Below are 55,041 nucleotides of genomic sequence, written 5' to 3' on the forward strand. Positions count from 1 at the left end.
GGCGTGCACGCGGTCGCCGTGTCGCACCGGATCGGCGAACTCACCATCGGCGACGTGGCACTGGCCTGCGCGGTGGCCGCCGAACACCGCGGCCAGGCCTTCAGCACCTGTGCCCGCCTCGTCGACGAGGTCAAGGCCCGCCTACCGATCTGGAAGCACCAGCGCTTCACCGACGGCACCGACGAATGGGTCAACTGTCCTTAGAGGACTAGCGGGCCCAGAGGCAGAACGGGTGCCCGGCCGGGTCGAGGTACACCCGAACACCCTGCTGCGGTTGGACTTCGGCGAGTACCGCGCCCGCGGACACCGCGAACGCCCCGGCTGCCGCGAGATCGGCAACCTCGATGTCCACATGCGACATCATCTGCTGCGCACCGGCCCTGGTCGGCCACTTCGGTGGTAGGTAATCGGGTTCGCTCTGGAACGACAGGCCGGTGCCGCCGCCGGGTGGGCGCAGGGTCACCCAGTCCGGCTCGTCGGCGCCCTTGGGCCAGCCGAGCAGGCGTTGGTAGAACGCCGCCAACTCGCGCGCGTCCGGCGCGTCGAGCACCGCGGCAGTCAAGGTCATCCACGGTCTAGATCCCATGTGGCCAGGCTATGCCGGGAGCACCGGGCCCACCGGATGACGTGGTCGAGCCCCCGCCGCGACAGCGCGACGGGGGCTCGGACAACCCGGGACTTACTTGGTGGCGATCTTCTGACCGACCAGGATCAGGTTCGGGTCGCCGATGAAGTCCTTGTTCTTGGCGTGCAGTTCCTGCCAGCCGCCCGCGACGCCCTGCTGGGTCGCGATCTTCGACAGGGTGTCGCCAGCGACGACGGTGTAGTCGCCGCTGGGGTTCGACGCGGTGACCGCGGCTGCCGCGGGTGCGGCGGTGGTCACGGGCGCGGCCTTCGGGGTGGCCTTGGGCGCGGTCTTGGTGACCTTCTTCGGCGTGCTCTGCTGCTTGGGCGCGGTCGCGGCCTTCTTCGGCGCCGCGGCGGACTTCGCGCCCGCCTTCTTGCCGCACACCGGCCAGGCGCCGATGCCCTGGGTCTTCAGCACGTTCTCCGCGACGCGGATCTGCTCCTCGCGGCTGGCGCTGTGCGCGCTGCCCGATCCGCCGTTGGCCCGCCAGGTGCTCGGGGTGAACTGCAACCCGCCGTAGTACCCGTTGCCGGTGTTGATGTTCCAGTTGCCGCCGCTCTCGCACTGGGCGACAGCGTCCCAGTTCACCGGGTCGGCAGAGGCGGGTGACGCGGCGATCGCCATCGGTGCGCCAACCGCGACTCCTGCGACGAGGACGCGGGCGATGGTGCGCTGGGTGGCGGTCTGCTTGCGGTGCTTGCCTCGGTAGGACATTTGGGTCTCTCCTCCCAAGCCTGCGCTGCACGCGCTGTGGGTGCGGACCAGAACCTCGGTCCGACCGGGTCCGGGTGGACCTGGCCGCCGCGCCGCGCACCGGTGTGGTGCTCGGCGGGCCCCTCGCCCCTGTCCGGGAGATCGCTTTCGCTCGGGGTTGGTTCCCGGGAGCCCGCCGGACAGGGTTCGGCATGGCGCACTCTCGGGTCGTGCACGGCTGGTCGGGGCCAGCCGGAAGCGACGGTACGTAACCGCGGGAAGATCTGAAAACTCCGAGGAGCGTGACCGTCATCACAGTAACGCCCCGCTACCTTTCGCGATCAGCGGCTTTCCGCTGGTCAGGCTCGTAAACGTACGCGTTACTCCGCCGTGTCCTGGCCGAGATAATTAACCGTCGGTGAGGTCTGCCTCACGTCGTTTCCGCGTGTTGGGCCATCCGAGGACGGTGCTCAGCCCCCGGCGAATGGCGGCAGGACGTCGAGTCCGATGCCGTCGGGCAACGCGGCGGACCTGTCCCGGACAGCCACCCCGTCCACCAGGAAGCTCGCCGCGAGCAGAACCCGGGCGAGCGCGCTGCCGTGCCGCAGCGCGAGGGCGGACAGCGCGTCCTGGACCGTCGAGTCGTCCGGGAGTTGCACCTTCTCTTCGTGCACGCCCGCGGCCGCGCGCGCGCCCGCGAAATACCGCACCGTCACCTGCCCCAATGGAGCTACCCCCCGATCGCGCTCATCGGCCGCAGCGGCTGCGCGAAACCGGCCTCGTTGATGGTGTGCCCGGCGAGCTTGCCCCACATCGCGGTGCGCCACAGCCCGGCGATCTCCTCATCGCCCGCGCCAGCCCGCAGCGGCGCGCGCAGGTCGGTCTCGGTCTGGCTGAACAGGCACGAGCGCAGCTGCCCGTCCGCGGTGAGCCTGGTGCGGTCGCAGTCGCCGCAGAACGGGCGGGTGACCGAGGCGATGACGCCGACCTCGCCCGGCCCGCCGTCGACCTGCCACCGCTCGGCGGGCGCCGCGCCGCGCGGGACCGGGCTCGGCACCAGGTCGAACTCCGCGCGCAACGCGGTCAGGATCTCCTCGGCGGTGACCATGTCCGCCCGGTCCCAGCCGTGCTGGGCGTCGAGCGGCATCTGCTCGATGAACCGCAGCTCGTACCCCTGCTCGAGGCAGTACCGCAGCAGCGCGACCGCCTCGTCGTCGTTGCGGCCGCGCACGAGCACCGCGTTGACCTTCACCGGTGTCAGCCCGGCGTCCCTGGCCGCGGCCAGCCCGTCGAGGACGTCGTCGAGCCGGTCGCGGCGGGTCAGCGCCAGGAAGCGCTCCTGCCGCAACGTGTCCAGCGAGACGTTGATCCGGTCCAGCCCGGCGCCGACGAGCCGCCCGGCGCTCCTGGCGAGCCCGATCGCGTTGGTGGTCATGGAGATCCGCGGTCGCGGCACCAGTGCCGCGGTGCCTGCGATGATCGACTCGATGCCCTTGCGCAGCGTCGGCTCGCCGCCGGTGAACCGCACGTTGGTGACACCCAGCAGCTCCACCGCGATCCGGATGAGCCTGGCCAGCTCGCCGTCGCTGAGCATCTCCCCGCGGGGCATCCAGTCCAGGCCCTCGGCGGGCATGCAGTAGGTGCAGCGCAGGTTGCAGCGGTCGGTCAGCGACACCCGCAGGTCGGTCGCGACCCGGCCGAACCGGTCGAGCAGCCTGGGCTCGTCCGGGCGATCCGGAGCCGGGGTCGCCACCCTGAGTCGGGGGAGCCCCAGGTCGACCGGAGTGGGTACCCGCGCCGCCGTCACCCGTTCCAGGGTAGCCGCTGTCCCCGACCCGGGGGTCGGCCGCCGCGAGCGTCACGGAACTGTCCACACGGGTGTACCGCCCGGTCCCGCGCCTGCGGCGATACTGTCGGTCTCATGCCGTACTTCAGGGTCGTCGAGGCCGCCAGGCTGCTGGGGGTCAGCGACGACACGGTGCGCCGCTGGATCGACAACGGCCAACTGCCCGCCGAGGCCGACGGCGCGGGCCGCAAGGTCGTCGACGGGGTCGCGCTCGCCGAGTTCGCCAGGGCGCAGGCCACCGAGGTGCCCGACCCGAGCGGGGTCGGCCGCTCGGCCCGCAACCGGTTCGTCGGCCTGGTCACCTCGGTGCTCACCGACACCGTCATGGCGCAGGTCGAGTTGCAGTGCGGGCCGCACCGGGTGGTGTCGCTGATGAGCTCGGAGGCGGTGCGGGAGATGGGGCTCGCGCCCGGTGTGCTCGCGGTCGCGCTGGTCAAGGCGACCCAGGTCATCGTCGAGACGCCTGGGTAGCCTCACGCCATGAGCGGTGGCTGGACGTACCTGATGGACATGGACGGGGTCCTGGTGCACGAGGAGCACCTCATCCCCGGCGCCGACGCGCTGATCGCCGAGCTGACCGCGACCGGGACCCCGTTCCTGGTGCTCACCAACAACTCGATCTACACCCCCCGTGACCTGCGGGCCAGGCTGCTGCGCACCGGGCTCGACGTGCCGGAGGGCGCCATCTGGACCTCCGCGCTGGCCACCGCCCGGTTCCTGGACAGCCAGCGCCCCGGCGGGTCGGCGTTCGTGATCGGCGAGGCCGGGCTCACCACCGCGCTGCACGAGATCGGCTACGTGCTCACCGACCGCGACCCGGACTACGTGGTCCTCGGCGAGACCCGCACCTACAGCTTCACCGCGATCACCCGGGCCATCCGGCTGGTCGAGGCGGGCGCCAGGTTCATCGCCACCAACCCCGACGCCACCGGCCCCAGCCGCGAGGGCTCGCTGCCCGCCACCGGGTCCGTCGCCGCGCTGATCGAGCGGGCCACCGGCCGCGCCCCGTACTACGTCGGCAAGCCGAACCCGCTGATGATGCGCTCGGCGCTGCGGTCGGTCGGCGCCCACTCGGAGAGCACGCTGATGATCGGCGACCGGGTGGACACCGACGTGCGCAGCGGGCTGGAGGCGGGCCTGCGCACGATCCTGGTGTTGTCCGGGATCTCCGGCGCCACGACCGCCGAGCTCTACCCCTACCGGCCGACCCGGGTGATCGGGTCGGTCGCCGACCTGGTCGGCCACACGGCCGACCCGTTTCCCGACTTGTAGCTCGTTCGTAGGAGGATGGTCACGGTGAGTCGTCGTCGCCGGTCACGGTTACCGATCGCTGCGCGTCGCCGGGGTGGCTCCCCTAGGGTCGTGGCTGTGGCGAAGGAGAAGGCGACCTACGTCGTCGGCGACATCCACGGGCACCGCGCGGAACTGATCACCGCCCTGGCCGCCGAGGGACTGGTCACCGCGGACGGCGACTGGGCCGGTGGCCGCGACCACCTGTGGTTCCTCGGCGACTTCGTCGACCGCGGCCCGGACGGCATCGGCGTCATCGACCTGGTCCGCGCGCTGGCCGAGCAGGCGGCGCGGGCGGGCGGCAAGGTCGAGACGCTGCTGGGCAACCACGAGATCCTGCTGCTGGGCATGCACCGCTTCGGCGACGACCCGATCCCGTCGGAGTTCGGGCCGCGCAGCTTCGCCCGCAGCTGGAGCATGAACGGCGGCATCGACACCGACCAGGACTCCCTCACCGACGACCACATCGAGTGGCTCACCACCCGGCCGGTCATCGAGCTGGTCGACGACCACCTGCTGATGCACTCCGACACCACCCAGTACCTGCTGTGGGGCGACGACATCGCGGGCATCAACGAGGCCGTCCAAGAGGTGCTGCACTCCGATGACGCCGCCGAGTGGTGGGAGGTCTGGCGGCGCATGACGACCCGGTACGCCTTCCGCGGCCCGGAGGGGGAGATGGCGGCCGATGAGCTGCTCACAACCCTCGGCGGTAAGCAGGTCGTGCACGGGCACAGCGTGATCGCCGACCAGCTGGGGGTGCTACCGACGCAGATCGAGGGTCCTTACCTCTACGCGAACGGTAAGGCCCTCGGCGTGGACGCGGGCTTGTTCGTCGGTGGGCCGTGTCTGGTGGTTCCGCTGCCGTGGCGCGCGGACGTGCCTACGGCGTAGGCACGATCCGGGAGCCGAGCGGGACCAGGGACACCGGGATCATCTTGAAGTTCGCGATGCCGAGCGGGATGCCGATGATCGTGACGCACAGCGCGAAGCCGGTGACGATGTGGCCGAGGGCCAGCCACCAGCCCGCGAAGACGATCCAGATGACGTTGCCGATCAGCGAGGCGGCGCCCGCCTCCCGGCGCGGCTCGATGGTGCGGCCGAAGGGCCACAGCGCGTAGTTCGCGATGCGGAACGACGCCAGGCCGAACGGGATCGTGATGATCAGGACGCAGCAGATGACGCCCGCGATCAGGTAGCCGATGGCCATCCAGAAGCCGCACAGGACGAGCCAGATCAGGTTCAGCAGTAGGCGCACACCACCCAGTGTTCCGCATCCGCCCGACCACGGGTGTCCGGATCACCCGCCCCGATGCAGGATGGTGACCTGGCCCACAGCCGGAAGGAGCCTGCGATGCCGCTGCCCAGCTACTCGTCCGGGACGTCCACCGTCCCGCTGCTCGGTGACACGATCGGCGAGAACTTAGACCGCACGGTCGCCGCCTACGGAGACCGAGATGCCCTGGTAGACAGGGCCACCGGTCGGAGGTGGACCTATCGAGAGCTCTCCGCCGAGGTCGACGCGGTAGCGCAAGGGCTGCTCGCGCTCGGAGTGGGCAAGGGCGACCGTGTGGGGATCTGGGCGCCGAACTGCGCCGAGTGGGTCTTCGTGCAGTACGCCACCGCCAAGATCGGTGCTGTCCTCGTCAACATCAACCCCGCGTACCGGGTCCACGAGCTGAAGTACGTGCTCGACCAAGCGGGCGTGCGGGTGCTCGTCTCCGCGCCGAGCTTCAAGACCTCCGACTACGCGGCCATGATCGCCGAGGTAAACCCAGCCTGTGACGTTGTCTTCATCGGCCAACAATCCTGGGCCGAGATCGTGGCCGACAGAGACCCTCTCCCCGCGATAGCGCTGTCTCCGGACGACCCGATCAACATCCAGTACACGTCCGGGACCACCGGCTTCCCCAAGGGTGCCACCCTGTCCCACCACAACATCCTCAACAACGGCTACTTCGTTGGCGAGCTGTGTTCTTACACCGAGCAGGACCGGGTGTGCGTTCCCGTGCCCTTTTATCACTGCTTCGGGATGGTGATGGGAAACCTGGCTGCTACCTCGCACGGCGCCTGCATCGTGATCCCCGCGCCCGGGTTCGATCCCAAGGCGACTCTTAGCGCTGTCGCGGAAGAGCGGTGCACGTCGCTCTATGGCGTTCCAACGATGTTCATCGCGATGCTCGCAGAGGTCGAGGGGCTCGACCTGAGTTCGCTGCGCACCGGCATCATGGCGGGCTCGCCCTGTCCGGAAGAGGTCATGAAGCAGGTCATCGATCGACTCGGGATGACCGAGGTGACCATTTGCTACGGCATGACCGAGACCTCGCCCGTGTCCACCCAGACCAGGGCCGATGATGTCCTGGACCTGCGGGTCTCCACTGTCGGGCGGGTCCACCCGCACCTGGAGGTCAAGGTCGTGGACCCGGAGACGGGCCTGACCGTGCCGCGCGGGGAGCCGGGGGAGTTCTGCACGCGGGGCTACTCGGTGATGTTGGGCTACTGGGACGAGCCGGGTAAGACCGCCGAGGTGATCGACAGCGCCAGGTGGATGCACACGGGCGACCTGGCGGTGATGACCGACGACGGCTACCTGAAGATCACCGGCCGCATCAAGGACATGGTCATCCGCGGTGGGGAGAACATCTACCCGCGAGAGGTGGAGGAGTTCCTCTATACCCACCCGGACATCCTTGACGCGCAGGTCATCGGTGTCCCTGACGAGCGCTACGGCGAGGAACTGATGGTGTGGGTCCGCATGCGCGAGGGAGCGGTACCGCTCGACGCTGACGCTGTGCGCCAGTTCTGCACCGGGAAGCTCGCCCACTACAAGATCCCGAGGTACGTGCACGTCGTCGACGAGTTCCCCATGACGGTGACCGGCAAGGTCCGCAAGGTCGAGATGCGCAAGGTCGCCGCCGACCTGCTCGGGCGCGGGTAGCTTGGGCGGTGTGGAGGGCTTCGCGGTCGGCTTCGACCTGGACATGACGCTGATCGACCCGCGTCCCGGCATGGTCGCCGCGATGGCCGCGCTCGCCGAGGAGACCGGCCTCGCCCTCGACGGCGAGTACTTCGCCGCCAACCTCGGGCCGCCGCTGGACATGATCTTCCGGGGCTTCGAGGCCCCGGAGGAGCGCATCCCGTGGCTGGTCGACCGCTTCCGCGCGCTCTACCCGGACATCGTCATCCCCTCGACGGTGGCCCTACCTGGCGCGGGTGACGCACTGGCAGCGGTACGCGAAGCAGGCGGTCGAACACTGGTCGTGACCGGCAAGTACGGCCCCAACGCCGCCAAGCACCTCGCCCAGTTCGGCTGGCAGGTGGACACCCTCGTCGGCGAACTCTGGTCGACGGCCAAGGGCGAGGCACTCCGCGCCCACGGCGCCAGCGTCTACGTAGGCGACCATGAGGGAGACGTGGCGGGCGCGCACGCGGCCAACGCCATCGCCGTAGGCGTGCCGACCGGTCCTAGGACAGCCGAGCAACTCCTAGCCGCGGGAGCCGATGTGGTCCTGCGTGACCTCACCGAATTTCCTATGTGGCTCAAGGTTCATTTGAGTAACCTCTAGGGGCTACCGGCGGCGGACCACGTGGACGACGGCGAGAGCCAGGCCCGCGGGGAAGGCCATGGACACGGCCCACAGCCAGGGGGCGGTGTGGCCGAGGGCGGCCAGCACGAAGATGGCGACCACCGCGAGCAGTCCCACGCCGAACAGCGCGAACGCGACGTGGAGGGTGCGAGAGGGGTGGGTTTCGGCCGCCATGGGAACAGGATAGGCGCCTCGACCGTTGCGTCCTCAGCCGCTGCGGTTCGGTGGTAACGCTCAGGCGGGGCTGAGGCGACAGGATGGCTGGCTTAGGCTTGGGGAACGCGTCCCGGGTGATCCCAGGGCGCGTTCGTCTTGCGCGGCGGGAGACCCCTCGGCGCGGGGCGGACTGACGACGAGGGAACGGTGAGAGCTGTGCCGACCGGCAAGGTCAAGTGGTACGACTCGGAGAAGGGCTTCGGGTTCGTCACGCAGGACGGTGGCGAGGACGTCTACGTCCGCGCGTCCGCCCTGCCCGAGGGCGTCCCCGGTCTCAAGGCCGGGCAGCGCATCGAGTTCGGGGTCGCCGACGGGCGGCGGGGACCGCAGGCGCTCTCGGTCCGGCTCATCGACGCGCCGCCCTCGGTCGTCGAGGCCAGGCGCAGGCCTGCCGAGGAGCTGCACGGCCTGGTCGAGGACATGATCAAGATGCTGGAGTCCACCGTCCAGCCGGACCTGCAGCGCGGCCGCTACCCCGACCGCAAGGTCACCAAGCGGATCTCCGAGGTCGTCCGCGCGGTCGCCAGGGAACTCGACCCGTAAACCGCCGCCGACTAGCCCCGCTGCCGCGTCGTGAGGCCCCAGATGCCGGTCTCGACCAGCTTGCCCTGCACGGCGCGCAGCTTCTGCACCTCGACGTAGATCAGCAGTTCCGCGTCCGGCGGCGGCACCAGCGTGTAGGCGAGGCTCCCGTCGGAGATCAGCCTGCTGCTGGCGGCCTGCTGCTGGCCCGCCCGGTCGACGTAGGAGAACACGACGCCCCACGGGCTGTTCGCGACCTGCGACGACACCGAGATCTGCACCGGCTGGCCCTTGCGGGTCGGCAGGGTCACCACCGCGTCCTCGTCCTGGAGGCAGGTGTCCTTGCCGACCTCGCACAGCCCCATCGGGCTCGCGACGACGCTCTCGCCATCGGTGTAGAAGGTGACGTCCGGCGGCGGGGGAGCGGAGCAGCCCGCGAGCACGGCGGTGGCGACGGCGAGTGTGGCGGTGATGGCTCTGCGCACGTCGCGACCCTACGTGTCGTCCCGTGCCGACCGTGGTGCGGGGCGGAAGCGGCGCAGCGCGGCGGCCATCCCCTCGGCCGCGCGCTGACCACCGAAGCCGGGGATCAGGCTGCCGCCGCGGCGGCTCACCAGGGTCTGCGCCAGGCCGAGGGCCAGCATGACCGACACGACCAGGAAGCCGACCCACCAGATCGGCGGCAGCAGCACGCCGACCGCGCCGCCGAACACCCAGCCCAGCTGCAGGACGGTCTCCGAGCGGCCGAACGCCGACGCCCGCGACTCCTCGGGCAGGTCGTCCTGGATGACCGCGTCGAGGCTGTTCTTGGCCAACGCGCTCGCGATGGCGCCGACCAGGCCGACGATGGTCGCGGCGAAGATGCTCGCCGTCAGGGTTGCCACCACCGTTGTCGCCAACGCGGCGATGAGGCAGCCCAGCACCACCTGCTCGTGGTTTCCGATGTGGACACGCGCGCCGACAGCGTTACCGGCGAAACTGCCCAGCCCGGCCGCGCCCGCGATAAGACCCAGCAGGAGCAGCTGTTGGAACGGCTCGGCCTCGTTCTGCGCGCGGACCGCGAACGCCGCGAACATCATCAGGAACCCGGTCAGCACCCGGATCGACCCGTTGCCCCACAGCGACACCACGACCTGCCGCCCCATGGGCCTGCGTTTCGTGGTCGGTAGCGGCATCCGCGCACTGATCGAGGCAGGGACCTCGCCCTCGGTTACCTCAACCCACGACGGGATCCGTAGCGCCTGAGCGGCGCCGACAGCGCAGATGATGACCGTGAACCACAACGCGCCCGGTGAGTCGAAGAGGTTCAGGAACAACGCCGCTATGGCCCCGGCCACCATCCCGGCCGCTAGGCCGAACACCGTCAACCGGGCGTTGGTCTTGGCCAGGGTTATCTCGGTCGGTAGCACTCTCGGCGTGATCGCGGCCTTGAGCACCGTGAACGACTTGGACAGGACCATCTTCCCCAGCGCCGCCGGGTAGAGCATCCAGTCGTCGAAGTGCATCGCCATGATCACGCACATCAGCGCCTGACCGGCCGACGCCGCGCACATGGCGAACCTGCGGCCGCGCTGCAGCCGGTCCAGCAGCGGGCCGATCACCGGCGCGAGCAGCGCGAACGGCGCCACGGTGATCAGCAGGTAGAGCGCGACCTTGCCCTTGCTCTCGCCGCTGGCCGCCGAGAAGAACAGCGTGTTCGCCAGCGCGACCGCCATCGCGGCGTCGCCCGCGTAGTTGAGCATCGTCGCGTAGGTCAGCGAGGTCAGCCCGGACTTGTCGGCACCGTCGGCGTTCGCGGCCTTGCGGAACGCGGTCATCGCCTGCGAGGTCAGCTGCCTGCTGCGCATCGCCGCGACCCGGGTCACGGTCAGCTTCTTGGGGTACCCGGGCGGCGGTCCCTCGCGCCGCTCTATCTCCGTCCCCGGCTCTTCCTCGTATCGAGTGCCGGAGTCCCGGTAGCGCGCAGGCAGGGGCTCTTCCCTGTAAGCCCGGTCCTCGTACTCCCGGTCGTTGCGGTAGTCCCGCTCTTCCCGGTACGGGCGCTCTTCGCGGTACGACCTGTCGGGGCGCCCGTACCGATCAGGGTCACGGTCGCCGTAGGTCTCGTACCGCGGCTCCTCCGGTGGCTCTACCCGGCGCGTGCGCGGTGGGGGCAGCGGATCGCGCCGGTGCGGGGCGTGCGGTGGGAGTTGGGGGTTCTGGCGGGGGATGCCGGTGGTCGGCGGCTCGGCCTCGCGCCAACTGGGCTGGGACACGTCCGCCCAGCCCCGCTTCGCCTTCCGGCCCGAGCGGCGGCCGGACGGCGGCTGATCAGCGGGGCCGTTGCGAATCACGTCTTCCATCCTGCCGTACGGGAGGCCGATCTGACGGCCGGTCGAGTGGACAGTCTCGGGCCTCTAGCCCGAGGTCGCGAACCGGACGCGGTACAGCTTCGGCCACAGCTTCCCGGTCACGATGAACTCATCGGTCCCGGGGACCGCGGCGATACCGTTCAGCACGTCGGCGCCCGTGCGTTCCCCCTCGGGGAGTAGCCCCGTCAGGTCCACCACCGCGGTGACGCCACCGGACGCCGGATCGATCCGGACGATGCGGTCGGTCTCCCAGATGTTCGCGTAAACAGCGCCGTTGACGCACTCGAGCTCGTTGAGCCGCTCGACCGGCCCCTGCGCGTCGCGCACCCGCACCTCGCCGGTGGCCGCGAAGGTCGTCGGGTCGCGGAATGTCAGCTTGTCCGTGCCGTCGCTCATGACCAGCCGGGTGCCGTCGTGGCAAATGCCCCAACCTTCACCCGCATAGGTGACCCGGCGTCGCTCGGCCAGGGTCGACCGGTCACGTTCGACGGCCACGCCGTTCTGCCAGGTGATCTGCCAGATCCGGTCACCGACGACGGTGATGCCCTCGCCGAAGAACTCACTCGGCAGTTGGGTCCGCTCTTGCACCGACCCGTCAGCCGGGTCGGTCGCCCGTAACTCCGAACGCCCCTCTAGGCCCGTCCCCTCATAGAGGACGCCATCGACAAGCTCCAGCCCTTGGGTGAAAGCGCCCTGGTCATGGGGGATCTCGGCCAGCACCTGCGGCCGCAGCGTCGGCACTCCCGGGCTGCCGGCCGGCTGCGGTTGCCCGCTGCCCGAACAGCCCGCGGCCAGGCAGGTGACGGCGGCGGCGACGGCGGTCAGGCGGGCGAGCACCCCACTAGCGTGACACGGCTGTATCACCCGCTTCGGGCGTGGGGCACAATCAGCCGTGATGACCTCGACGCCTGCACCAGAAGTCGTGACCGACCCCGCACTGCTCGCGGCGGTCGAGTTCGCGCGCGCCGCCGCGCGGGAGCACGCCGGGACCGAGGTGGGACCGCACGTCGAGGTGCGGGCCGAGGACTCGGTGTCGGCAACGCACCTGTTCGACGCGGACAAGCCCGGGTACCGCGGCTGGCGCTGGGCGGTGACCGTCGCCATCGCCGAAGCGGGTGATGACGTCACCGTCAGCGAGGTCGTGCTGCTGCCCGGCCCCGACGCGCTCGTCGCCCCGCCGTGGATCCCCTGGCAGGACCGGGTCCGCGCCGGTGACCTGGGGGTCGGCGACCTGCTGCCGACCGACCCGGACGACCCGCGGCTCGCGCCCGCCTACCTCGCCTCCGACGACCCCGAGGTCGAGCAGCTCGCGATGGAGGTCGGCCTCGGCCGGGTCCGCGTGCTCTCGCGCCTCGGTCGCCTCGACGCCGCCGACCGCTGGAAGGTCGGCGAGTTCGGCCCCGGGTCGGACATGGCCCGCGGCGCGCCTGCCGCCTGCGGCACCTGCGGTTTCTACCTGCCGGTCGCCGGATCGCTCGGCGCCGCGTTCGGCGTGTGCGGCAACGAGATCTCGCCCGCGGACGGCCGCGCCGTGCACGCGGGCTACGGCTGCGGGGCGCACTCCGAGGCCGATGTCGAGCAGATCTCGCCGGTCCTGGTCGCCGAGCTGATCTACGACGACGCCCGGCTGGACGTCGAGCCGCACGCCGAGGCAGCTGCTGACACCGCTGACGAGGCTGAGGCGGGCACCGTCGACGAGGCGGGCACCGCTGACGAGCAGGCTGGGGAGCCGAGCGAGGAGTCGGTCGACCAGGCCGTCGCCGCCGTGGCCCAGGGCGAACTGGCCGACGAACCCTCCGGCCAGCCCGAGTCCAACCAGCAAGGGTGAGCGCCGCCGACCCCTTCGGCACCGCCGCGCTCCGAGCGGCAGTGCTGAGTGCCTGGACCACGTCCCCGACCAGGTTCCGCGAGGACGCTAACGCCGAGGAAGACCTCTACCTCGGCGGTTACCGCGACCGGCTGCTGGTGGAGTTGGCGCAGAACGCGGCCGACGCCGCTGACGGCACCGGGACGCTCCGACTGTCCCTAGTGGATGGTGAGCTGCGCGCGGCCAACACCGGCCGACCGCTCGACGCGGACGGGGTCGCCGCGCTGGCGTCCTTACGCGCGTCCGCTAAGAGCTCCGTGCAGGGCGTGGGCCAGTTCGGTGTCGGCTTCGCCGCGGTGCTCGCCGTGACGGACTCGCCGAGCGTGCTGTCGCTCAACGGCGGCGTCACCTTCTCCGCTGAGCAGACACGCGCCGCCATCGCCGATCACCCTGACCTCGCCGCTAGGGCTGCCGATCGCGGTGGCCGCGTTCCAGTCCTCCGAATGGTGTGGCCCGCCGACGCTGTAGTCCCCGATGGCTTTGCCACCGAGGTACGGCTACCGCTGCGCGGTGACGTCAACGGTCGCAAGCTCCTCGCCAACTTCGCAGCGCAAGCCGCCGACCTTCTCCTCGCCCTTCCCCGCCTGGACCGCATCGAGATCGGCGACGACGCGTGGTGGCGGGTCGACAACGACTCCCGGGTCGAGATCCACGGCCCGGACGGCGTCGTGTCCTGGCTGGTGCACCGGGTCTCCGGCACCCTCGCCGACGACCTGGTCGAGCACCTCGGCGTCGAGGCGCGCGAACGCAGGCAGTGGTCGGTGTGCTGGGCCGCCAAGGTCGACCAGGACGGCGCCCCGCTGCCCCTCGGTGACGACGTGCTGCACGCCCCGACCCCGACCGACGAGCGTCTGTCGCTGCCCGCGCGTCTGGTCGCGACCCTGCCGATCGAGCCGACCCGCCGCAGGCTGCACGCAGGTGCCGCCGCTGCCGCCGTGCTCGCCGAGGCCGCAGGCGCATACCCCGGCCTGGTCGAGCTGACCCCCGCCGAGCACCGCACCGCGCTGGTGCCGCTGGTCGGCTTCCCGCTCTCCGAGGTCGACGAACGCCTGCGCGAACTGCTGGTCACCGCGCTGCGCCAGAGCCCGTGGCTGCCCGCAGCCGAAGGTGACGACCTCGCGCCCGCCCGCGCCCAGGTGCTCGACGCCGAGGCGGACGGACTGGCCGAGCTGCTCGCCGAGATCGTTCCCAACCTGGCCGCCGGGTGGCTGTCCGCCCAGCGGCACGCCGCCGCGCTCGCCGCCCTGGACGTGCCCCGCCTCGGGCTGGCCGACGTGGTCGACACGATCACCGGCCGGGCCAGGCCGCCGGAGTGGTGGCACCGCCTCTACACCGCGCTCGCGCCGGTCGTGGAAACCGATGGCACCGCGCGGCTCGAACTGGGCGCGCTGCCCGTGCCGCTGGCGGACGGTCGGACGCTGCCCGGTCCCGCGGGTGTTGTGCTGGTCGAGGACGCCGAGCTGCTGGAACTGCTGGCGCACGCCGAGGTCGGGGTGCTGCACGTCGTGCACGCCGAGGCGGCGCACCCGGTGCTGGAACGGCTCGGCGCGCACCGCGGCGGTCCGGTCGACCTGCTGGACGCGGGCGGTCTGCAGGACGCGGTCGAGCGCAGCCTGGACGACGTCGAGTCCGGTGTGGACATCACCGGCCTGGTGTCGGTCGTGCTCCGGCTGGTGCGCGACGCAGGCGTGCGCACGGGTGAGCTGCCGTGGCTGGGTGCGTTGGCGCTCAAGGACTCCGTGGGCGACTGGCGGCGGGCGGACGAACTCGCGCTGCCCGGGTCGCCGCTGCTGGACGTGCTCGACGAGGACGCGCCGGTCGGGGTGCTCTCGGCCGAGGTCGCCGCCGAGTGGCCGGATCACGTGCTGGCCGCGGTCGGCGTGCTGGACGCGTTCGCGCTGGTGGCCGACGAGGCGCCGACCGGTCCCGACCACGGGCTGGCGGATGAGGCCGAGTGGTGGGACAGCAGGCAGGAACCGCCCGCGCGGGTCCTGGCCGTCCGCGACCTCGACCTGGTCACCGACGACGCGTGGCCCCGGGCGCTCGCGCTGTTGGCCGCCGACCCGGACACCTGGCGCGCGCTGCTCGAACCCGACGGCTACACCGGCTGGTGGATCGCCCGGCACGCGGTCATCGGCGGTGCCGCTCCGTCCGACTGGCGCCTACCGGAGGCGGACGACCTCGCAGGCCTCTACGACGTCGTGCCGGACATCGGTGTCGACCCGCGCGTGCTGGCCGCCATCGGCGTCCGCACCGGCCTGCGCGTCGACAACGCCGACGACGCCGAGGACCTGCTCATCCGCCTGGGCGACCCCGATCGCGGCCTGCACCCCGGCGCCGTCCTGCGCACCCACGCCGCCCTGGCCGAAGCCGTCGCCGACGAGGTCTTCGACCCCACCGACGTCCGCCTCCCCGAGACGACCCGCACCCTCGCGGGCACCGTCGCCGCGGACTGCGTGGTGCTCGACGCCCCCTGGCTCCTGACCGTTCTCCCGGAGGACCAGGTCGTCGCCGCAGGCCCCGACTTCGCGCTGGCCGAGCCCCTGGCCGAACTCCTCGACCTCCCCCTGGCCACCGAGGAATCCGCGGGCGAGATCATCTCCGCCGCCGACCCCGTCCCCTGGTCCGACCTGGGCGCCGTCGCCGCCGCCTGCGAACTCCTCGACGTCGACATCCCCCTGGGAACGCTGCTGGTGCACGAGAAGCTCACCATCCGCACCCCCACCGGCACCCACAACCCCACCTGGTGGGTCCTCGACGACGTGGTCCACTGCGAGGACACCCCCGAGGCCCTGGCCCGAGCCCTGGCCTGGACCACCAACCGCTGGCCCGACCGCCACACCTTCACCGCCCTCATCGAAGAACCCGCCCACTACCTCACGTAGCAGGCCCCGGTTCAGTCGAGCTTCTGGGCGGCCTTGGAGCCCCGGCGGCGGGCTTGCTGCTGCCAGAGCATGATCAGGGCGCCGATGATGCCGAGGCCGCCACCGGAGAGGGCGGTCCAGGTCCAGATGCTCGGGGTGTCCAGCAGGAAGAGGACCAGAGCCGCGGCGAACCAGGTGCTCGTACCGACGTAAACGATCGGCGCCAACGCCAACAACCTGGGCGAAAGCGGCGGCGTGGGGCGAAGCACCGGCTCGGACATGGGGCCAGGCTAGCCGACCTGTTCAGACAGCCGACGCGACCACGGGCCCGGCTTGGCAAGACGCTAGAGATCCCTGACGTAGCGGTGTTCGCGTAAGGGTGGGGATTCGCGGTGGTCGTCCATGGTCTCGCCGTCTGGGGTCCAGCCGTGGTGGGTGTAGAAGGTGATTGCGCGGTGGTTGGCTTCGGCGACCCACAGGTAGGCGGAGTCGTAGCCGAGGAGGGTCAGTTCGTCGACGCAGCGGGTGAGCAAGGCCGAGCCGGTGCCGGTTCCCCAGGCGTCGGGGTGGACGTTGAGCATGTGGAGTTCGCCCGCGCGGACCTGGTGGCGTGGGGGTCCGGCGGTGGCGATGCCGGTGATGCGGCCATCGGTCTCGGCGACGAAGGTGCGGGCCTCGCCGGGGCTGGTCACGAGGGACTCCCAGCGCTGGGCGAAGGTGCGCTCGGACAGCCCGGCCAGGCGGTCGTCGGTCATGATGCCGACGTAGGCCGCGCGCCAGGCGGCGACGTGGACGGCCGCCATCCCCTTGCCGTCACCCGGGCGTGCGCGCCGCACCTGCATAGATCAACAGTAGCGCCGGTGTGACATCGGCGTAAGTTCGTCGACCGACGACTGTTTAGTGAGGTATGCTAAACATCATGCCTGAGTCCGAGTACCTCCTGACCAGCCGGTTGCGGCTGGCGGTGGTGCGGCTCAACCGCAGGCTCCGGGCGCAGCGCACCAACTCGACGGTAACCCTGACCCAGATCTCGGCGCTGTCGTGCCTGCACAAGTGCGGGCAGCTCACGCCGGGCGAGCTGGCGGCCAAGGAGGGCGTCCAGCCGCCGTCGATGACCAGGGTCATCACCGCGCTGGAGGAGCTGGGGTACGCGACCCGCAGCCCCCACCCCAGCGACGGCAGGCAGGCGATCGTCGCGTTGACCGACGCGGGGCGGGCCTTCATCGAGGCGGACATCTCCGCCAGGGAGGCCTGGCTGGACAAGCGGCTGGCGGAACTGACCGACGACGAGCGCGACACCCTCGCCGCGGCCGCCGAGATCATCGACAGGATGGCGGGGAACCAGAACTAGATGCCGACGTACGCGGGTGGTACCCGAGAGCAGCAGACCGAACGCACCTCGACGACACCCCCGCCGCCTCGGCAGCCCGTGCCTGCCGAACCCGAGGCGGGCATGTTCTCCTCGCTGCGGGTGCGCAACTACCGGCTCTTCGCCACGGGCCAGGTCGTGTCCAATGTGGGCACTTGGATGCAGCGGATCGCGCAGGACTGGTTGGTGCTGGTGCTCACCGGCAACAACCCGGTCGCACTGGGCATCGCCGCCGCGTTGCAGTTCCTGCCGACGCTGCTGTTCTCCTTGTGGGCCGGGGTGTTGGCCGACCGGTTGGACAAGCGCAAGCTGCTCATCGGCGTCCAAATAGGACTCGCCGCGTGCGCGCTGGTGCTCGGCGTGCTCGACGTGACCGGGATCGTGCAGGTGTGGCACGTGTACGTGCTGTGCTTCGTGCTCGGCGCGTTCTCCGCGGTCGAGGTGCCGGTCCGCCAGTCGTTCGTCGCCGAGATCGTCGGCCGCTCGCAGGTCACCAACGCGGTCGCGATCAACTCGACCAGCTTCAACCTGGCCCGCATCGTCGGCCCGGCCATCGCGGGCGTCATGATCATCCTGATCGGCACCGGCTGGCTGTTCCTGGCCAACGCGGTGTTCACCTTCGCGGTGATCGCGGGCCTGCTGCTGATGGACCCGGCGAAGCTCATCCGCGGTCCCAAGATCCCGCGCGCCAAGGGGCAACTGCGGGAGGGCCTGCGCTACGTGCGGGGCCGCGCCGACATCCTGACCGTGATGGTCCTGGTGTTCTTCGTCAGCACCTTCGGCATGACCTTCTTCGTCACCCTCGCCGTCGTCGCCGCCACCGTCTTCAACCGCGATGCCGACGGCTACGGCCTGCTCTCCACCGCCCTCGCCGTCGGCACCCTCGCCGGCTCGATCCTCGCCGTCCGCCGCAGCTCCCGGGGCCGCCCCCGCACCCGCATGCTCCTCGGCGCCGCCTTCGCGTTCGGCGTGCTGGAGGTCGTGGTCGGCCTGATGCCGAACTTCACCGCGTTCGCCATCGCCCTGGTCCCGGTCGGCCTGTTCCTGATGACCTTCATGACCACCGCCAACTCCACCGTCCAACTGGCCGTCTCCCCCGAGATGCGCGGCCGCGTCATGGGCCTCTACATGCTCGTCTTCGTCGGCGGCAACCCCATCGGCGCCCCCATGGTCGGCTGGATGGCAGACCAGTGGGGCGCCCGCAGCCCCTTCATCATCGGCGGCGCCATCGCCGCCCTCACCGCCATGACCTGCGGTCTCTTCCTGCTACTCCGCGGCGGCGTCCAACGCCCGGTGACGGGCTGGGGACGGCTGCTGCTGCGTCGGCCGGGGTACGAGAACCCGGTCAAGTAGCTGGGTGCTGCTCGACTGGTTGTCAGCGTGAGTGAGGAACGGGCCAGTGTCTGCTGCACTGGTGACGCGTCCCCAACCCGTGGCGGCTGGTGGCAGCAGCAAGCCCACCGCCGGGTCCAAGGCCGCCTGAAGCTCGACTGAACCGGGGCCTACTCGTCCTCGGCTGGTTGCCAACCGATGGTGGTGGGGAGCGCGCGGGTGGTGAGGAACTCCGCCAAGGCTTCGTAGGCGGTGTCGATGGGGATCTCTTGAGGCGGACACGGTCGGGGGAGCGCGGGTCGTGTGATCCGGCGGAGAGCACCCAGAGGCAGGGCGTTGCCGGGTCGTTGAGCGCGCGCAGTCCAGCGACCAGGTCGACGCCGTGGGGGAGGTCGTCGACGTGGAGGAACGCTCCTCGCAGGGTGCTGTCGGCTAATGGTCTCCGAAGGCAGTGGGTAGCGAGGCGTGCAGTTGTGGCTGTGAGCTGCCGATACTCATCAGCGGGGGGCAATGGGAAACAGGGCTTGCACGGTCTGAGAGGTTAGGCTAACCTAACTCTTGTCCGCTTCGTGGTGGGAGCGGCAGTCAGTTCGGGAACGGCGAGACCCCCGCACCAAGCGTCCGGTGCGGGGGTCTCGCTATGTCCGGCGGGTGCTTGTCGGAGCGTCCTGCCGGAGTGCGGGGTTACGCGTTCGGCGTGGGTGGGCGCAGGCCGTTGAGGCCTGCGCGGGCCGCGTCGAAGCGGGCGGTGACGTCTGCCCAGTTGACGATGTTCCATAGGCGGTCGATGTAGTCGACCTTCACGTTCTTGTACTGCAGGTAGTACGCGTGCTCCCAGGTGTCGAACACCAGCAGCGGCGTGGTGGCGATCGACAGGTTCGAGTGGTGGTCCTTGAGCTGCTGAGTGATCAGCCGGGAGCCGATCGGGTCCCAGGCGAGCACGCCCCAGCCGGAGCCCTGGATGGTGCCGGACACCGCGTTGAGCTGGGCGCGCAGGCCGTCGAAGGAGCCGAAGTGCTCGTCGATGGCCGCGGCCAGCTCGCCGGTCGGTTTGTCGCCGCCGTCCGGGCTGAGGTTGGTCCACCACTGGTTGTGCAGCGTGTGGCCCGCGAGGTTGAACGCCAGCGTGGTCTCCAGGCCGACGATGGAGCCGAAGTCGCCCTTGTCCCGGGCCTCCGCGATCTTCTCCAGGGTGTCGTTGGTGCCCTTGACGTACGCGGCGTGGTGCTTGCTGTGGTGGAGTTCGTTGATGTCGCCGATGATCACCGGCTCGAGCTGCCCGTAGTCGTAGTCGAGATCGGGCAAGACGTACGGAGCCACGTGCTCTCCTTGAGTTGATGCCAGTCAGTTCTAACTGCAACATACTGGCAAGAGTGCCGCCGCGTCGGGCGGGTCCACCCCTCGGTCAGATCTCCCAGGTGTGAACCGGCTCACCCGCCGCGCTCAGCTCGATGTAGCGGCGCAGCATGGTCGCCAGGGCCTTGTCCCGGTCGTACCCGCGCGCCTCCAGGTCGGTGACGACGGCCCGCTGCCAGGTCGACCCGGTCCGCCGCGCCAGGCAGCGCGCCTCGATCACCCCGAGGTAGCGCTCGCGGGACTCGTCGGACACCCCGCAGTCGCGCAGGCCCTCGTGCGCCATCGGCAGCAGCAGTCGCAGCACCAGTTCGTCCGGCGGCACCCAGCCGATGCCCGGCCAGTACAGCTGGGCGTCGAACGCGTGCCGCGCGCCCGCGTGCAGGTTCTCCTCGGCCGCCTGGAACGACATGCGCGTCCACAGTGGACGCTCCTCCGCGGTCAGCGCCCGTTGCGCGCCGTAGAAGAACGCCGCGTTGGCGATCAGGTCGACCACGGTCGGACCCGCTGGCAGCACCCGGTTCTCCACCCGCAGGTGCGGCACGTCGTTGGTGATGTCGTAGACCGGCCGGTTCCACCGCCAGATCGTCCCGTTGTGCAGCCGCAGCTCCGCCAACCGCGGCGCCCGCCCGGAGTCCAGCGCCTCGAACGGGTCCTCGTCGTCCACTTCCGGCAGCAGGCCGGGGAAGTAGCGCACGTTCTCCTCGAACAGGTCGAAGATCGAGGTGATCCACCGCTCGCCGAACCACACCCTCGGCCGCACGCCCTGGTTCTTCAGCTCCTGCGGCCTGGTGTCGGTCGCCTGCTGGAACAGCGGGATGCGGGTCTCGTGCCACAGCGCCTTGCGCAGCAGGAAAGGCGAGTTCGCCGCGATCGCGACCTGAACGCCTGCGAGGCACTGCGCGGCGTTCCAGTTCGCCGCGAACGTCTCCGGCGGCACCTGCAGGTGCAACTGCGTCGACGTGCACGCCGACTCGGCCAGGATCGAGTCCTGCAGGCAGCGCAACCGCTCCGCGCGCTGGCCGGGCAGCGGGACGCCTTCCATGTGCAGCAGCAGTTCCTCGCCGCGCAGGGCGAAGATCTGGTCGTTGAGCTTGTGGTAGCGCGGGTTCTGGGTCAGCCAGCGGATGTCGAAGTGCTCGCTGCGCAGCGTCGGCAGCGTCCCGATCATCACCAGCCGCGCCCCGGCGTCGCGCGCCTTGAGGCCCGCGTTGGCCAGTGAGTGGCGCAGTTCGTGCTCGAGTTCGGTGGACTGCTCGTCGCGCAGCGGCCGCGGGCGCACGTTGAGCTCCAGGTTGTGCTGGCCCAGTTCGGTCGTGTAGCACGGGTCGTCGATCTTCTCGAGCACCGTGCGGTTGAGCATGGCCGGTGCGAGCGCGTCGTCGACCAGGTTGAGCTCGATCTCCAGGCCCATTCTCGGGTGCTCGTCGGCGAAGCCACCCTCGGTCAGCATGCGCTCCAGCGCGTCCAGGCACCGACGCACCTTCTGGCGATAGCGCTGCCGGTCTTCTCGGCTGAAAGCGTCGGTTTTCACGTCTTGCCCCATGCCGCCCTCCCGTCTGGCCGGATCGGCGTCCGGCGCACGCGCGGGAGGCCAACGTTCGCACAGCCAACCCGGTCGGGCTAGCGCCCAAATTGGTGCAGTGCGTTATCTGGTCGTGACACAGAGCGAGCAGCGGGTGAGGGCGCTACCCGTTCGCCGCAGACGTGCGAGACTGCCCCCGTGGCGCAGGTGATCGAGGTGAGCGACCCGGCGGACCCACGGCTGGACGACTTCCGCGACCTGTCGACCGCCGACCGCCGCCCGGACCGACCGGGTGGCCGCGGCCTGGTCATCGCCGAGGGGGTCGTCGTCGTGCGGCGGCTGCTCGCCTCGCCGTACCCGGTGCGCGCCCTGCTCGGCATCCGCCGCCGGGTCGAGGAACTCGCCGACGACCTGGCCGGGCTGGACGTCCCCGCCTACGTCGCCAGCGCCGAGGTCATGGCCGACGCGGTCGGGTTTCACCTGAACCGGGGGATCCTGGCCACCGCGGACCGCGCGCAGGCGCCGGATCCCGCGCACCTGGCCGAGAACGCCCGCACCCTGGCCGTGCTGGAGGGCGTCGGCGACCACGAGAACCTGGGCTCGCTGTTCCGCAACGCCGCCGCGCTCGGTGTCGACGGCGTGCTGCTCGCCCCCGGGTGCAGCGATCCGCTGTACCGGCGCAGCGTGCGGGTGTCGATGGGGCACGTGCTCGCGGTGCCCTTCGCCGAGCTCGACCCGTGGCCGGACGGGCTGAAGTGGTTGCGCGACAGCGGGTTCCGCGTGCTCGCGCTCACCCCGTCGATCGATGCGGTACCGCTGTCCGAGGCTGTGCGCGCCGACGAACGGGTGGCGGTGCTGCTCGGCTCGGAGGGCCCCGGGCTGACCGACGAGGCCATCGCCGCCGCCGACGCCGCCGTGCGGATCCCGATGTCGCGCGCGGTCGACTCGCTCAACGTGGCCACCGCCGCCGCGGTCGCCTTCTACGCGCTCGCAGAAAGGGGAACCGGTGGAACTGCGCGCCAGGGATGACCGCGCCATCCTCATCGGGGACGACGGCACCGGCGAGCGCGAGGTCGACCCGCACACGCTCGCCCTGGGCGCGGACCTGTCGACCGCGCTGCACGAGTGGGCCAAGGTCGCCGCCGCCCTGCGCCGGGGAACCGAGTCCGACCCGGGATCCACCGCGGACCCCGACCAGGCCGCCGAACTCGTGACCCGCCGCGGCCGCCAACTCGCCGAACGCGTCGCGGCCGTCATGGGCACCCCAGTCAGCTACGTGGACCCCCTGTCCGGAGAGGTGTCGACCGTGCAACCACCCGAGGTCATCGACGCGCCCGCCCCCGAGGAAACCGCCGTGGCGGAACCGACCCCCTGGGGTGTCGGACTCCTGGTGGCCGCCTTCACCGGCGCGCTCGTGCTGTTCTCCGTGATCACCCTCGCCCTCACCCTCAAGGAGACCAACCCGCTGCTCGCGGTCGCCTCCAACCTGGTGATCAGCGCGGGATTGCTCCCCTCGGTCTGGCTCGCCCGCAAGGTCCCCACCTGGCGCTGGGTAGCGGTCGGCGTCGCCGCGGGCATCGTCCTCGGTTGGCTGACCCTGCCCTTCATCGTCTTCAGCTGACCAGAACCACGGCCAGGTTTGCGCTGACCTGGCTCCCGGCTGAGCAAACTCGAGCCAGGTCAGGCCAAGGAGTCGCGCCAGGCGGTGTGGAGGTCGGCGAAGTGGCCGGGGGTGGTGGTGAGGGTTTGGGGGTGGCCGTCTTCGGTGATGCGGCCGTCGGTGATGACCAGGACTCGGTCGGCGATCAGCACGGTGGAGAGGCGGTGGGCGATGATCAGGGCGGTGCGGTCGGCCAGCACCGACTCCAGGGCGCGTTGGACGACGCGTTCGGTGGGCAGGTCCAGGCTGGAGGTTGCCTCGTCTAACACCAGCACCGCCGGGTCGGCCAGGAACGCGCGGGCGAAGGCGATCACCTGGCGCTGGCCCGCGGAGAGCCTGCCGCCGCGTTTGCGGACGTCGGTGTCGTAGCCCTCCGGCAGGGCGCTGATGAAGTCGTGCGCGCCGACCGCGTGGGCGGCTGCCTCGACCTCGGCGCGGGTGGCGGAGGGCTTGCCGAGCAGGATGTTGTCGGCGACCGAGCCGGAGAACAGGAAGTTCTCCTGGGTCACCATCACCACCGACCCGCGCAGCTCCACATCGGACACGTCCCGCACGTCGACCCCGGACAGCAGCACCTTGCCCGCGGTCGGGTCGTAGAACCGGGCCACCAGCTTCGCGATCGTCGACTTGCCCGCCCCGGTCGGACCCACCAGCGCCACCGTCTGCCCGGCCGGGATGGCCAGGTCCAGTTCCGGCAGCACGACCGGCGTGTCCGGCCGGTACCGGAACTCGGTCCCGACGAACTCGATCGGCAGCCCGCCCCGGTGCGGCGGCAGCGCGCGCGGCCGCGACGGTTCGGGGACGTCGGGCTTCTCCTGCAGCAGACCGGAGATCTTCTCCAGCGCCGCGATCGCCGACGAGTACGAGTTGGCGAACATCGCGATGTCGTCCAGCGGCTCGTAGAACCGGCGCAGGTACAGCGTGAACGCCGTCAGCACGCCGAGTTCCAGCGTCCCGTCCGCGACCCGGAACGCGCCGAACGCCAGCACCACCGCCAGCGACAGGTTGCCCACAAGCCGGACCGACATGGTGAACGTCGCCACCACGTCCAGCGACTCCCGCGCCGCGGACCGCACCCGGCTGTTCAGACCGTCCATGATGGACCGGTTGCGGTCCTCGCGGCGGAACGCCTGCACCGCGCGCATGCCGTTCATGGTCTCGACGTAGTGCACGATCACCGTGGCCGTGCGGCCGCTGACGCCGCGGTAGGCCTGGTTGGAGCGGCGCAGGAACCAGCGCGTCACGAAGAACAGCGGCAGCGCGGTGACCACGGTCAGCGCGGCCAGGTCGAAGTCCAGGGTCAGCAGCAGCACGGTGATGCCCACAATGGACAGCACCGAGGTGAGCAGGTCGTCGATGCCCACCTCGAGCAGGTCGCCGAGGGAGTCGATGTCGCTGGTCTGCCGGGAGATCACCTTGCCGGAGGTGTAGGACTCGTGGAACGACAGCGGCAGCCGCTGGGCGTGCTGGAAGATCCGCTGCCGCAGGTCGAGCACCAGGTCCTGCCCGATGCGACCGGACAGCATGAGGAACCCGGCCCACAGCCCGGCCGAGGCCACGGTGCACCCCGCGTAGGCGACCACGCACCAGGCCATGACCGTCGGGTCGCCGCGCAGCAGGTCCGGGATGCCGGTGTCGATCACCACGGCGATCAGCAGCGGCCCGGCCAGCCGCGCCGCGTTCTCCAGCACCACCAGCACCAGGCCGAGCACGGCCCACCGCAGGTGCGGGCGCAGCAGCGAGCCGAGCAGGGCCCGCGACCGCCGCTTGAGCTTGAGCCCGACGTGCCGGTCGATGTCCTCGGTGTCCTCGGCGGCGACACCGCGCCACTGGTCGTCGGCCACCGCGCTCATGAGGCCACCCCGGCCGGTTCGTCATCCACAGTGGACAGCTGCTCGCGGTAGGCCGCGCAGCTCTTGAGCAGTTCCTCGTGCGTGCCGATCGCCGCGATCCGCCCCTGGTCGAGCAGCGCGACCCGGTCGGCGAGCCGCACCGTGCTCGGCCGGTGCGCGACCACCAGCGCGGTCACCCCCGACAGCACCGCGCGCAACGCCCGTTCCACCTCGGCCTCGGTGTGCACGTCCAACGCCGAGAGCGGGTCGTCGAGCACCAGCACCTTCGGCCGACCCACGACCGCCCTGGCCAGGGCCAACCGCTGCCGCTGCCCGCCGGAGAGCGACAGGCCCTCCTCGCCGATCCGGGTGTCGAGCCCCCACGGCAGCCGGTCGACGAACTCCTCGGCCTGCGCCACCCGCAACGCCTCGCGCACCTGCTCGTCGGTGACCCCCGGCGCACCGAGCGCCACGTTCTCCCGCACGCTGGCCGAGAACAGCACCGGCTCCTCGAAGGCCATCGCGACCACCGAGCGCAGGTCGGCCAGTCGCAAGTCCCGCACGTCGACCCCGTCGACGCTCACCCGACCCGCGGTCACGTCGGCCAGCCGGGGGACCAGCATGGTCAGCGTCGACTTGCCCGACCCGGTCGCGCCGACCAGTGCCACGGTCTCGCCCGGCCGCAGGTCCAGGTCCACTCCGGACAGCACCTCGCGGTCCGCGCCGGGGTGGGCGAACCGCACGCCTTCGAACCGGACCGCGCCGACGCCGTCCGCCGGGAGGTCCGCGGGGCGCTCCGGGTCGGTGATGGTCACCTCCGCGTCGCGCACCTCCCAGTACCGGGCGGCGGCGGTCGCGGCCTGGTTGGTCTCGGCGAGCAACCAGCCGATCGAGTCGGTCGGCCAGCGCAGGTAGGTCGCCACCGTGATGCCCGCGACCAGCGTGCCCACCGTCATCGACCCGTCCGCCACGCCCAGCGAGCCGAACAGCAGCTGCGCGGAGATGCCCAGCTCGGGCAGCAGGATGATCGCGCCCCACAGCGTCGCCAGCAGCCGGATCTTGCGCAGCTCGGTGCCCCGCAGCTCGCGGGCCTGCGCGGCGAACCGCCTGGCCAGGTGCGGTCCACGGCCGAACGCCTTGAGCACCCGGATGCCCAGCACCGACTCCTCGACGACGGTGGCCAGGTCGCCGACCTGGTCCTGCGAGCGCCTGGTGAGCACCGCGTACCTGGACTCGTACTGGGTGGAGATCAGGATCAGCGGCGCCGCGCAGACCAGCGTGATCACGCCGAGCACCGGGGCCAGCAAGAACAGCACGACCAGCCCGAGCGCCAGGGTCAGCGTGTTGACCACCAGGAAGATCCCGGCGAAGGCGATGAACCGGCGCAGCGTGGACAGGTCGCTGACCGCGCGCGAGAGCAGCTGCCCGGACTGCCAGCGGTCGTGGAAGGAGATCGGCAGCCGCTGCAGGTGGGCGTAGATGTCGGCGCGCATCCTGGCCTCGACCAGCGTGCTCGGCCCGGCGACCAGCTTGCGCCGCAGGTAGAACATCAGCGCCTCGGCGGCACCGAGCACCGCGATCACCAGGACCAGCCACGGCAGCGGCCCGGTCTCCTTGCGCGCGACCGGGCCGTCGAGGATCTGCTGGAGGATGAGCGGGATGGTCAGCCCGCACACCATCGACCCCAGCACCGCGACCGCGGACAGGATGAACTTCCCCCTGGCAGGCCTCAGGTAGGGGGCGAGCCTGCGCAGCGCCGCCATGGTCGATACCTGATTCATCACGCCCCCAGAGGTCGCGCTCGACGGTAGCGACCGGATGCGGTGGCGGCATCCGAGTTTCGGGTCGCCCGGGTGTCGAGGTCGTTAACGACCGGACCCCGACCAGGGCATCATGTCCCCATGACCCGGCAAGAACCCGCCCGGTTCCTCCGCTCGGCCCCGACCATGGCCCACCCCGGTGGCCGCCTGCTCGTCCTGCGCGGCGCCGACATCCACGTCCTGGCCCCGGACGGCTGGATCCACCTCGGCCACACCAAGCCCGCGGGCGCCACCTGGCTCACCGCGGACCAGGCCGAGCAGTGGTGCCGGGACGCGGGGCTCCCCGCCGCCGTCCTCGACTCCGTACCCACCTGACCTGCGTAAACAGCCTGACCTCGCGAAACAGAGAGGCGGTGCACCGTCACGGGGTGCACCGCCTCGCCGAACACTGGACCGCTACCCGCGGTTGGACCGGGTGCCGAGCAGGACGTCCTCCCACGAGGGCACGATCGGCCTGGCCTTCTTGGCCTTGGGCCTGCCCCGCGGGGGCTCCGACTTGCGGGCGGGCTCCTCGATCAGCGCGTCCTGCTCGGGGATCTCCGCCACCGGCTCGTCGGCCACCTGCTCATCCTCCTGCTCCACCGGTGCTGGTTCCGGCTCTGGTGTCAACTCGAAGTCCGCGACGAAGTCCGGCTCGTCGGCCACCACCGGCGCCTGCACCGCCGCCGGGACCGGGGCCACCGGCGGCGCGAACACCGCGGCGTCCAGCTCCGGGTCCGGCTCGGGCTCGACCACCGGCGCCGTCCTGGGGGCTTCCAGGTTCAGCGCCGCCTGGGCGAGCTCGGTGACCGGTCGGACCGTGCGCAGCGGGCGGTTGGGCTGGGGGTCGAGCAGGTCGTGCGCGTGTTCATCCAGTGGGGACACCGTGCCGCCGTGGGCACCGGGGTGGAAGGACCAGTGCGCGCGGTTGAGGGAGCGGCCCGCGGTCCAGGAGATCTGGACCACCCACTTGCCGTCCTCGCCGCGCCACGAGTCCCAGGCAGCCGCGGCGTAGTCCTGGCCGCGCAGCCCGAAGGCGTGCGCGACGACCTCGCCGAGGGTCTGCAGGTCGGGGCCGTCCTCGCGGACGGGGTGCGCCCGCTGCGCCAGTTCCGCGGTGCGCGAGCGCTCCAGCAGGACCGGGTAGGCGAAGCGCTCGACCTTGTGCGCGGGGATGCCCGCTGCCTCGCTCACCTGCTCGACGGACTCACCCGCGCGGATGCGGGTCTGGATCTCCCGTGGACGCATCTGGCTCTCCAGCTCGATCTCGATCTGGCCGAGTCGGGTGACGTCGCCGCGCGCGGCCGCACGCAGGCGCTCGTCGGCGGGGAGCGTGAAGCGCTCGCCACGTGCCGGGTCCTCGCAGATGACGGTCTTGCCGTCATCCGAGAGCCCGACGACCCGCAGCGCGCGCATCGCGAACCTCCCTGCGACCTGAGCGGACTTCACTCGCCAGCGTCCCACGGTAGATCGGCGTGGCGGATTAACGCGCTAGGCGCGCCGCGATCCCCGTGACATCTCGCCGTGATCTTGCCGTATCCGAGGCACTCCGCGCGACCGGATTGGTGCAGCGTTCACCCATTCGCGGGCGTGTTGAGTCGAACTCGCGCAAGTGCGGTGACACAGGCGATCCGGGTGACCACGCAGCGGTGCGACACGGGGTCGCACCGCCCGCGTGGACCGGGTCAGAGCCGCTCGACGACCCAGTCGATCGCCGAGGTCAGCGTGGTCACGTCCTCGGGGTCGATGGCCGGGAACATCGCCACCCGCAGCTGGTTGCGGCCCAGCTTGCGGTACGGCTCGACGTCGACGATGCCGTTGGCCCGCAGCGCCTTGGCCACCGCGGCGGCGTCGACCGAGTCGGCGAAGTCGATGGTCCCGACCACCTGGGAGCGGTGCGCGGGGTCGGCGACGTACGCAGCGGTGTACTCGGTCTGCTCGGCCCAGGTGTAGAGCCGGTCCGAGGAGTCCTTCGTGCGCGCGACGGTCCACTCGAGACCGCCGTTGCCGTTCATCCAGTCCAGCTGCTCGGCGAGCAGGAACAGGGTGGCGATGGACGGGGTGTTGTAGGTCTGGTCCTTGGTGGAGTTGTCCAGCGCGGTGGGCAGCGACAGGAACTCCGGCACCCACCGGTCCGACGCGCCGATCTCGGCGATGCGCTCCAGCGCGGCCGGGCTGACCAGCGCCAGCCACAGCCCGCCGTCGGCGGCGAAGGACTTCTGCGGCGCGAAGTAGTAGACGTCGAAGTCCTCGGCGCGCACCGGCAGGCCGCCCGCGCCCGAGGTGGCGTCGATGGCGACCAGCGCGCCGTCGGACCCGGCAGGCCTGCTCACCGGCACCGCGACACCGGTCGAGGTCTCGTTGTGCGCCCAACCGACCAGGTCGGCGCCCGGCTGGTAGACGATCTCCGGCGCGCTGCCCGGCTCGGCGGACACCACGATCGGGTCCTGCAGGAACGGGGCCTTCTTGTTCACGGTGGCGAACTTCGACGAGAACTCGCCGTAGGTGAACAGCTGCGCGCGCTCGCGGACCAGGCCGAACGCGGCGGCGTCCCAGAACGCGGTGGTGCCGCCGTTGCCGAGGACGACCTCGTAGCCCTCCGGCAGCGAGAACAGCTCGCGCAGACCCGAGCGGACCCGCCCGACCAGGGACTTCACCGGCTTCTGGCGGTGCGAGGTGCCCAGCAGGGCGGCACCGGGACCGGCCAGCGCGGCGACCTGCTCGGGGCGGACCTTGGACGGCCCGCAGCCGAATCGGCCATCAGCGGGCCTGAGGCCTGCCGGGAGCTCCAACGTGCTCGGATCGGCGGTCTGCGTCATCTGGGCGCCTTTCTCCTGGAAAGGGTGACTGGGGACGACCCGGCGGCGTTGGCGGAGCGTGCGGTGCGTCCCCAGTCTGGCACCCTCAGCCCTCGCGGGTTCGCCAGCCCTGCTCGTCCACCCCGCCCGGGATCGATTCCGGGGCGCCGTACGGCTCGCGGGTGAACACGAACGTGGCCAGGTCGAGGTGGGTCACCGCGCCGGTCGTGTCGCGCTGCACGCGCAGGGTCTCGCCCGCGTAGTAGCCGTCGAGACCGGTGAAGGTGTCGGCGCCGTCCGGGCGGAACCGGGACTGGCGACCGCGTCCGTTGACCGGGACCAGGCTGACCCAGCCGTCGGGCAGCAACTTGAGCACGTACGGGGTCGGACCCCAGTGCCACTGCCCGGTCAGCGCCAGCAGCGCCGGGTCGGCGTCGACCAGCGGCTCCCACTCGGTGGGCAGGGCGGGCTCGTGCTGCTCGGTCAGCTCGATCAGGTCCGCTGCGGTGGTCGCGATGCCGACGCCCGCGGTCGAGTTGGCCATGATCACCGCGCCGGTGCCGGTCTTCGGGTCGACCAGGTTCATCGCCAGGAAGCCGGGCATCGACCCGCCGTGACCGGCCAGCCTGCGGCCGTTGAGCTTGATCACCTGAAGGCCGAGGCCGTAGGCGGAGGTCCAGTGCGCGTCGTCGTCGATGTGCGCGGGCTCGCGCATCTCGGCGACGGTGTCGGGGTTCAGCACGTCGCCGGTGTCGCCGCCGACGAACCGGTTCCACCGCGCCAGGTCGAGCACGCTGCACCACAGCTGACCGGCCGGGGCCATCGCGACCGCGTCCGGGGTGGGCTCGTGCAGCAGGACGTCGGCGTAGGGGTGCACGGCCCAGCCGGTCGCCGCGGGCGCGATGGGGTGCGGGGTGGTGCGGTTGAGCTCCAGCGGCTTGAGGATCTCGGCCTCCAGCACCTCCAGCCAGCTCGCTCCGCGCAGCCGGGCGACCAGCTCGCCGAGCACGCCGTAGCCGACGTTGCTGTAGTGGAACCGCGCGCCGGAGCGGTGCCGCAGCGCGTCGGTGGCCAGGCTCTTGTCCAGGGCCGCGAAGTCCGCGCCCTCGGCCCGTTCCCACCACACCCCCGGCGACTCCGAGGTCAGGCCGCTGGTGTGGGCGAGCAGCTGGGCGATGGTGACCGCGCCGATCGCGGTGCCCGGCACGTGCTTGTCCAGCGGGTCGTTGAGGTCGAGCCTGCCCTCGTCGCGCAGCCGCATGACCAGCGCGGCGACGAACGACTTGGTGATGGACCCGATCCGGTACTGGGTCTCGGTGGTGGGGGTCGCCCCGTCGACCTTGCCCCGCGCGCCGGTCCAGACGAGCTCGTGGCCCCGGACGACGGCCGCCACGAGCGAGGGCGCCCGGCTCTCGGCCTGTTCGACCGCGATCCGGCGCAGCAGCGCGTTCTCAGTGGTGTGCAGCATGAATGGAATTGTGCGTCATAACTCAACCCAATAAGCCGCGGGCCATGGCCGTCGTGACCGCGGCCGTGCGGTCGGATACGTCGAGTTTCGTGAATGTGCGCAGCAGGTGGGTTTTCACGGTGGCCTCGCTGATGTGCAAGGACGCCCCGATCTCGGCGTTGGTGCGGCCTTTCGCCACCAATCCGAGCACCTCGATCTCCCGGCCGGAAAGCGCCTGTTTGGCGGGTTGACGAACCTGTCGGACCAATCTTCCGGCTACGGAGGGTGCGAGTACCGTCTCGCCGCGCTTGGCCGCCCGAACCGCGCCTGCCAATTCCGCGCGGGAGGCGTCTTTGAGCAAATAGCCGGAAGCGCCCGCTTCGACCGCGCGCAGGATGTCCGAATCGGTCTCGTAGGTGGTGAGCACGACGACCCGGCTCGGCCCGCCTGCCGCGACGATCCGCTCGGTCGCGCCCACCCCGTCCAGGCCGGGCATCCGCAGGTCCATCAGCACCACGTCCGGGCGCAGCGCGGCCACCACGGCCACCGCCTCGCCGCCGGAGCCCGCCTCGCCGACCACGCTCAGGTCCGGCTCGGCCTCCAGCATCCCGCGCAGCCCCTCGCGCACCACCGGGTGGTCGTCGACGAGCACGATCGTGATCACGTCGGTCATGTGGGTACCTCCACGGTCAGCGTGGTGCCTGCTCCCGGCGCGCTGTGCACGGCGACGGTGCCCGCGACCTGCTCGGCGCGCGCCCGCATCCCCTTCAGACCGTAGCCGTCCGCGGGGGAGGCCGGGTCGAAGCCGCGGCCGTCGTCGGTCACCACCAGGGTGACGCCCGAGGGCGTGTGCCTGATGTCGACGGTCACCGAGGTGGCCCCGGAGTGTCTACGCACGTTGGCCATCGCTTCCTGGGCCGCGCGCAGCAGCACCACCTCGACCCCGGTCGGCAGCCCGGACGCGTCGCCCTCGGTGTGGAAGGCGACCTCGACGCCCGCCTCCGCGCCGAGCCGGTCGGCCAGCCGCTGCACCGCCTCGGTGAGCGTCGCCTCGTCCAGCGCGCTCGGCCGCAGCGCCGCGACCAGCGCCCTGGCCTCGGCCAGGTTCTCCCGCGCGGTGCGCGCCGCCAGGTCGAGCGCGTGCCGCACCTTCGCGCTGTCGCGGTCCACTTCGGATTCCGCGGCCTGCACCAGGGTCACGATGCTGGTGAACCCCTGGGCCAGCGTGTCGTGGATCTCGCCAGCCAGCCTGGTCCGCTCCTGGGCCACGCCCGCCTCGTGCGACAGGGCCGCGACCTCGGCCCGGCTGGCCTCCAGCTCGGTGATCAACGCCGCCCGTTCGTGGCTCTGCGCGACCACCCGGTGCACGTAGGTCCCGATCAGCAGCGACAGCGACAGCCCCAGGAACGAGGTCGGCAGCTGGTCGAACCACTCGTGGCCCATCCCGGAGCGCAGCTGGCCCAGCACCGGCGGCAGCACGTTGAGCAGCACCACCAGTGGGGCCGCCACCGGGAGCGGAAGCGCCATGAAGATCAACGGGCACATGACGAACAGCAGGAACGTGCTGTTCCCGACGAACCAGACGGCGGTCAGGAACAGCGCCATCGACACCACGGCGAACACCACGGCGGGCCCGCGCTCCTCGCGCATGATCGCGTGCCGCCTGCCGTAGAGCAGGTAGAACAGGGCGAGGGCGGCCATCGCGGCCGCCGAGGCGATCCGGTCGGCCATGGTGGCGTGGCTCAGCAGCACCAGCACGGTGACGAACACGTACCCCACCGCGAAGTAGAGGTCCCACGTCCAGAAGTTCTGCGCGCTCGCCTCGGTGTGGTGCCGCTCGGCGCGTTCCACCGCCACCCCGTCCCCCCGTCCCGGTCCCGACCTCAGCCCGCCCTGCGCTCGGTCCACCGGAAGGTCAGCAGGCACAGCAGCAGACCCACCGCGCACCACGCGCCCAGCACCAGCGCCACCACCGGCAGCTCCCACGACCCCGCCACCTCTCCCACGGCCATGCTGTCGGGCAGGAACACCGACCGGAAGCCCTGGCCCATCCAGCGCACCGGGAAGAACGCCGCCACCTTCACCATCGCCTCCGGCAGCGAGCTTATGGCGACGAAGACGCCGGAGGTGAACTGCAGCGCGATGACGGGCAGGTTCAGCACCGTCGCGGCGTTCTTGCCCGACTTCGCCAGCCCGCTCGCCGCGATCCCGACCAGGGTGCAGGCGATGACGGCCAGCAGCAGGATCCAGGCCAGCGTCAGCCACTTCGCCGGGTCGGTCGGCAGCCGGAGGTCGAACACCAGGACCCCGACCGCCAGCAGCAGCGCCACCTCGGCGGCGGTGGCCACCGCGACCAGGATGATCTTGCCGATGAAGTACGAGCTCGCGGTGATCGGCGTCCCGCGCAGCCGCTTGAGGGTGCCGTCCTCGCGGTCGGCCGCGATGCCGACGCCCACGCTGGTGAACGCCGTGTTCAGGATGCCGTAGGCGATCATGCTGGCGGCGAACACCTGGCTCATCGACGCCCCGCCCGGCATGGTCTCGCCGGTGTCGAAGATGGACCCGAGCAGCAGCAGGACGAACGCCGGGAAGGAGAAGGTGAAGATCACCGCCTCCTTGGAGCGGAAGAACATCTTCAGCTCGGCCGCGCCCCGCGCCAGGCCGTTGCCCAGCGTGGAGGGCAGCGGGCGGGTGGTCTGCGGGCGTACCTGCGTCGTCGTCATGCCCTCGCTCCGATCAGGTCGAGGTAGATGTCCTCCAGGCTGGGCCGGCGCACCTGCAACTCGTGGACGGGACCGCGCGCGGAGAGCTCGACGACCGTGCGCACCGGGTCGGTCGTGCGCAGCTCGTGCGGGCCACCGGCGTCCACCCAGGACACCGTCGCGGGCGCCCGGTCCCGGCCGCCGACGGTGCGCGGCGTGCCCTCGGCGACGATCCGCCCGGCCGCGATGACCGCCAGCCGGTCGGCGAGCGCCTCGGCCTCGTCGAGGTAGTGCGTGGTCAGCAGGATCGTGGTGCCCTCGGCGGCCAGCGACCGCACCAGGTCCCAGAACTGCCTGCGGACCTCGGGGTCGAAGCCGGTGGTCGGCTCGTCCAGGAACAGCAGCCGCGGCCTGCCGATGATGCCCAGTGCCACGTCCACCCGGCGGCGCTGCCCGCCGGAGAGCGAGCTGATCCTGGCGTTGGCCTTCTCGGTGAGCCCGCACAGGGCCAGCACCTCCTCGACGCCGCGCGGGTCCGGGTAGTACCCGAAGAACTGGCGCACCGTCTCGCGCACCGTCAGGTCGGCCGCGTCGTTCGCGGTCTGCAGCACGATGCCGATCTCGGCCCGCCACCGCCGGTCCGCCGCGGCCGGGTCGACGCCGAGCACCCGCACCTCGCCGCCGTCGCGGTCCCGGTACCCCTCCAGGATCTCGGTCGTGGTCGTCTTGCCCGCCCCGTTCGGCCCCAGCAGGGCGAACACCTCACCCTCGCCGACCGCGAGGTCCACCCCCGCCACGGCGGTGTTGCCGCCGTAGCTCTTGCGCAATCCGCGCACTTCGATCGCGTTCATGGCACCAATGCTGCGCCGGTCCGCGGCCGCGCACGACGATCAAGCGATGGAACCCGGGTGTCAACCGGACGGTGGACAGCTGTCCTACGACCGGGTGGTCTCGACCGCCTCGGGGGTGAACCGGAACCGCCAGAACGACGGCAGCCAGGCGACGGTGGCCACGGTCAGCACGATCACCAGCACGCCGCCCGCGGTGGCCGCGATCGCGGTGCTGGTCGCCGCGGCACCCCAGCCGTGCACCAGGTCGGCGATGCGCGGACCCCCGGCGACGACCACGGTGAACACGCCCTGCATCCGGCCGCGCATCTCGTCGGTCGCCTCGGTCTGGAGCATCGAACTGCGGTGCACCGCGCTGATCAGGTCCGCCCCGCCGCCGATGGCCAGGAAGATCACCGCGAGCAGCAGGGAGCCGGTCAGGCCGAACGCGGCCATCGCCAGGCCCCAGCCGATGATCGACACCGTGATCACCGCGCCCTGCCTGCGGATGCGCGCGAAGGCCCCGGAGAACAGGCCGAACACCGCCGAGCCGATCGGGATCGCCGCGTACAACCAGCCCAGCGCCGCGCCGCCGCCCGGCGGGTCGCCGAAGGTGCGCTCGGCCATCTCCGGGAACAGCGCGCGCGGCATCCCGGCGACCATCGCGATGATGTCGACCAGGAAGGACACCAGCAGCAGCTTCTTGAGCGAGAGGTAGCGGAACCCGTCGGCGATGTCGCGGATCCCGGCCTTGCGCGAGGACCCGGCGCTCGGCGCGATCGGCGGCAGGAACCACACCGAGGTGAACGCGACGAACAGCGCCACCGTGTCGATCAGGTACAAAGTGGACAGACCGAGCACCGGGATCAGCGACCCGGCCAGCAGCGGGCCGAACACCATGCCGAAGGTGAACGTGGTGAAGCTGAGCGCGTTGGCCGGTGGCAGCAGCTCCGGCGGCACCACCCTGGCCACGGCGGCGCTGCGGGCGGGCATGTTCACCGCCACGAAGGCCTGTTGCAGCCCGAGCAGCACCAGGACGACGGCCACCGACCTGAGCCCGGTGAACGCCTGCAACCACAGCAGCCCGGAGGTCACCGCGACGCCGAAGTTGCTGTAGAGCATGACCTTGCGCCGGTCGATGGCGTCGGCGATCGCCCCGCCCCACAGCCCGAACACCAGCAGCGGCACCAGGCCGACCGCGCCGGTCAGCCCGACGTAGCCGGACGAGCCGGTCAGGTCGTACACCTGCTTGGGCACCGCGACCGCGGTCAGCTGGCTGCCCACCGCGGTGACCACGGTCGACACCCACAACCGCCGGTACTCGCGGATCCGCAGTGGCCGCGTGTCGATGACGACCTTGCCAAGGACGCCGCGGACCCGGCCGCGGCGCGCGGGTCCCTCCGTCTCGGTGCTCACAACCGGTTAGCTTAGGCTTGCTAAGCACCTGGGGGCTTGTGATTTAGCGCCCGGCTCACGGGCCGAGGCGCTCGACCTTCCAGCCGTCGCGGCCGAGCCGGTAGCGCAACCGGTCGTGCATGCGGTCCTGGCGCCCCTGCCAGAACTCCACGACCTCCGGCTGGATCCGCCAGCCACCCCAGTGCGGCGGCACCGGCACCGTCTCCGCGTCGGCGAACTGGCGCTCCACATTGGCCAGTGCCGACTCCAGCGAACCCCGCCCGCTCACCACGATCGACTGCGGCGACGCCCACGCCCCCAGCTGCGACCCGCGCGGGCGCCTGGCCCAGTACGCGGCGGTCTCGGCCTGGCTGACCTTCTCCACCGTGCCGCGCACCGTCGCCTGCCGGTGCAGCCCGTACCAGGGGAAGGTGGCCGACGCGGCCCGCGACGCCATCAGGTCGTGGCTCTTGGCCGAGGTGTAGTTGGTGAAGAACACCAGCCCCCGCGCGTCGAGCCCCTTGGCCAGCACGGTCCGCGACGACGGGTACCCGTCCGGGGCCGCGGTCGCCAGGACCATCGCGTTGGGTTCGGCGAGACCGGCCTGCTTCGCCTCGTCGAGCCAGGTCTGCAGCTGTTCGTGCCAGGTCTCGGCGAGGTCGCTCTCGTGCAGGTCGCCGACCTCGTAGGCCACCCGCATGGTCGGAAGGTCAAGGACGATCTCGCCGTCAGCCATACCGCATCTCCTCACCGCTGCCGTGGGGGGCCACTTGACGGTACGGGGAATCCAGGTGAACGGAAACCGCCCGCACGGTGACAGCGGACACCAAGCGACCCGCGCTGGAGGTCCCCCACAATCTGGATCGTTTCACTGGATCGTGACCGAAGACACCGGTGTGAACGATTGCTAACCCCAGGGGTGAGGAGCATCGTGTGCGAAAAGCCGTGCAGTGGTGCCCGGCGTGGGCGATCTGCCTCGAGAGTGCCGCTGCCGACGCGAACCCGCGCAACCGTCGTGGACATGGCGTGAAAGGCGAGGCACATGCAGAACGCGGTGCAGGACATCCAGCAGAACCCACCGGTGGCCGCCGAGCCGGATGACGGTTTCCGGCCGGGCCTCGAGGGCGTGGTCGCGTTCCGCACCGAGATCGCCGAGCCGGACCGCGACGGCGGCGCCCTGCGCTACCGCGGCGTGGACATCGAGGAACTGGTCGGCAGGGTCACCTTCGGCGACGTGTGGTCCCTGCTGGTCGACGGCCGCTTCGGCTCCGGCCTCCCGCCGGCCGAGCCGTTCCCGCTGCCGGTGCACTCCGGTGACGTCCGGGTCGACGTGCAGGCCGGTCTGGCCATGCTCGCCCCGATCTGGGGCTACCGCCCGCTGCTCGACATCTCCGACGACGAGGCCCGCGAGCAGCTGGCCCGCGCGTCGGTCATGGCGCTGTCCTATGTGGCCCAGTCGGCGCGCGGCATCCACCAGCCCGCCGTGCCGCAGCGCCGCATCGACGAGTGCGCCACCATCACCGAGCGCTTCATGACCCGCTGGCGCGGCGAGCCCAACCCGGCCCACGTCGCCGCCATTGACGCCTACTGGGTCTCCGCCGCCGAGCACGGCCTCAACGCCTCCACCTTCACCGCCCGCGTCATCGCCTCCACCGGCGCCGACGTCGCGGCATCGCTGTCGGGCGCCATCGGCGCGATGTCCGGCCCCCTGCACGGCGGCGCCCCCGCCCGCGTCCTCCCGATGATCGCCGAAGTCGAACGCACCGGCGACGCGGCGGGTGTCGTGCGCGGCATCCTCGACCGCAAGGAACGCCTGATGGGCTTCGGCCACCGCGTCTACCGCGCCGAGGACCCCCGAGCCCGAGTCCTCCGCCGCACCTGCCAGGAACTCGGCGCCGAACGCTACGAGGTCGCCGCCGCCCTGGAACAGGCCGCCCTGGCGGAACTGCGCGAACGCCGCCCCGACCGCGCCATCGAGACGAACGTCGAGTTCTGGGCCGCTGTGATCCTGGACTTCGCCCAGGTCCCCCCGCACATGATGCCCGCCATGTTCACCTGCGCCCGAACCGCAGGCTGGTGCGCCCACATCATGGAACAAAAACACACCGGCCGCCTGGTCCGCCCCGCCGCCAAGTACATCGGCCCCGCCCCCCGCAGCCCCGAATCCATCGAAGGCTGGAACACCATCGCCTGACCCACAGCCCCACCCGGAGGCGGGTCCCCTTCGCGGGGTCCCGCCTCTTCTCATTCCACTATGGACACCGCCTCCCCCCGATCGGGTGAAACCTGCCAGCTGAGGTTGGCCCAACACGCCGCTCCGGACCTTGGCCCACGCACGGCCCCTCACCACCTTCGTGTGCCCAGTCATGCCCCGCGCAGGTGATGGTCCCGACTGAGCCCTTCTACGACGTCGGCCACCCACCCGGCCCTCACAGACGTTGGCTAGCCACCCGCCCCTCGCAGACGTTGGCCCACAACCCGGCCTTCACAGACGTTGGTCCACAACCCGGCCCTCACCAACGTTGGCCAACCACGCGCTCCTCGGAGTCGCTGGTGCCAACTGCTCGATGGGGTGGACTTGTTTTGTGTGGGGGAGCAGTGCCCGTAGCGTCGTCCACGCGGCAGGGCCTGCTTTTCGGCCCCTGCTTTGTGGTTCTGCCACGGGTGCTGTCGGGGCCCCGCACAAAACAAGTCCACCCCATCGAGCAAAGCTCGAAACTCGCGTCCGGGCCAATGCCGAAGGCGAGGTTTGTCCGTCGACGGCGCAGCCGAGACCGAGAGCCGGAACACCCTCAGCTCAAGATCAAACCGCCCCAAGCACCCCCCGACATACAGCCTACCGGCGGGCACCGACGAGACGAGCCGACCAACCGGCCCCCTGTGGACAACTCCCCACAGACCCCACCCCGCAAACATCCCACGTTTAACCCCTCCCTCCACGGGAGATGTGAGCCTGCATGACCACCCAGGAGAGTGAGCAGCCCGAGCTGAAGCGGGTCATAGGCCCCGGCCTGCTGCTGCTGTTCGTAGTCGGCGACATCATCGGTACCGGTGTGTACGCCCTCACCGGCACCGTCGCGGGTAAAGTCGGCGGCGCTCTCTGGCTTCCCTTCCTCCTGGCCTTCGCCGTAGCGTTCCTGACGGCCTTCAGCTACCTGGAGCTGGTCGGCAAGTACCCCAAGGCCGCAGGCGCCGCCCTCTACGCGAACCGGGCGTTCAAGGTCCAGTTCCTCACCTTCATGGTCGCCTTCGCCGTGATGTCGTCCGGGATCACCTCGGCAGCGTCAGCGGCGCAGGCGTTCGGGAACACCTACCTGAAGAAGCTCATGGGCGACTCACTCGTCATCCCCACCGTCTGGATCGCGGTTGGCTTCATCGTGCTTCTAGCGGCGGTCAACTTCCGGGGTGTCGCCGAGTCTCTATGGGCCAACGTGGTTCTGACGATGATTGAGCTCTCCGGCCTTCTCATCATCATCGTGGTCGGCTTCTACGCGATCGGCTCCGGCCAAGGCGACCCGGGCAGGCTTGTCGAGATCGATACCACCGGGCAGACACCTCTTATCGCGGTCAGTTCGGCGACTGCGTTGGCATTCTTCGCGATGGTCGGGTTCGAGGACTCGGTCAGCATGGCCGAAGAGTGCCGGGAGCCAACGAAGATCTTCCCGCGCGCGATGCTGGTCGGTATGGGGATCGCCGCTGTCATCTACGTGTTGGTGGCGCTGACCTCGTCCCTGCTCGTACCCGCTGACGAGCTTGCCGGGGCTAAGAGCGACGCGTTGCTCAAGGTGCTCTCGGTGGGCGCGCCGGACTTCCCGTTGTGGGTGTTCGCGCTGATCGGGTTGCTCGCGGTCATCAACTCAGCCCTGATCAACATGTTGATGGCGAGCAGGCTGGTCTACGGCATGGCCAACGAGCGGATCATCCCCCGGGTCTTCGGCGTCGTTCACCCCATGCGCCGCACGCCCTGGGTGTCGATCGTGTTCACGAGCCTGATCGCGGTAGTGCTGGTGGCCACCGTGGACATCAACCTGCTCGGTGGCACTACCTCGCTCCTACTGCTAATCGTCTTCGCAGTCGTCAACATCGCAGTCCTGGTGCTGCGCAAGGAGAAGGTCGACCACAAACATTTCCGCGCCCCGACAGCACTCCCGGCCATCGGGGCCATCGCCTGCGCCTACCTGGCCAGCCCCCTGTCAGGACGCCCCGCACGCGAGTACGCAATCGCCGCCATCCTCCTAGGCGTCGGCGTCCTACTCTGGTTCGCAAACCGCCTCGTAGTAGGCCGAGTACAGGTCGACCCCGAAAAACTCAGCGTGTAAAGTCTTCCCACCTGTCTACGCGCCCCTTCACGACGTTGGCCAACCACCCGGCCCTCACAGACGTTGGCCAACCACACACCCCAAACGACGTTGGCCGACAAGCGCTCCTCGGAGTCGCTGGTGCCAAGCCAGCTCGATGGGGCGGACTTGTTTTGTGCGGGGGAACGGCACCCGTAGCGTCGCCCACGCGGCAGGGCCTGCTTGTGGGCCCCTGCTTTGTGGTTCTGCCCGGGTGTCGTAGGGGCCCCGCGCAAAACAAGTTCGCCGCATCGAGCAAAGCTCGAACTCGCGCCCTGGCCAATGCCGAAGGCGAGGCGGTTCCGTCGACGCCGCAGGCGAGACCGAGAGCCAGACACCCCCAGCTCACCAAGCCTCACCCTGCAAAAGCCTCCAACTCCACCACATCATGCGCGGAAAAGATCCGCACCTCATCCCGGTGCTCACGGAGCATGCCCCGCAACCGCCCTTGATTGGCCTTACGGGCCTTCCCCTCCACCTGCATCAACGACTGGAACACGCGCAGCCCCGGCGGACACGACGGCTCCACCGCCATCTCGGCCTGATTGAAGTAAGAGTCCCCAGCGTGCAGCAGCCAACCCTCATCCGACCGGACCGCGACACCGCAATGCCCGCGCGTGTGGCCAGCCAACGGCACCAGCCGGAAATCGTCGGACAGCCCTGTCAGGCCGCGCACTGCCTCTAGCCCCATCCACCGGTCACCACCGCCACCTTCATGGACCTCCCACTTAGGCCCATGTGCCCAGTGCGCCTTCCGATAGCGCTGACGCTCAGCGCTAGTCGCAGGGTCCAACGCGGCCCGCAACTCCGGCCCGTAGACGTGCACGCGCGCGTCCGGGAAGTCCGCCAGACCGCCCGCGTGGTCCAGGTCGAGGTGGGTCAGGACGATGTGCCGCACGTCCGCCGGGTCGTACCCCAGGGCCGCGACCTGCCGCACCGCCGCCTGCGCCACGTCGAACACCGGCCGCACCAGGGCGACGAACGGTCCGGGCAGGGTCGCCTTCGGTGTGGTCAGGTCGCGGACGCCGAAACCGGAGTCGACCAGCACGAGCCCGTCCTCGGACTCCACCAGCAGCACGTGGCACACCATGTGCGCGAACCGGAACAGCCCGGGCGAGCCGTCGACGAAGCCGCCGCCGGGCGGGTGCATCGAGCCGCAATCCAGGTGGTGCACGCGCATCGTCAGTTCCCCTTCAGCAATGGCGAGAGCATGGTGGCGACAGCCCGCAACGGTGCGATGTCGCGTTGGCTGCGGGCCACGAGTTGCGCGCCCTCGATGGCGGCCAGGATGGCAGTCGCCAGGGCGTCCGGCTCGGCGAGGCCGTACTCGCGCAGGTGGGTGCTGATCACCCCGTGCCACGAGGTGAACGCGTCCGCGCAGGCCTGCCGGACCCGGTCGGCGCCGCCCGCGTCGTGGGCGACCGTCCCGATCGGACAGCCGCGCTGGAAGTCGGAGTCGGTCAGTTCGGCGGCCAGCGTCTCGGTGATCACCGCGAGCGCCGTCGCCGGGTCCGGGGTCTGGCTGAACGCGAGGTCCACCCAGCCGCACACCTCGGCGGCCGCCAGTTCCACCGCCTCGGCCGCCAGTTGCTCCTTGCCCTCGGGGAAGTGGAAGTACAGCGACCCCTTGGGCAGCCTGCCCTCGCTGATCACCTGGTTCATGCCCGTGCCGTGGTAGCCGCGGGCGCGGAAGAGGTCGACCGCGGTGCGCAGCGTGCGGTCGCGGGTGTCGGTGCGCCGTGCCATGCCGGTCACTATACAGACCGGTCTAGTAATGCCGAGGTCGGCGAACCGTCATAGGCTCGCGGGCATGGAGATCGAGATCAGCTCCGGCGGTGCCAGGGCCGTCATCACCACCGCGGGTGCCACGCTGCGCCTGTTCGAGGTCGACGGCGTCGCCTACCTGGAGACCTTCCCCGCCGGCGAGGCCCCGCCGATGGGCTCCGGCGCGGTACTGGTGCCGTGGCCGAACCGGGTCGCGGGCGCCCGGTGGACGCACGGCGGCAAGACCCTCGACCTCGACGTCACCGAGCCTGCCCGCGGCAACGCCAGCCACGGCCTGGTCCGCCGCGAGACCTGGACCGTCGTCGGGTCGACCGCCGACAGCGCCACCCTCGCGGTGACCATCGACGGTCGCCCCGGCTGGCCGTTCCCCTTCCGCGCCACCATGACCTACGCCGTCGACGCCACCGGCCTCACCGTCACCCACGGCGTGGAGAACCTCGGCACCGAGCCCATGCCCTTCGGCGTCGGCGCGCACCCGTACCCGCGCCCCGGCCGCGCCGAGGTCGACGACTGCGTGCTCGCCCTGGCCGCAGGCACCCACCTGCCGCTCGACCCCGAGCGCATGGTCCCGTCCGGCCCGGCCACCCCGATCGCCCGCTTCAGCCAACTGGTCCGCGAAGTCACCCTGGACGACGCGTTCGGCGGCTGCCTGCCCTCGGCGGACGGCCTGGTCCACCACACGCTGCGCGGCCCGGGCGGCGGCGTCGACCTGTGGGCGGACCCGGTGTTCGGCTGGGTCCAGGTGTACACACCGGACTCGTTCCCCGGCCACGACGGTGGCGCTGTCGCCATCGAGCCGATGACCTGCCCGCCGGACGCGCTCAACTCGGGCACCGACCTGCTGACCGCCTTGCCCGGCGCGCCGTGGGCGGCATCGTGGGGCCTTCGCCCGATTCCCGGCACCAGGTGACCGCCCGGTAACCGCGCGCCGATGGCGAAGACCTGCTGACCAGGCCGTTCGCCGAGCCGGGCGCGCCGGTCGCGGTTAGGGTCTGCGCGTGATCACAGCGGTTACCGGCGGCTATGTCGTCCCGATTGACGGTCCCCCGATCCAGGGCGGCACCGTCCTGTTCGACAACGGAAAGATCCTCGCGGTCGGCCCGGCGGACGAGGTGACCGTCCCCGACGGCGCCGAGGTCGTCGACGCCGCCGGCTCCTGGGTGCTGCCCGGCTTCGTCGAGGCGCACGGCCACCTCGGGGTGCACGAGGAGGCCGAGGGCTGGGCGGGCCAGGACACCAACGAGATGACCGACCCGAACACTGCCAGGGTCAAGGCGATCGACGCCATCAACCCCGCCGACGAGGGGTTCCGCGACGCGCTCGCCGGCGGGGTCACCTCGGTGGTGATCAAACCGGGCTCCGGCAACGTGATCGGTGGCCAGACCGTCGCGGTGAAGGTCTGGGGCCGCACGGTCGACGAGATGCTGCTGCGCGACCCGGTGTCGATGAAGAGCGCCCTCGGCGAAAACCCCAAGCGGGTGTACGGGGACAAGAAGGTCATGCCGTCCACCCGGCTCGGCGTCGCCGCGATCATCCGCGAGGCCCTCACCAAGGCCCAGGACTACAAGGCCCGCCGCGACCACGCGCACGCCGAGAACACCCCGTTCGAGCGCGACCTCACCCACGAGGCCCTGGTCCGCGTGCTCGACGGCGACCTGCCCTGGTGCCAGCACGCGCACCGCGCCGACGACATCGCCACCGCGCTGCGCCTGGCCGACGAGTTCGGCTACCGCCTGGTGCTCAACCACGGCACCGAGGCGCACCTGCTGGCCGATCTCATCGCCGAGCGCGACATCCCGGTGGTCATCGGGCCGCTGTTCACCAGCCGGGTGAAGGTCGAGCTGCGCCAGCGGACGCTGCGCAACCCGGGCATCCTGGCCAGGGCCGGTGTCCGGATCGCGATCACCACCGACCACCCGGTCGTGCCGATCAACTTCCTGGTCCACCAGGTCACGCTGGCCGTCAAAGAGGGCCTCGACCCCGAGGTCGGGCTGCGCGCCATCACCGCCAACCCCGCCGCGATGATGGGGATCGACGACCGGGTCGGCGCGCTCAAGCCCGGCCTGGACGCCGACGTCGTCATCTGGTCGGGTGACCCGCTCGACGTGATGAGCCGCGCGACCCGGGTGTTCGTCAACGGGCAGCAGGTCTACACCTTCAACGCCGAGACCGGCCTCGGCGAGACCGAGGACCCGTACTACCGGGGCTGACGCACGGGCACCGGCCCTCCCGCGCGGGGGCCGGTGTCGACCCCGCTACCGCCGCATCGCGTCCGCGGTGATGATCTGGTCGACCGTGTTTTCCGGGTTTTGTCCACAAGCGTAGAGAACACGCGCGACGAGGTACGGGTCGTCCGTCCGGCGCTTTTCCCCGTGCTTTTCATAGGCGCGCACCAGCAATCCGCGTTGCTCCGGCTCCTTCAACGCCCAGAATGTGCGGCAGGGTGTCGTCCCGTCCGGTTCGGCGGCCCCGGTCAGTTCCAGGTACAGCGCCCGGCCGCCCAGTGCCAGCGCGATCGCGGCCACCGCGGCACCGGCGCCGAGCAGCACCCGCTTCTGCGGCCGGTGGTCGCGCTTGGGCTCCGGCGTCCGCACCGCAGGAGCGCCAGCCGCCGTGGCCAGCCCGGCCACCGCGTCGCGGAACCCCGCGTCGGTGGCGAACTCGGTGTTGAGCAGGTCGACCAGGGTCTGCCGGTGTGCGCCCGCGTGCGGGTCGGTCTCGAACAGGTCGAACGCCGAGGCCCGGCGGATCCGGCGTAATCGGCCGACGACGGCGTCGGCGAGGGTGTCCGCTGCCCGCTTGCTCGCGCCGTCGACCCGGTTGGTCACCAGCCTGGCCAGGATGTCGACCACGTGCTCGGCAAGGATCGGCTGGCTCATTGATCACCCTCGTCCACGCGACCGGCAGTGTTCCCCCATGGAAACAGCATCGTTGTCAGCGTGCACGACGTGATGGCCTGGCCCGAGCGGATTTTCGCCGTTTTCCCACCGCGCGGGTATCTGGACGGATTCAGGCGTCCCGCAACTGCCGGGCGATCACCATCCGCTGGATCTGATTGGTCCCTTCGAAGATTTGCGGGACTTTCGCCTCCCGCAGGTACCGCTCGACCGGGAAGTCGCGGGTGTAGCCCGCCCCGCCGAGCACCTGGACGGCGTCCGTGGTGACCCGCATGGCCGCGTCGGTGGCCACCAGCTTGGCGATCGAGGCCTGCCGCACGAACGGCAGCCCCCGGTCCCGCCGCCGCGCCGCCTCCAGGTAGGTCGCCCGCGACGACTCCACCGCGGCGGCCATGTCGGCCAGAAGGAACTCGATGCCCTGGAACTCGATGACGGCCCTGCCGAACTGCGCGCGCTGCTTGGCGTACGCGACCGCCTCGTCCAGCGCGGCCTGCGCCAGCCCGACCGCGCACGCGGCGATGCCGAGCCGACCGGAGTTCAGCGCGGTCAGTGCGATCTTGAAGCCCTGGCCCTCGGCGCCGAGCAGCCGGTCGGTGCCCACGCGGGCGCCGTCGAACAGCACCTGGGTGGTGGTCGACCCGGTCAGGCCCATCTTCTTCTCCGGCGCGCCGAACCCGAGGCCGGGCGTCGCGGCGTCGACCAGCAGCGCGCTGATGCCCCGGCTGCCGTCGTCGGACGTGCGGACCATGGTCGTGTAGAAGTCGGCCTCGCCACCGTGTGTGATCCACGCCTTGGTGCCGTTCACCACGTAGTCGTCGCCGTCGCGGCGTGCTTTGGTGCTCAGCGCGGCGGCGTCGGACCCGGCGTGGCTCTCCGAGAGCGCGTAAGCGCCCAGCAGGTCGCCGCCGAGCATGTCCGGCAGCCAGCGGGCGCGTTGCTCGTCTGTGCCGTACTCGGCCAGCGCGTAGCAGGACATGGTGTGCACGGACAGGCCCACGCCCACCGACATCCACGCGGCGGCGATCTCCTCGAGCACCTGCAGGTACACCTCGTAGGACAGTGCCGCGCCGCCCCACTTCTCCGGGTACGGCAGGCCCAGCAGGCCGCTGCGGCCCAACAGCCGGAACTGCTCGCGCGGGAACCTGGCCTGCTCCTCGTGCTCGGCGGCGACCGGCGCGAGTTCGTCGCGGGCGATCTCGCGGGTGAGCTTGAGCAGGTCCTCGGCCTCCGTGCTGGGCAGCAGGCGTTCGGCGGGCATGTCCGGCCTCCGGGATACCGAAACCAGTACTACAGGACGGCTCAGAGTACTGTTTGGCGGCCCGACCTGTCGATACGCTGGTGGGATGACACGGCGCACCCCCACGGCGCGGCAGGCGGCACTGCTGGAGGAGCTGCTGGGCATCTTCCTCACCGAGGGCTTCGCCGCCGCCACGCTCGACGACTTCGCCGCCCGGCTGCGCTGCTCCAAGTCCACCCTCTACGCGCTGGCCCCGAGCAAGGAGCAGTTGGCGCGCAAGGTCGTCGGCCACTTCTTCCGCTGCGCCACCGAACGCGTCGAGAAGCGGGTCGCGTTGGCGGACAACGCCCGCGACCGCATCGCCGCCTACCTCGACGGCGCCGCGACGGAGATGGCACTGGCCTCGCCCGAGTTCACCGCCGACGTCGCCGCCTTCGCCCCCACGCGGGCGGTCTACGAGCGCAACGCCAAGGCCGCCGCCGAACGCATCGGTGAGTTCATCCGCGACGGCGTCACCGAGGGCCTGTTCCGCGACGTGCACGCCAACCTGGTCGCCGAGATGGCCGGGTGGATCATCGAGGGGATCCAGACCGGGGTGCTCGGCAAGCGCGCCAGGGTGTCCGACGGTGCCGCGTTCACCGCGCTCGCCGACCTGCTCCTCGTCGGCCTGACCCGTCCCGCGGCGGGGATCGATCCGGCGTAGGGCCGAGTTCGCCTGTGATACGTGTCCCAACCGTGCCCGCGGGTCCCGGCCACGGCTGTCCGTAATGCGCGCGGAGCACTAGCGTAGGAAGCTCAGGACCCCAATGGGGCGGTGCTGCGTGTTATCGCACCCGACCAGGGCCGTTCCGGCTCGGCCGTACCCGCCGCCCTGCCCGAGTGTGAGAGGTACTTGCATGCCCGACGGGACCGCTGTGCCCACCGGCACCGAGCAGACCGCCGCCCTCCGTTACCCCGGCGGCGAGCACGAGATGGCGATCGAGGCCGCAACCGAAGGCACGTCAGGTGTCGACCTGGGCAAGCTGCTGGCCAAGACGGGTCTGGTCACCCTGGACCCCGGCTTCGTCAACACCGCTTCCTGCTCCTCGGCCATCACCTACATCGACGGTGACGCGGGCATCCTGCGCTACCGCGGCTACCCGATCGAGCAGCTCGCCGAGCACTCGACCTTCAACGAGGTCAGCTACCTGCTCATCTACGGCGAGCTGCCGAGCCAGGTCGAGCTGGACGACTTCACCCACAAGATCAGCAGGCACACGCTGCTGCACGAGGACCTGAAGCGCTTCTTCGACGGCTTCCCGCGCGACGCGCACCCCATGCCGGTGCTGTCGTCGGCGGTGTCGGCGCTGTCGACCTTCTACCAGGACAGCCTCAAGCCGTTCGACTCCCACCACGTGGAGATCTCCACCATCCGGCTGCTGGCGAAGCTGCCCACGATCGCGGCCTACGCGTACAAGAAGTCCGTCGGCCAGCCGTTCCTCTACCCGGACAACTCCCTTGGCCTGGTGGAGAACTTCCTGCGGATGACCTTCGGGTTCCCGGCCGAGAACTACGACCTCGACCCGGCCCTGGTCCGCGCGCTCGACCTGCTGTTCATCCTGCACGCCGACCACGAGCAGAACTGCTCCACCTCGACGGTCCGGCTGGTGGGTTCCTCCGAGGCCAACCTGTTCGCGAGCGTGTCCGCGGGCATCAACGCCTTGTTCGGCCCGTTGCACGGCGGCGCGAACAGCGCGGTCCTCGAGATGCTCGAGGGCATCCGCGACTCCGGCGGCGACGTCGACTCGTTCGTCAAGAAGGTCAAGAACAAGGAAGACGGGGTGAAGCTCATGGGCTTCGGCCACCGCGTCTACAAGAACTACGACCCGCGCGCCGCCATCATCAAGAAGACCGCCGACGAGATCCTCGGCAAGCTCGGCGGCGACGACTCCCTGCTGGGCATCGCCAAGCAGCTCGAGGAGCACGCGCTCGCGGACGACTACTTCATCCAGCGCAAGCTCTACCCGAACGTGGACTTCTACACCGGCCTCATCTACCGGGCCATGGGCTTCCCCACCAAGTTCTTCACCGTCCTGTTCGCCCTCGGCCGCCTCCCGGGCTGGATCGCCCACTGGCGCGAGATGATGAACGACCCGGCCACCAAGATCGGCCGCCCCCGCCAGGTCTACACCGGCCACACCGAACGCGAGTACAAGGGTGTCACCGAACGCTGACCCCCCACACCACCACGAAGCGGCGCCGCCCCACTGGGGTGGCGCCGCTGTGCTGTTCACAGAAAGCGCGTTGTGACCTGATCGGGTGGTGGTGTTGTTCGGCGGGTGTGCCGGGGGGTGGGTAGCGTTGCGCGCCGTGGCTGAGTCGGTGGTGTGGTTTCGGCGGGATCTGCGGACTGGGGATCATCCGGCGTTGTCGGCGGCGGCGGAGCGGGGTGGGAGTGCGCTGGGGTTGTTCGTGCTCGACGACCGGTTGACCGGGGCGTCGGGTGGGCCGCGGTTGGCGTTCATGTACCGGTGCCTGCGGGACCTCGACGAGCAGCTCGGGGGCAGGTTGCTGGTGGTGCGCGGGGATCCGGTCGACGTGGTGCCGCGGGTGGTCGAGGCGGTGGGGGCGGGGTCGGTGCACGTGTCGGCCGACTTCGGGCCGTACGGGCGGGAGCGGGACGCCGCGGTGGGGAGAGCGTTGGCGGTCGACCTCGTGCGCACCGGGTCGCCGTACGCGGTGGCGCCGGGGCGGGTGGTGAAGGCGGACGGGGAGCCGTACCGGGTGTTCACGCCGTTCAGCCGGGCCTGGCTCGACCACGGCTGGCGCAAACCGGCCGACACCGACGCGTCCACTGTGGACTGGATGGACCCGGCCGACAAGGACGGCGGCCCCCGGCGCGTCAAGATCCCTGACGACCCGGCCACATCGGCGGAGCTGCCCGCGGCGGGGGAGAAGGCCGCGCACGACACCTGGGCCGAGTTCGACGTCGAGCACTACAAGCGCGACCGCGACCGCCCCGGCGTCGACGGCACCAGCCGCATGTCCCCGTACCTGCGCTGGGGCTGCGTGCACCCGCGCACCCTGCTCGCCGACCTGGGCCACTCCGAGGGCGCCCAGACCTACCGCAACGAACTGGCCTGGCGCGACTTCTACGCCGACGTCCTGTGGCACCGCCCGGACAGCGCGCGCGAGAACTACAACCGCAAGTTCGACGCCATCACCCACGACACCGACGCCGACGCCCGGGACCGCTTCGACGCCTGGTGCCGCGGCGAGACCGGCTACCCGATCGTGGACGCCGGGATGCGCCAGCTGCTGGCCGAGGGCTGGATGCACAACCGGGTCCGCATGATCGTCGCCAGCTTCCTGGTCAAGGACCTGCACGTCCCGTGGTGGTGGGGCGCCCGCCACTTCATGCGCCACCTGGTCGACGGCGACCTCGCCTCCAACCAGCACGGCTGGCAGTGGACCGCGGGCTCCGGCACCGACGCCGCCCCCTACTTCCGCGTCTTCAACCCCACCACCCAAGGCGAGAAGTTCGACCCCGACGGCGACTACGTCCGCCGCTACGTCCCCGAACTGCGCGACGTCCCCGGCAAGAAGGCCCACCAGCCACCAGAGGTCACCGGGTACCCCGCCCCCATCGTGGACCACAAGCACGAGCGCGAGATCGCACTGGAGCGCTACGGCAAGATCAAATGACCTGGCGCGAGTGGCAGGACGCACCGTGGGGCAGGCTGCGTTATGCGCTCGCCGACGCCAACTCGTCCCGCCACCTGACCGACCACGCAACGGTGCTCGACCTGGGCGGTGGCAGTGGCCTCGAAGCCGCGCGGTTCGCCACGACAACTACGCCGACCTCGAGCGCCTGGAACTGGCCCTGACCGCGCGTTCCCCCTGCCGCGACCTGGCCCGCATGTTCCACCTCATCGCGCGCCGAGGATGAGGTCCTCGATGTGTTCGAAGATGTCCGCGTTCGTCTCCCGCTGCCACGCGGGTAGTTCCTCCCAATCGGCCACAATGGACTCCCGAGGCGAGGACAAGTGCCGGTGGACCTGGGCGATCCGCAGCAGGGTCACGAACCGTCCCTTCTGGACTCGGCTCAGCCCCTCTGTCCCGCCTGCCTCGACGATGGAGCGCACGGTCTCGTACACCGCGTTGGCGCTGGCTCGTTCCCATGGGGACAAGGACACCCACGACATGAGGTGTCCCGGCTGCTCGGGGCAATGCCTGCGCACGCCGTCGTTCCACGCCCGTTCGTAGACCTGTCCGCCCTCGATCATCCGAGACTCCCAACCGCCGTGACCCGTTCGCCCACGTTACGGCAGCGGGCACGGTCAGGACTTGCGCAGCGCCTCGCGCAACGGCAACCGCGGGCCCGTCCGCAGGACCGCCTTGGCGTAGATCCGACCAGCCAGCCACGTCAAACCCGCCACCGAGGTCAGCATCAGCACGATGGCCACGACGACCTCCCACGCGGTCGCCGTGCCCAGGGCGAGTCGCCCCGGGAGCAGGATCGGGGCGAACGGGGGCAGGACCGACAGCACGGCCGTGGCGCTGGCGTTGGGCAGGCGGGACAGCAGGCCGAAGCCCATCACGAAGGCCAGCACCAGTACCGAGGTGATCGGCAGCAGCACCGACTGCGTCTCCTCCTGCCGCGACACCAGCGAGCCCGCCGCCGCGAACACCGTGGCGTAGAACAGGTACCCCAGCAGGTACCAGAGCAGCCCCCACAGCAACGTCCCCAGCGCGACGCCCGGGATCGTCAGCACGTCGGTCACCGCGGCCAGCACCACGCCGACCCCGCCGACGACCGTCAGCTGGGCCAGGCCGACCAGGCCGAGCCCCACGACCTTGCCCGCGAGCAGTTCCCACGGGCGGACCGTCGCGAGCAGGATCTCCACGACCCGGCTGGACTTCTCCTCGACGACCCCCTGCGCGACCATCGTCCCGTAGAGCAGCAGCGACAGGTACAGCAAAGCAACGATCACCAACGCCATCGCCAGGCGTTCGTCGTGCGTCGGGTCCGGCGCCCGCAGGGAGCGCACGTCCACCGTCGCGTCGCCGACCGTGGCCAGGACCTGGTCCGGGTCGAGGTCCTCGACCGTGGCCAGTTGCGCGCGCAGCACCTCCTGCTGGACCAGGCTATTGAGCGCGCGCCGCAGGTTCTCGTCGAGGGACTCGTCGACCACCACGTGCAGGGCCGCCGGGGTGCCGGTGACCAGGGCGTCGAGGTCGCCGTCGGCGATGGCGGACTCGCCCGCCGCCGGGTCGCGGACCGTGCTCACCACGACGTCGATGCCGCGGGCGCGGGCCTCCTCGGTCAGCGGGCCGGAGATGGCCGCCGCCTGGCCGGACAGGCCGACCCTGGTGACGCGCTCGCCGCCGAACAGGGTGCTCTGCATCAGCACGAAGCCGATCAGCACGGCGATCGACACCGCGGTCCCGATGAGGAAGGACTTGGCGCGCAACCGGGTGCGCAGCTCGCGCCGCGCCACCAGCCAGACCGTGTGCCGCGGGCTCACCTGCTGTCCACTCCCACCGCGTCACGGTACAACTCGGCCAGCGACGGGTGCTGGTGGGTGAAGCCGCGCACCGGGCCGGTGGCCAGCGCCGCGGCCAGGATCGGCTGGTCGTCGGTGCCCGGGGCGACGCGCAGCCTGGTCTGTCCGTTGTGGACCCCCAACACGGTGACCCCGGCCAGTCCCGCCGCCCACCCGGCCGGGGCGGCAGGCGCGTCGACGACCAGCGTGCTGCCGCTGCCCGCCCGCAGCTGCGCGACCGTGCCACCGGCCACCACCCGGCCGCCCTTGATGATCCCGACCCGGTCGCAGAGCCGCTCGACCAGGTCGAGCTGGTGGCTGGAGAACACCACCGGCACCCCGGCCGCGGCCTGCTCGCGCAGCACCTCGACGAGCACGTCGACGGCCAGCGGGTCCAGCCCGGAGAACGGTTCGTCGAGCACCAGCAGCAGCGGGTCGTGCACCAGCGCCGCCGCCAGCTGCACCCGTTGCTGGTTGCCCAGGCTCAGCCGCTGCACCTCGGTGTCGCGGTGCTCGCGCAGCCCCAACCGGGCGACCCACTGTTCAGCGGCCCGGTGTGCGGCGTTCGTGTCCGCGCCGTGCAGTTCGGCGAGGTAGACCAGCTGGTCGAGCACCCGCATCCGCGGGTAGAGGCCGCGCTCCTCGGGCAGGTAGCCGAACCGGCGGCGCGCCGCGTGGTCGACCGGGGCGCCGCGGAAGCGGACCTCGCCCGCATCGGGTGCCAACACGCCCAGCACGATGCGCATCGTGGTCGTCTTACCCGCACCGTTGCCGCCGACGAAGCCGAACAGCTCACCCGCGCCGACGTCGAAGGACACCCGGTCGCAGGCCAGCACGTCGCCGTAGCGCTTGGTGACCCCGTCGACCCGGAGCATCGCCCACCTCCCGGCCCCCAGTATCCCGGGTCGGCGGCCGCCGGTTACCCGCCGGTCCGGTGCGCCTGCAAACGAGTTGGCCGATTGGCACCCGGCGCGGAACCGAACGCGCGATGCTCCGTCCAACGACAGGCGGATGCTCCAGGCAGGACCAGGGAAGTGGTGTGGCGATGAACCCTGAACAGTGGCTCGCGCAGTACGACGAGACGCTGCAACGGACCGCGGCGAGCGCGCAGAAGGCGGAGAAGGCGCTGCGCGAGGTGGGGGGCAGCGCGACATCGGCCGACGGCGACGTCACCGTCCGGGTGTCGGCTGCCGGGGTCACCACCGACCTGGTGCTGCGGCCGAGCGTGCGCGAACTGGAGCCGGAGCAGCTGGCCAGGGTGATCCTCGAGGTCACCAGGCAGGCCCAGCGGGACGCGGGCGCCAGGGTCGTCGCGGCGATGGAGGACCTGGTCGGCGACTCGGCGGCGCTGGACGTGGTCAAGTCCTTCCTGCCGCAGGGCTACGCCGGTGACGCCGCGGACGGTCCCGCGGCCAAGCCGCGCGAGCGGCGCTCCGACGACGACTACTTCGACAACCCCCCCGAAGTCGTGCACTAGACCTCAAGGCGGATTCCATGGGTACAGGGTTCAACGTCAACGTGGCGGAGATGCGGGCGCACGCCGGTACCGTCGCGACCTGCGCCGCGCAGGTGCAGTCGGCGACCGGGGCGACGCAGTCGATCTCGAACGCCGCGTACGGGGTGATCGGCCAGTTCTTCGCCACCGCGATCATGGCCGCCTGCGGGGACGTCCTGCAGGGCATCCAGAAGGTGGCGACCGCGATCGACGACGTCCGCAAGGGGCTAGAGGACGTCGCGCGCGACTACGAGCGCATCGACATGGGCAACGCGGCGACTTTCGGCGGGAGGCTGTAAGTGACCACGACCACCACGACGGCTGGGCAGTCCACCGGCGGGCAGGCCGCCACGGCGCTCAACAACGACATCAAGGGCGCCAAGTCGGCCATCGAGCGGGGTGACTGGCTCGACGCGGGCCTGCAGATCACCAACGTCGCGATGGACGTCATCAACATCGCGGGCGACCCGCTCGGCGCCTGCGCCAGCGCCGGGTTCGGCTGGATCATCAACCACATCAAGTTCCTCAAGGAGCCCTTCGACAAGCTCCTGGGGGACGCGGGCTCGATCATCAACAGCGCGCAGGGCTGGGTGAAGGCGGGCGACCAGCTGATCTCCTCCGCGCAGAAGTACCGCGAGGCGGTGCGCACCCAGACCAACAACTGGCACGGCTCCGCCGGTGACGCCTACCGCCGCGCCGCCGCGACCCAGGCCGAGGGCCTCGACGCGCTGGCGCAGGTCAGCAAGGGTGTCGGCCAGGCGATCGACGGCGCGGGCAAGCTGCTGGCCGAGGTGCGCAAGGCCGTGCTGGACTTCATCAACCAGTGCGTGCAGAAGGTCATCCAGATCATCATCGAGGCGCTGGCCAAGGCGTGGCTGAGCTTCGGCGCCAGCATCGCCGAGGGCATCGCCCGCTCGGTCGTGCAGGCGGTGCAGACCGCGCAGAAGATCCTCAGCAAGGTGCAGAAGTTCGTCTCCTCGCTGCAGAAGATCATGCAGACGGTGCAGAAGATCGTCGCGCTGGCCAAGGCCGTCAAGCAGCTGCTGGCGACCATCGGCGGCAAGGCGAACACCTCGCCGAGCGCGAGCACCACCCAGGCGCCGACGGTCAACACCGGCACCCTGGACACCGCCTCCGGCGCGCACTACACCAACCCGAACGGCAGCACGAACACCGCCAACTACGGGCAGAACCAGATCCCTGGCTACGGCGGGTACCAGCCGCTGCCCGGTTCGACGACCAATGCGGCGAACTACGGCCAGGGCCAGGTCCCCGGCTACGGCGGCTACCAGCAGCCCGCCGGGCGGCCGACCGGTCAGCCCACCTACGGCCAGTCGACCAACGTCCCCGGCTACGGCGGGTACCAGCAACTCCCCGGCGGTGCGCAGCGCCCGCCCGGCACGTACACCCCCGGCGCGCTGCCCGGTCAGACCACCGAGGTGAAGCCGCCCAACGGCTGGGGCCCCAGCGGCCCGCCGCCCACCACCGGTGCCCCGGCGCCGCTGGTGGACCGGGCCCGCTGGATCGGCGCGGCGGTCGAGGTCCTGATCAACCACGGGGTGGACCCCGCCAAGATCAACCCCGAGCAGATCGCGCAGATCGTCGACCGGACCTCCGGCGGCAACCCGCACGCGGTCAACCTGCAGGACCCCAACGCCGCCAACGGGTTCCCGCCCAAGGGCATCTGCCAGCTGCCGGACCCGGTGTTCGACCAGCACAAGGTCCCCGGCTACGAGGACATCTGGCAGCCGGTGGACAACATGCTGGCCGGGATCAAGTACTTCCTGGCCGAGTGGGGCTCGCTGCTCAACGCGCTGCAGGGTGCCCTCGGGCAGCCGAGCGCGCCGGTGATCACCCCGCAG

Annotated in this window: 57 protein-coding genes (2 of these 57 only partly in view); 25 read left to right on the top strand and 32 right to left on the bottom strand. The window is 70.8% G+C overall.

Annotated features, from left to right (window positions below):
• Nucleotides 1-204 carry the 3' end of a molybdenum cofactor biosynthesis protein MoaE gene (locus BMY07_RS35895; RefSeq protein WP_092779514.1) on the top strand. It extends 711 nt beyond the left edge of the window, so the window shows 204 of its 915 coding nt (coding positions 712-915); its start codon lies beyond the left edge, outside the window; the stop codon is at nt 202-204.
• Between the two features lie 4 nt (nt 205-208).
• On the opposite strand, the gene BMY07_RS17490 is transcribed toward BMY07_RS35895, so the two are convergent.
• The 4 genes from BMY07_RS17490 to moaA form a co-directional block, all read right to left on the bottom strand.
• Nucleotides 209-568 carry a VOC family protein gene (locus tag BMY07_RS17490; protein ID WP_092779516.1) on the bottom strand — a complete coding sequence of 120 codons (360 nt, stop codon included), beginning with the start codon at nt 566-568 and terminating at the stop codon, nt 209-211.
• 111 nt (nt 569-679) lie between these two features.
• Complete coding sequence (locus tag BMY07_RS34995; protein ID WP_092779518.1) at nt 680-1,342, bottom strand: LysM peptidoglycan-binding domain-containing protein; 663 nt, start codon at nt 1,340-1,342, stop codon at nt 680-682.
• Nucleotides 1,343-1,791: 449 nt separating this feature from the next.
• Nucleotides 1,792-2,046 carry a MoaD/ThiS family protein gene (locus BMY07_RS17500; protein WP_092779520.1) on the bottom strand — a complete coding sequence of 85 codons (255 nt, stop codon included), beginning with the start codon at nt 2,044-2,046 and terminating at the stop codon, nt 1,792-1,794.
• A 5-nt stretch (nt 2,047-2,051) separates the two neighbouring features.
• Entirely contained in the window at nt 2,052-3,095 is a 1,044-nt protein-coding gene (moaA, locus tag BMY07_RS17505) for a GTP 3',8-cyclase MoaA (protein WP_425426324.1), read from the bottom strand.
• A gap of 147 nt (nt 3,096-3,242) precedes the next feature.
• Here moaA and BMY07_RS17510 point away from each other — a divergent pair, with 147 nt between their 5' ends.
• The 3 genes from BMY07_RS17510 (at nt 3,243) to BMY07_RS17520 (ending at nt 5,351) form a co-directional block, all read left to right on the top strand.
• Nucleotides 3,243-3,638, top strand: coding sequence for a TOBE domain-containing protein (locus BMY07_RS17510; RefSeq protein ID WP_092779524.1), 396 nt, complete (start codon nt 3,243-3,245; stop codon nt 3,636-3,638).
• Between the two features lie 9 nt (nt 3,639-3,647).
• Nucleotides 3,648-4,439 (top strand): HAD-IIA family hydrolase, encoded by a 792-nt coding sequence (locus tag BMY07_RS17515; protein WP_092779526.1) that lies wholly within the window; start codon nt 3,648-3,650, stop codon nt 4,437-4,439.
• A 96-nt stretch (nt 4,440-4,535) separates the two neighbouring features.
• On the top strand, nt 4,536-5,351 hold the full coding sequence (locus BMY07_RS17520; RefSeq protein ID WP_245782454.1) for a metallophosphoesterase: 816 nt from the start codon (nt 4,536-4,538) through the stop codon (nt 5,349-5,351).
• Here BMY07_RS17520 and BMY07_RS17525 read toward each other — a convergent pair.
• On the bottom strand, nt 5,341-5,715 hold the full coding sequence (locus BMY07_RS17525; protein ID WP_092779530.1) for a YccF domain-containing protein: 375 nt from the start codon (nt 5,713-5,715) through the stop codon (nt 5,341-5,343). The two genes, BMY07_RS17520 and BMY07_RS17525, sit on opposite strands and share 11 nt — an antisense overlap.
• Nucleotides 5,716-5,811: 96 nt before the next feature.
• Here BMY07_RS17525 and BMY07_RS17530 point away from each other — a divergent pair, with 96 nt between their 5' ends.
• Nucleotides 5,812-7,395, top strand: coding sequence for an AMP-binding protein (locus tag BMY07_RS17530; RefSeq protein WP_092779533.1), 1,584 nt, complete (start codon nt 5,812-5,814; stop codon nt 7,393-7,395).
• A gap of 43 nt (nt 7,396-7,438) precedes the next feature.
• On the top strand, nt 7,439-8,023 hold the full coding sequence (locus tag BMY07_RS17535; protein WP_092780017.1) for an HAD family hydrolase: 585 nt from the start codon (nt 7,439-7,441) through the stop codon (nt 8,021-8,023).
• A 3-nt stretch (nt 8,024-8,026) separates the two neighbouring features.
• Here BMY07_RS17535 and BMY07_RS17540 read toward each other — a convergent pair whose 3' ends face one another.
• Nucleotides 8,027-8,218: a hypothetical protein gene (locus BMY07_RS17540; RefSeq protein ID WP_092779535.1), complete on the bottom strand. Its 192-nt coding sequence runs from the start codon at nt 8,216-8,218 to the stop codon at nt 8,027-8,029.
• 198 nt (nt 8,219-8,416) lie between these two features.
• Between BMY07_RS17540 and BMY07_RS17545 the strand changes: the two genes are divergently transcribed.
• Nucleotides 8,417-8,803 carry a cold-shock protein gene (locus BMY07_RS17545; protein ID WP_092779537.1) on the top strand — a complete coding sequence of 129 codons (387 nt, stop codon included), beginning with the start codon at nt 8,417-8,419 and terminating at the stop codon, nt 8,801-8,803.
• An 11-nt stretch (nt 8,804-8,814) separates the two neighbouring features.
• On the opposite strand, the gene BMY07_RS17550 is transcribed toward BMY07_RS17545, so the two are convergent.
• From BMY07_RS17550 to BMY07_RS17560, 3 genes are all read right to left on the bottom strand, one after another.
• On the bottom strand, nt 8,815-9,267 hold the full coding sequence (locus tag BMY07_RS17550; RefSeq protein WP_092779539.1) for a DUF2771 family protein: 453 nt from the start codon (nt 9,265-9,267) through the stop codon (nt 8,815-8,817).
• A gap of 9 nt (nt 9,268-9,276) precedes the next feature.
• Nucleotides 9,277-11,115: an MFS transporter gene (locus tag BMY07_RS17555; protein WP_245782455.1), complete on the bottom strand. Its 1,839-nt coding sequence runs from the start codon at nt 11,113-11,115 to the stop codon at nt 9,277-9,279.
• Nucleotides 11,116-11,178: 63 nt separating this feature from the next.
• Nucleotides 11,179-11,970: a glutaminyl-peptide cyclotransferase gene (locus tag BMY07_RS17560; RefSeq protein WP_425426315.1), complete on the bottom strand. Its 792-nt coding sequence runs from the start codon at nt 11,968-11,970 to the stop codon at nt 11,179-11,181.
• 58 nt (nt 11,971-12,028) lie between these two features.
• On the opposite strand from BMY07_RS17560, the gene BMY07_RS17565 reads away from it, so the two are divergent.
• Together BMY07_RS17565 and BMY07_RS17570 are read left to right on the top strand one after the other, a co-directional pair.
• Nucleotides 12,029-12,961, top strand: coding sequence for a DUF3027 domain-containing protein (locus tag BMY07_RS17565; RefSeq protein WP_092779541.1), 933 nt, complete (start codon nt 12,029-12,031; stop codon nt 12,959-12,961).
• A complete protein-coding gene (locus BMY07_RS17570) occupies nt 12,958-15,885 on the top strand; it encodes a sacsin N-terminal ATP-binding-like domain-containing protein (protein ID WP_092779543.1) in 2,928 nt (975 codons plus the stop codon). The genes BMY07_RS17565 and BMY07_RS17570 overlap by 4 nt, the downstream gene beginning before the upstream one ends.
• Before the next feature lie 11 nt (nt 15,886-15,896).
• Here BMY07_RS17570 and BMY07_RS17575 read toward each other — a convergent pair whose 3' ends face one another.
• Both BMY07_RS17575 and BMY07_RS17580 read right to left on the bottom strand, forming a co-directional pair.
• A complete protein-coding gene (locus tag BMY07_RS17575; RefSeq protein WP_092779545.1) occupies nt 15,897-16,145 on the bottom strand; it encodes a DUF2530 domain-containing protein in 249 nt (82 codons plus the stop codon).
• A 63-nt stretch (nt 16,146-16,208) separates the two neighbouring features.
• The gene (locus BMY07_RS17580) at nt 16,209-16,706 is read right to left on the bottom strand and encodes a GNAT family N-acetyltransferase (RefSeq protein WP_092779547.1); all 498 of its coding nucleotides are present in this window, start codon (nt 16,704-16,706) and stop codon (nt 16,209-16,211) included.
• A gap of 77 nt (nt 16,707-16,783) precedes the next feature.
• Between BMY07_RS17580 and BMY07_RS17585 the strand changes: the two genes are divergently transcribed.
• Nucleotides 16,784-17,215, top strand: a complete 432-nt coding sequence (locus BMY07_RS17585; protein ID WP_092779549.1) for a MarR family winged helix-turn-helix transcriptional regulator — start codon at nt 16,784-16,786, stop codon at nt 17,213-17,215.
• Between the two features lie 102 nt (nt 17,216-17,317).
• On the top strand, nt 17,318-18,586 hold the full coding sequence (locus BMY07_RS17590; RefSeq protein WP_092780023.1) for an MFS transporter: 1,269 nt from the start codon (nt 17,318-17,320) through the stop codon (nt 18,584-18,586).
• Between the two features lie 149 nt (nt 18,587-18,735).
• On the opposite strand, the gene BMY07_RS36225 is transcribed toward BMY07_RS17590, so the two are convergent.
• The 3 genes from BMY07_RS36225 to BMY07_RS17605 form a co-directional block, all read right to left on the bottom strand.
• A complete protein-coding gene (locus tag BMY07_RS36225; protein ID WP_092780025.1) occupies nt 18,736-19,017 on the bottom strand; it encodes an Imm1 family immunity protein in 282 nt (93 codons plus the stop codon).
• Between the two features lie 232 nt (nt 19,018-19,249).
• Nucleotides 19,250-19,885: a superoxide dismutase gene (locus BMY07_RS17600; RefSeq protein WP_092779551.1), complete on the bottom strand. Its 636-nt coding sequence runs from the start codon at nt 19,883-19,885 to the stop codon at nt 19,250-19,252.
• A gap of 85 nt (nt 19,886-19,970) precedes the next feature.
• Entirely contained in the window at nt 19,971-21,464 is a 1,494-nt protein-coding gene (locus BMY07_RS17605; RefSeq protein ID WP_092779552.1) for a glutamate-cysteine ligase family protein, read from the bottom strand.
• Nucleotides 21,465-21,641: 177 nt separating this feature from the next.
• On the opposite strand from BMY07_RS17605, the gene BMY07_RS17610 reads away from it, so the two are divergent.
• Nucleotides 21,642-22,472 (top strand): TrmH family RNA methyltransferase, encoded by an 831-nt coding sequence (locus BMY07_RS17610; RefSeq protein WP_092779554.1) that lies wholly within the window; start codon nt 21,642-21,644, stop codon nt 22,470-22,472.
• The gene (locus BMY07_RS17615; RefSeq protein WP_092779556.1) at nt 22,450-23,064 is read left to right on the top strand and encodes a DUF2537 domain-containing protein; all 615 of its coding nucleotides are present in this window, start codon (nt 22,450-22,452) and stop codon (nt 23,062-23,064) included. The genes BMY07_RS17610 and BMY07_RS17615 overlap by 23 nt, the downstream gene beginning before the upstream one ends.
• Nucleotides 23,065-23,123: 59 nt before the next feature.
• Here the strand turns inward: BMY07_RS17615 and BMY07_RS17620 are convergent, their stop codons facing one another.
• Both BMY07_RS17620 and BMY07_RS17625 read right to left on the bottom strand, forming a co-directional pair.
• Nucleotides 23,124-24,956 (bottom strand): ABC transporter ATP-binding protein, encoded by a 1,833-nt coding sequence (locus BMY07_RS17620; RefSeq protein ID WP_177215622.1) that lies wholly within the window; start codon nt 24,954-24,956, stop codon nt 23,124-23,126.
• Nucleotides 24,953-26,716, bottom strand: coding sequence for an ABC transporter ATP-binding protein (locus BMY07_RS17625; protein WP_092779558.1), 1,764 nt, complete (start codon nt 26,714-26,716; stop codon nt 24,953-24,955). Before BMY07_RS17625 ends, BMY07_RS17620 begins: the two co-directional genes overlap by 4 nt.
• Before the next feature lie 120 nt (nt 26,717-26,836).
• Between BMY07_RS17625 and BMY07_RS17630 the strand changes: the two genes are divergently transcribed.
• The gene (locus tag BMY07_RS17630; protein WP_245782456.1) at nt 26,837-27,070 is read left to right on the top strand and encodes a hypothetical protein; all 234 of its coding nucleotides are present in this window, start codon (nt 26,837-26,839) and stop codon (nt 27,068-27,070) included.
• An 81-nt stretch (nt 27,071-27,151) separates the two neighbouring features.
• Here the strand turns inward: BMY07_RS17630 and sepH are convergent, their stop codons facing one another.
• The 9 genes from sepH to pdxH all read right to left on the bottom strand — a co-directional run bounded on the left by sepH (nt 27,152) and on the right by pdxH (nt 36,639).
• A complete protein-coding gene (sepH, locus tag BMY07_RS17635) occupies nt 27,152-28,150 on the bottom strand; it encodes a septation protein SepH (protein WP_092779560.1) in 999 nt (332 codons plus the stop codon).
• Between the two features lie 269 nt (nt 28,151-28,419).
• On the bottom strand, nt 28,420-29,553 hold the full coding sequence (gene serC / locus BMY07_RS17640) for a phosphoserine transaminase (RefSeq protein ID WP_092779562.1): 1,134 nt from the start codon (nt 29,551-29,553) through the stop codon (nt 28,420-28,422).
• 85 nt (nt 29,554-29,638) lie between these two features.
• The gene (locus BMY07_RS17645; protein WP_092779564.1) at nt 29,639-31,000 is read right to left on the bottom strand and encodes a serine hydrolase domain-containing protein; all 1,362 of its coding nucleotides are present in this window, start codon (nt 30,998-31,000) and stop codon (nt 29,639-29,641) included.
• Nucleotides 31,001-31,022: 22 nt separating this feature from the next.
• Nucleotides 31,023-31,643 carry a response regulator gene (locus tag BMY07_RS17650; protein WP_092780031.1) on the bottom strand — a complete coding sequence of 207 codons (621 nt, stop codon included), beginning with the start codon at nt 31,641-31,643 and terminating at the stop codon, nt 31,023-31,025.
• 5 nt (nt 31,644-31,648) lie between these two features.
• Nucleotides 31,649-32,836 carry a sensor histidine kinase gene (locus BMY07_RS17655; protein ID WP_245782457.1) on the bottom strand — a complete coding sequence of 396 codons (1,188 nt, stop codon included), beginning with the start codon at nt 32,834-32,836 and terminating at the stop codon, nt 31,649-31,651.
• Nucleotides 32,837-32,862: 26 nt separating this feature from the next.
• Nucleotides 32,863-33,702 carry an ABC transporter permease gene (locus BMY07_RS17660; protein WP_092779567.1) on the bottom strand — a complete coding sequence of 280 codons (840 nt, stop codon included), beginning with the start codon at nt 33,700-33,702 and terminating at the stop codon, nt 32,863-32,865.
• A complete protein-coding gene (locus BMY07_RS17665; RefSeq protein WP_092779569.1) occupies nt 33,699-34,532 on the bottom strand; it encodes an ABC transporter ATP-binding protein in 834 nt (277 codons plus the stop codon). Before BMY07_RS17665 ends, BMY07_RS17660 begins: the two co-directional genes overlap by 4 nt.
• 84 nt (nt 34,533-34,616) lie before the next feature.
• Nucleotides 34,617-35,924 (bottom strand): MFS transporter, encoded by a 1,308-nt coding sequence (locus BMY07_RS17670; protein WP_092779571.1) that lies wholly within the window; start codon nt 35,922-35,924, stop codon nt 34,617-34,619.
• Between the two features lie 55 nt (nt 35,925-35,979).
• Nucleotides 35,980-36,639, bottom strand: a complete 660-nt coding sequence (gene pdxH, locus BMY07_RS17675; protein WP_092779573.1) for a pyridoxamine 5'-phosphate oxidase — start codon at nt 36,637-36,639, stop codon at nt 35,980-35,982.
• Between the two features lie 306 nt (nt 36,640-36,945).
• On the opposite strand from pdxH, the gene BMY07_RS17680 reads away from it, so the two are divergent.
• Together BMY07_RS17680 and BMY07_RS17685 are read left to right on the top strand one after the other, a co-directional pair.
• Nucleotides 36,946-38,097, top strand: coding sequence for a citrate synthase 2 (locus tag BMY07_RS17680; protein WP_092779575.1), 1,152 nt, complete (start codon nt 36,946-36,948; stop codon nt 38,095-38,097).
• Between the two features lie 763 nt (nt 38,098-38,860).
• Complete coding sequence (locus BMY07_RS17685) at nt 38,861-40,222, top strand: APC family permease (protein ID WP_092779577.1); 1,362 nt, start codon at nt 38,861-38,863, stop codon at nt 40,220-40,222.
• Nucleotides 40,223-40,595: 373 nt separating this feature from the next.
• Here the strand turns inward: BMY07_RS17685 and BMY07_RS17690 are convergent, their stop codons facing one another.
• Nucleotides 40,596-41,420 carry an MBL fold metallo-hydrolase gene (locus BMY07_RS17690; protein WP_092779579.1) on the bottom strand — a complete coding sequence of 275 codons (825 nt, stop codon included), beginning with the start codon at nt 41,418-41,420 and terminating at the stop codon, nt 40,596-40,598.
• Between the two features lie 2 nt (nt 41,421-41,422).
• On the bottom strand, nt 41,423-41,986 hold the full coding sequence (locus tag BMY07_RS17695) for a TetR/AcrR family transcriptional regulator (RefSeq protein WP_092780035.1): 564 nt from the start codon (nt 41,984-41,986) through the stop codon (nt 41,423-41,425).
• Between the two features lie 64 nt (nt 41,987-42,050).
• Here BMY07_RS17695 and BMY07_RS17700 point away from each other — a divergent pair, with 64 nt between their 5' ends.
• Both BMY07_RS17700 and BMY07_RS17705 read left to right on the top strand, forming a co-directional pair.
• Nucleotides 42,051-42,935 carry an aldose 1-epimerase family protein gene (locus tag BMY07_RS17700; RefSeq protein WP_245782458.1) on the top strand — a complete coding sequence of 295 codons (885 nt, stop codon included), beginning with the start codon at nt 42,051-42,053 and terminating at the stop codon, nt 42,933-42,935.
• A gap of 88 nt (nt 42,936-43,023) precedes the next feature.
• Nucleotides 43,024-44,235: an amidohydrolase gene (locus BMY07_RS17705; protein WP_092779583.1), complete on the top strand. Its 1,212-nt coding sequence runs from the start codon at nt 43,024-43,026 to the stop codon at nt 44,233-44,235.
• A 45-nt stretch (nt 44,236-44,280) separates the two neighbouring features.
• On the opposite strand, the gene BMY07_RS17710 is transcribed toward BMY07_RS17705, so the two are convergent.
• Together BMY07_RS17710 and BMY07_RS17715 are read right to left on the bottom strand one after the other, a co-directional pair.
• Nucleotides 44,281-44,904 (bottom strand): hypothetical protein, encoded by a 624-nt coding sequence (locus BMY07_RS17710; RefSeq protein ID WP_092779585.1) that lies wholly within the window; start codon nt 44,902-44,904, stop codon nt 44,281-44,283.
• 130 nt (nt 44,905-45,034) lie between these two features.
• Nucleotides 45,035-46,180, bottom strand: coding sequence for an acyl-CoA dehydrogenase family protein (locus BMY07_RS17715; RefSeq protein WP_092779587.1), 1,146 nt, complete (start codon nt 46,178-46,180; stop codon nt 45,035-45,037).
• 85 nt (nt 46,181-46,265) lie between these two features.
• Here BMY07_RS17715 and BMY07_RS17720 point away from each other — a divergent pair, with 85 nt between their 5' ends.
• The 4 genes from BMY07_RS17720 (at nt 46,266) to BMY07_RS17735 (ending at nt 50,025) form a co-directional block, all read left to right on the top strand.
• Nucleotides 46,266-46,862, top strand: coding sequence for a TetR/AcrR family transcriptional regulator (locus BMY07_RS17720; protein WP_092779589.1), 597 nt, complete (start codon nt 46,266-46,268; stop codon nt 46,860-46,862).
• A gap of 193 nt (nt 46,863-47,055) precedes the next feature.
• On the top strand, nt 47,056-48,372 hold the full coding sequence (locus BMY07_RS17725) for a citrate synthase (protein ID WP_092779591.1): 1,317 nt from the start codon (nt 47,056-47,058) through the stop codon (nt 48,370-48,372).
• Between the two features lie 127 nt (nt 48,373-48,499).
• Nucleotides 48,500-49,843 carry a cryptochrome/photolyase family protein gene (locus tag BMY07_RS17730; protein ID WP_425426317.1) on the top strand — a complete coding sequence of 448 codons (1,344 nt, stop codon included), beginning with the start codon at nt 48,500-48,502 and terminating at the stop codon, nt 49,841-49,843.
• Entirely contained in the window at nt 49,840-50,025 is a 186-nt protein-coding gene (locus tag BMY07_RS17735; protein ID WP_092779593.1) for a hypothetical protein, read from the top strand. The genes BMY07_RS17730 and BMY07_RS17735 overlap by 4 nt, the downstream gene beginning before the upstream one ends.
• Before the next feature lie 42 nt (nt 50,026-50,067).
• Here the strand turns inward: BMY07_RS17735 and BMY07_RS17740 are convergent, their stop codons facing one another.
• Genes BMY07_RS17740 through BMY07_RS17750 form a run of 3 tightly spaced genes read right to left on the bottom strand, consistent with a single transcriptional unit; the run spans nt 50,068 to nt 52,559 of the window.
• Nucleotides 50,068-50,424, bottom strand: a complete 357-nt coding sequence (locus tag BMY07_RS17740; protein WP_092779595.1) for a hypothetical protein — start codon at nt 50,422-50,424, stop codon at nt 50,068-50,070.
• A gap of 54 nt (nt 50,425-50,478) precedes the next feature.
• Nucleotides 50,479-51,666: an ABC transporter permease gene (locus BMY07_RS17745; RefSeq protein WP_092779597.1), complete on the bottom strand. Its 1,188-nt coding sequence runs from the start codon at nt 51,664-51,666 to the stop codon at nt 50,479-50,481.
• Nucleotides 51,663-52,559, bottom strand: a complete 897-nt coding sequence (locus tag BMY07_RS17750; protein WP_092779599.1) for an ABC transporter ATP-binding protein — start codon at nt 52,557-52,559, stop codon at nt 51,663-51,665. The genes BMY07_RS17745 and BMY07_RS17750 overlap by 4 nt, the downstream gene beginning before the upstream one ends.
• Before the next feature lie 170 nt (nt 52,560-52,729).
• Between BMY07_RS17750 and BMY07_RS17755 the strand changes: the two genes are divergently transcribed.
• The 3 genes in view from BMY07_RS17755 to BMY07_RS17765 are tightly spaced (at most 17 nt apart) and all read left to right on the top strand, a layout consistent with a single transcriptional unit that may run on beyond the window.
• Nucleotides 52,730-53,161 (top strand): YbaB/EbfC family nucleoid-associated protein, encoded by a 432-nt coding sequence (locus tag BMY07_RS17755; protein WP_092779601.1) that lies wholly within the window; start codon nt 52,730-52,732, stop codon nt 53,159-53,161.
• A 17-nt stretch (nt 53,162-53,178) separates the two neighbouring features.
• Nucleotides 53,179-53,478: a WXG100 family type VII secretion target gene (locus BMY07_RS17760; RefSeq protein WP_092779603.1), complete on the top strand. Its 300-nt coding sequence runs from the start codon at nt 53,179-53,181 to the stop codon at nt 53,476-53,478.
• Nucleotides 53,479-55,041, top strand: the 5' portion of a protein-coding gene (locus BMY07_RS17765; RefSeq protein WP_092779605.1) for a hypothetical protein. 3 nt of this gene lie beyond the right edge of the window; the window shows 1,563 of its 1,566 coding nt (coding positions 1-1,563); its start codon is at nt 53,479-53,481; its stop codon lies off the right edge, out of view. It begins immediately after the preceding gene.

The organism is Actinokineospora terrae (assembly GCF_900111175.1).
GTDB classification, from domain to species: Bacteria; Actinomycetota; Actinomycetes; order Mycobacteriales; family Pseudonocardiaceae; genus Actinokineospora; species Actinokineospora terrae.

What these genes read in the sequence shown, in the direction of transcription:
- BMY07_RS17740 (WP_092779595.1), bottom strand. Translation starts at nt 50,424, where the DNA reads ATGATCGAGGGCGGACAGGTCTACGAACGGGCGTGGAACGACGGCGTG.
- BMY07_RS17750 (WP_092779599.1), bottom strand. Translation starts at nt 52,559, where the DNA reads ATGCTCCGGGTCGACGGGGTCACCAAGCGCTACGGCGACGTGCTGGCC.
- BMY07_RS17695 (WP_092780035.1), bottom strand. Translation starts at nt 41,986, where the DNA reads ATGGCACGGCGCACCGACACCCGCGACCGCACGCTGCGCACCGCGGTC.
- BMY07_RS17580 (WP_092779547.1), bottom strand. Translation starts at nt 16,706, where the DNA reads ATGCAGGTGCGGCGCGCACGCCCGGGTGACGGCAAGGGGATGGCGGCC.
- BMY07_RS17510 (WP_092779524.1), top strand. Translation starts at nt 3,243, where the DNA reads ATGCCGTACTTCAGGGTCGTCGAGGCCGCCAGGCTGCTGGGGGTCAGC.
- BMY07_RS17735 (WP_092779593.1), top strand. Translation starts at nt 49,840, where the DNA reads ATGACCTGGCGCGAGTGGCAGGACGCACCGTGGGGCAGGCTGCGTTAT.
- BMY07_RS17680 (WP_092779575.1), top strand. Translation starts at nt 36,946, where the DNA reads ATGCAGAACGCGGTGCAGGACATCCAGCAGAACCCACCGGTGGCCGCC.
- BMY07_RS17590 (WP_092780023.1), top strand. Translation starts at nt 17,318, where the DNA reads ATGTTCTCCTCGCTGCGGGTGCGCAACTACCGGCTCTTCGCCACGGGC.
- BMY07_RS17530 (WP_092779533.1), top strand. Translation starts at nt 5,812, where the DNA reads ATGCCGCTGCCCAGCTACTCGTCCGGGACGTCCACCGTCCCGCTGCTC.
- BMY07_RS17700 (WP_245782458.1), top strand. Translation starts at nt 42,051, where the DNA reads ATGGAGATCGAGATCAGCTCCGGCGGTGCCAGGGCCGTCATCACCACC.
- BMY07_RS17710 (WP_092779585.1), bottom strand. Translation starts at nt 44,904, where the DNA reads ATGAGCCAGCCGATCCTTGCCGAGCACGTGGTCGACATCCTGGCCAGG.
- BMY07_RS17755 (WP_092779601.1), top strand. Translation starts at nt 52,730, where the DNA reads ATGAACCCTGAACAGTGGCTCGCGCAGTACGACGAGACGCTGCAACGG.
- BMY07_RS17630 (WP_245782456.1), top strand. Translation starts at nt 26,837, where the DNA reads ATGACCCGGCAAGAACCCGCCCGGTTCCTCCGCTCGGCCCCGACCATG.
- pdxH (WP_092779573.1), bottom strand. Translation starts at nt 36,639, where the DNA reads ATGGCTGACGGCGAGATCGTCCTTGACCTTCCGACCATGCGGGTGGCC.
- BMY07_RS17685 (WP_092779577.1), top strand. Translation starts at nt 38,861, where the DNA reads ATGACCACCCAGGAGAGTGAGCAGCCCGAGCTGAAGCGGGTCATAGGC.
- BMY07_RS17715 (WP_092779587.1), bottom strand. Translation starts at nt 46,180, where the DNA reads ATGCCCGCCGAACGCCTGCTGCCCAGCACGGAGGCCGAGGACCTGCTC.
- BMY07_RS17625 (WP_092779558.1), bottom strand. Translation starts at nt 26,716, where the DNA reads ATGAATCAGGTATCGACCATGGCGGCGCTGCGCAGGCTCGCCCCCTAC.
- BMY07_RS17565 (WP_092779541.1), top strand. Translation starts at nt 12,029, where the DNA reads ATGACCTCGACGCCTGCACCAGAAGTCGTGACCGACCCCGCACTGCTC.
- BMY07_RS17575 (WP_092779545.1), bottom strand. Translation starts at nt 16,145, where the DNA reads ATGTCCGAGCCGGTGCTTCGCCCCACGCCGCCGCTTTCGCCCAGGTTG.
- BMY07_RS17720 (WP_092779589.1), top strand. Translation starts at nt 46,266, where the DNA reads ATGACACGGCGCACCCCCACGGCGCGGCAGGCGGCACTGCTGGAGGAG.
- BMY07_RS17660 (WP_092779567.1), bottom strand. Translation starts at nt 33,702, where the DNA reads ATGACGACGACGCAGGTACGCCCGCAGACCACCCGCCCGCTGCCCTCC.
- BMY07_RS34995 (WP_092779518.1), bottom strand. Translation starts at nt 1,342, where the DNA reads ATGTCCTACCGAGGCAAGCACCGCAAGCAGACCGCCACCCAGCGCACC.
- BMY07_RS17645 (WP_092779564.1), bottom strand. Translation starts at nt 31,000, where the DNA reads ATGCTGCACACCACTGAGAACGCGCTGCTGCGCCGGATCGCGGTCGAA.
- BMY07_RS17535 (WP_092780017.1), top strand. Translation starts at nt 7,439, where the DNA reads ATGACGCTGATCGACCCGCGTCCCGGCATGGTCGCCGCGATGGCCGCG.
- BMY07_RS17585 (WP_092779549.1), top strand. Translation starts at nt 16,784, where the DNA reads ATGCCTGAGTCCGAGTACCTCCTGACCAGCCGGTTGCGGCTGGCGGTG.
- BMY07_RS17620 (WP_177215622.1), bottom strand. Translation starts at nt 24,956, where the DNA reads ATGAGCGCGGTGGCCGACGACCAGTGGCGCGGTGTCGCCGCCGAGGAC.
- BMY07_RS17760 (WP_092779603.1), top strand. Translation starts at nt 53,179, where the DNA reads ATGGGTACAGGGTTCAACGTCAACGTGGCGGAGATGCGGGCGCACGCC.
- BMY07_RS17490 (WP_092779516.1), bottom strand. Translation starts at nt 568, where the DNA reads ATGACCTTGACTGCCGCGGTGCTCGACGCGCCGGACGCGCGCGAGTTG.
- BMY07_RS17605 (WP_092779552.1), bottom strand. Translation starts at nt 21,464, where the DNA reads ATGGGGCAAGACGTGAAAACCGACGCTTTCAGCCGAGAAGACCGGCAG.
- BMY07_RS17515 (WP_092779526.1), top strand. Translation starts at nt 3,648, where the DNA reads ATGAGCGGTGGCTGGACGTACCTGATGGACATGGACGGGGTCCTGGTG.
- BMY07_RS17725 (WP_092779591.1), top strand. Translation starts at nt 47,056, where the DNA reads ATGCCCGACGGGACCGCTGTGCCCACCGGCACCGAGCAGACCGCCGCC.
- BMY07_RS17690 (WP_092779579.1), bottom strand. Translation starts at nt 41,420, where the DNA reads ATGCGCGTGCACCACCTGGATTGCGGCTCGATGCACCCGCCCGGCGGC.
- BMY07_RS17665 (WP_092779569.1), bottom strand. Translation starts at nt 34,532, where the DNA reads ATGAACGCGATCGAAGTGCGCGGATTGCGCAAGAGCTACGGCGGCAAC.
- sepH (WP_092779560.1), bottom strand. Translation starts at nt 28,150, where the DNA reads ATGCGCGCGCTGCGGGTCGTCGGGCTCTCGGATGACGGCAAGACCGTC.
- serC (WP_092779562.1), bottom strand. Translation starts at nt 29,553, where the DNA reads ATGACGCAGACCGCCGATCCGAGCACGTTGGAGCTCCCGGCAGGCCTC.
- BMY07_RS17540 (WP_092779535.1), bottom strand. Translation starts at nt 8,218, where the DNA reads ATGGCGGCCGAAACCCACCCCTCTCGCACCCTCCACGTCGCGTTCGCG.